The sequence below is a fragment of the Buchnera aphidicola (Cinara piceae) genome, assembly GCF_900699035.1.
Classification (GTDB): Bacteria; Pseudomonadota; Gammaproteobacteria; order Enterobacterales; family Enterobacteriaceae; genus Buchnera_F; species Buchnera_F aphidicola_AV.
In genome coordinates, this window is record NZ_LR217739.1 from 57,672 (window position 1) to 115,342 (window position 57,671).

Annotated in this window: 49 protein-coding genes, 1 tRNA gene and 1 other RNA gene (2 of these 51 cut by a window edge); 33 read left to right on the plus strand and 18 right to left on the minus strand. The window is 22.2% G+C overall.

Annotated elements, in window-relative coordinates; translation table 11 throughout:
- The 3 genes from fliP to BUCIPICE3303_RS00275 form a co-directional block, all read left to right on the plus strand.
- Positions 1 to 338, plus strand: partial view of a flagellar type III secretion system pore protein FliP gene (fliP, locus tag BUCIPICE3303_RS00265; RefSeq protein ID WP_154049128.1) — the 3' portion only. It extends 394 nt beyond the left edge of the window; the window shows 338 of its 732 coding nt (coding positions 395-732); its start codon lies off the left edge, out of view; the stop codon is at positions 336 to 338.
- A 35-nt stretch (positions 339 to 373) separates the two neighbouring features.
- Complete coding sequence (fliQ, locus tag BUCIPICE3303_RS00270; protein WP_154049129.1) at positions 374 to 640, plus strand: flagellar biosynthesis protein FliQ; 267 nt, start codon at positions 374 to 376, stop codon at positions 638 to 640.
- Positions 641 to 705: 65 nt separating this feature from the next.
- On the plus strand, positions 706 to 1,434 hold the full coding sequence (locus BUCIPICE3303_RS00275) for a flagellar biosynthetic protein FliR (RefSeq protein ID WP_172598698.1): 729 nt from the start codon (positions 706 to 708) through the stop codon (positions 1,432 to 1,434).
- A gap of 162 nt (positions 1,435 to 1,596) precedes the next feature.
- On the opposite strand, the gene rpmG is transcribed toward BUCIPICE3303_RS00275, so the two are convergent.
- The 3 genes from rpmG to ppa all read right to left on the minus strand — a co-directional run bounded on the left by rpmG (position 1,597) and on the right by ppa (position 2,638).
- The gene (gene rpmG, locus BUCIPICE3303_RS00280) at positions 1,597 to 1,764 is read right to left on the minus strand and encodes a 50S ribosomal protein L33 (RefSeq protein ID WP_154049131.1); all 168 of its coding nucleotides are present in this window, start codon (positions 1,762 to 1,764) and stop codon (positions 1,597 to 1,599) included.
- Positions 1,765 to 1,776: 12 nt separating this feature from the next.
- Complete coding sequence (rpmB, locus tag BUCIPICE3303_RS00285) at positions 1,777 to 1,998, minus strand: 50S ribosomal protein L28 (protein ID WP_154049132.1); 222 nt, start codon at positions 1,996 to 1,998, stop codon at positions 1,777 to 1,779.
- Between the two features lie 91 nt (positions 1,999 to 2,089).
- The gene (gene ppa, locus BUCIPICE3303_RS00290; protein ID WP_154049133.1) at positions 2,090 to 2,638 is read right to left on the minus strand and encodes an inorganic diphosphatase; all 549 of its coding nucleotides are present in this window, start codon (positions 2,636 to 2,638) and stop codon (positions 2,090 to 2,092) included.
- Between the two features lie 448 nt (positions 2,639 to 3,086).
- On the opposite strand from ppa, the gene BUCIPICE3303_RS00295 reads away from it, so the two are divergent.
- Positions 3,087 to 3,284, plus strand: a complete 198-nt coding sequence (locus BUCIPICE3303_RS00295) for a hypothetical protein (RefSeq protein ID WP_154049134.1) — start codon at positions 3,087 to 3,089, stop codon at positions 3,282 to 3,284.
- A gap of 1,010 nt (positions 3,285 to 4,294) precedes the next feature.
- Here the strand turns inward: BUCIPICE3303_RS00295 and rnpB are convergent.
- Positions 4,295 to 4,666, minus strand: an RNA gene (gene rnpB / locus BUCIPICE3303_RS00300) — RNase P RNA component class A.
- Positions 4,655 to 5,485 (minus strand): 16S rRNA (cytidine(1402)-2'-O)-methyltransferase, encoded by an 831-nt coding sequence (gene rsmI / locus BUCIPICE3303_RS00305; protein WP_154049135.1) that lies wholly within the window; start codon positions 5,483 to 5,485, stop codon positions 4,655 to 4,657. Before rsmI ends, rnpB begins: the two co-directional genes overlap by 12 nt.
- 352 nt (positions 5,486 to 5,837) lie before the next feature.
- Here rsmI and BUCIPICE3303_RS00310 point away from each other — a divergent pair, with 352 nt between their 5' ends.
- From BUCIPICE3303_RS00310 to dapE, 3 genes are all read left to right on the plus strand, one after another.
- Positions 5,838 to 7,049 carry a beta-ketoacyl synthase N-terminal-like domain-containing protein gene (locus tag BUCIPICE3303_RS00310; protein ID WP_154049136.1) on the plus strand — a complete coding sequence of 404 codons (1,212 nt, stop codon included), beginning with the start codon at positions 5,838 to 5,840 and terminating at the stop codon, positions 7,047 to 7,049.
- A gap of 1,233 nt (positions 7,050 to 8,282) precedes the next feature.
- Positions 8,283 to 10,277, plus strand: coding sequence for a transketolase (gene tkt / locus BUCIPICE3303_RS00315; RefSeq protein WP_154049137.1), 1,995 nt, complete (start codon positions 8,283 to 8,285; stop codon positions 10,275 to 10,277).
- A gap of 25 nt (positions 10,278 to 10,302) precedes the next feature.
- Positions 10,303 to 11,433 (plus strand): succinyl-diaminopimelate desuccinylase, encoded by a 1,131-nt coding sequence (dapE, locus tag BUCIPICE3303_RS00320; RefSeq protein WP_154049138.1) that lies wholly within the window; start codon positions 10,303 to 10,305, stop codon positions 11,431 to 11,433.
- A gap of 217 nt (positions 11,434 to 11,650) precedes the next feature.
- Here the strand turns inward: dapE and dapA are convergent, their stop codons facing one another.
- Both dapA and aroC read right to left on the minus strand, forming a co-directional pair.
- Entirely contained in the window at positions 11,651 to 12,535 is an 885-nt protein-coding gene (gene dapA, locus BUCIPICE3303_RS00325) for a 4-hydroxy-tetrahydrodipicolinate synthase (protein ID WP_154049139.1), read from the minus strand.
- Between the two features lie 281 nt (positions 12,536 to 12,816).
- A complete protein-coding gene (gene aroC / locus BUCIPICE3303_RS00330) occupies positions 12,817 to 13,878 on the minus strand; it encodes a chorismate synthase (RefSeq protein ID WP_154049140.1) in 1,062 nt (353 codons plus the stop codon).
- Positions 13,879 to 14,181: 303 nt separating this feature from the next.
- On the opposite strand from aroC, the gene smrB reads away from it, so the two are divergent.
- The 11 genes from smrB to metG all read left to right on the plus strand — a co-directional run bounded on the left by smrB (position 14,182) and on the right by metG (position 25,550).
- A complete protein-coding gene (gene smrB, locus BUCIPICE3303_RS00335) occupies positions 14,182 to 14,721 on the plus strand; it encodes an endonuclease SmrB (RefSeq protein ID WP_154049141.1) in 540 nt (179 codons plus the stop codon).
- Between the two features lie 444 nt (positions 14,722 to 15,165).
- The gene (gene hisG, locus BUCIPICE3303_RS00340; RefSeq protein ID WP_154049142.1) at positions 15,166 to 16,071 is read left to right on the plus strand and encodes an ATP phosphoribosyltransferase; all 906 of its coding nucleotides are present in this window, start codon (positions 15,166 to 15,168) and stop codon (positions 16,069 to 16,071) included.
- 7 nt (positions 16,072 to 16,078) lie between these two features.
- Positions 16,079 to 17,413 (plus strand): histidinol dehydrogenase, encoded by a 1,335-nt coding sequence (gene hisD, locus BUCIPICE3303_RS00345; RefSeq protein ID WP_154049143.1) that lies wholly within the window; start codon positions 16,079 to 16,081, stop codon positions 17,411 to 17,413.
- Entirely contained in the window at positions 17,410 to 18,474 is a 1,065-nt protein-coding gene (gene hisC, locus BUCIPICE3303_RS00350) for a histidinol-phosphate transaminase (RefSeq protein ID WP_154049144.1), read from the plus strand. Before hisD ends, hisC begins: the two co-directional genes overlap by 4 nt.
- Before the next feature lies 1 nt (position 18,475).
- A complete protein-coding gene (gene hisB, locus BUCIPICE3303_RS00355; RefSeq protein ID WP_154049145.1) occupies positions 18,476 to 19,543 on the plus strand; it encodes a bifunctional histidinol-phosphatase/imidazoleglycerol-phosphate dehydratase HisB in 1,068 nt (355 codons plus the stop codon).
- Entirely contained in the window at positions 19,543 to 20,133 is a 591-nt protein-coding gene (gene hisH, locus BUCIPICE3303_RS00360) for an imidazole glycerol phosphate synthase subunit HisH (RefSeq protein ID WP_154049146.1), read from the plus strand. Before hisB ends, hisH begins: the two co-directional genes overlap by 1 nt.
- Positions 20,134 to 20,137: 4 nt before the next feature.
- Complete coding sequence (locus BUCIPICE3303_RS00365; protein ID WP_154049147.1) at positions 20,138 to 20,875, plus strand: 1-(5-phosphoribosyl)-5-[(5-phosphoribosylamino)methylideneamino] imidazole-4-carboxamide isomerase; 738 nt, start codon at positions 20,138 to 20,140, stop codon at positions 20,873 to 20,875.
- Positions 20,857 to 21,633, plus strand: a complete 777-nt coding sequence (gene hisF / locus BUCIPICE3303_RS00370) for an imidazole glycerol phosphate synthase subunit HisF (RefSeq protein WP_154049148.1) — start codon at positions 20,857 to 20,859, stop codon at positions 21,631 to 21,633. Before BUCIPICE3303_RS00365 ends, hisF begins: the two co-directional genes overlap by 19 nt.
- Positions 21,627 to 22,241: a bifunctional phosphoribosyl-AMP cyclohydrolase/phosphoribosyl-ATP diphosphatase HisIE gene (gene hisIE / locus BUCIPICE3303_RS00375; protein ID WP_154049149.1), complete on the plus strand. Its 615-nt coding sequence runs from the start codon at positions 21,627 to 21,629 to the stop codon at positions 22,239 to 22,241. The genes hisF and hisIE overlap by 7 nt, the downstream gene beginning before the upstream one ends.
- A gap of 46 nt (positions 22,242 to 22,287) precedes the next feature.
- Entirely contained in the window at positions 22,288 to 23,697 is a 1,410-nt protein-coding gene (gene gnd, locus BUCIPICE3303_RS00380; RefSeq protein WP_154049150.1) for a decarboxylating NADP(+)-dependent phosphogluconate dehydrogenase, read from the plus strand.
- Between the two features lie 221 nt (positions 23,698 to 23,918).
- Positions 23,919 to 25,550, plus strand: coding sequence for a methionine--tRNA ligase (gene metG, locus BUCIPICE3303_RS00385; RefSeq protein WP_232512952.1), 1,632 nt, complete (start codon positions 23,919 to 23,921; stop codon positions 25,548 to 25,550).
- A 10-nt stretch (positions 25,551 to 25,560) separates the two neighbouring features.
- On the opposite strand, the gene tilS is transcribed toward metG, so the two are convergent.
- Positions 25,561 to 26,895, minus strand: a complete 1,335-nt coding sequence (gene tilS / locus BUCIPICE3303_RS00390; protein ID WP_172598699.1) for a tRNA lysidine(34) synthetase TilS — start codon at positions 26,893 to 26,895, stop codon at positions 25,561 to 25,563.
- A gap of 26 nt (positions 26,896 to 26,921) precedes the next feature.
- A tRNA-Val gene (locus BUCIPICE3303_RS00395) sits at positions 26,922 to 26,994 on the minus strand.
- 459 nt (positions 26,995 to 27,453) lie between these two features.
- Here BUCIPICE3303_RS00395 and tyrS point away from each other — a divergent pair.
- The gene (tyrS, locus tag BUCIPICE3303_RS00400; protein ID WP_154049152.1) at positions 27,454 to 28,743 is read left to right on the plus strand and encodes a tyrosine--tRNA ligase; all 1,290 of its coding nucleotides are present in this window, start codon (positions 27,454 to 27,456) and stop codon (positions 28,741 to 28,743) included.
- A gap of 44 nt (positions 28,744 to 28,787) precedes the next feature.
- On the opposite strand, the gene BUCIPICE3303_RS00405 is transcribed toward tyrS, so the two are convergent.
- Positions 28,788 to 29,129 carry a HesB/IscA family protein gene (locus tag BUCIPICE3303_RS00405; protein WP_154049153.1) on the minus strand — a complete coding sequence of 114 codons (342 nt, stop codon included), beginning with the start codon at positions 29,127 to 29,129 and terminating at the stop codon, positions 28,788 to 28,790.
- A gap of 716 nt (positions 29,130 to 29,845) precedes the next feature.
- On the opposite strand from BUCIPICE3303_RS00405, the gene BUCIPICE3303_RS00410 reads away from it, so the two are divergent.
- The 8 genes from BUCIPICE3303_RS00410 (at position 29,846) to BUCIPICE3303_RS00445 (ending at position 37,975) form a co-directional block, all read left to right on the plus strand.
- On the plus strand, positions 29,846 to 30,895 hold the full coding sequence (locus tag BUCIPICE3303_RS00410; RefSeq protein ID WP_154049154.1) for a 3-deoxy-7-phosphoheptulonate synthase: 1,050 nt from the start codon (positions 29,846 to 29,848) through the stop codon (positions 30,893 to 30,895).
- A gap of 82 nt (positions 30,896 to 30,977) precedes the next feature.
- Positions 30,978 to 32,912 (plus strand): threonine--tRNA ligase, encoded by a 1,935-nt coding sequence (thrS, locus tag BUCIPICE3303_RS00415; protein ID WP_154049155.1) that lies wholly within the window; start codon positions 30,978 to 30,980, stop codon positions 32,910 to 32,912.
- Between the two features lie 3 nt (positions 32,913 to 32,915).
- On the plus strand, positions 32,916 to 33,452 hold the full coding sequence (infC, locus tag BUCIPICE3303_RS00420; protein ID WP_154049156.1) for a translation initiation factor IF-3: 537 nt from the start codon (positions 32,916 to 32,918) through the stop codon (positions 33,450 to 33,452).
- 66 nt (positions 33,453 to 33,518) lie between these two features.
- A complete protein-coding gene (gene rpmI / locus BUCIPICE3303_RS00425) occupies positions 33,519 to 33,716 on the plus strand; it encodes a 50S ribosomal protein L35 (protein WP_154049157.1) in 198 nt (65 codons plus the stop codon).
- Between the two features lie 48 nt (positions 33,717 to 33,764).
- Positions 33,765 to 34,124 (plus strand): 50S ribosomal protein L20, encoded by a 360-nt coding sequence (gene rplT, locus BUCIPICE3303_RS00430; RefSeq protein ID WP_154049158.1) that lies wholly within the window; start codon positions 33,765 to 33,767, stop codon positions 34,122 to 34,124.
- Positions 34,125 to 34,242: 118 nt separating this feature from the next.
- Positions 34,243 to 35,247, plus strand: a complete 1,005-nt coding sequence (gene pheS, locus BUCIPICE3303_RS00435; protein WP_154049159.1) for a phenylalanine--tRNA ligase subunit alpha — start codon at positions 34,243 to 34,245, stop codon at positions 35,245 to 35,247.
- 15 nt (positions 35,248 to 35,262) lie between these two features.
- On the plus strand, positions 35,263 to 37,656 hold the full coding sequence (gene pheT, locus BUCIPICE3303_RS00440; protein ID WP_154049160.1) for a phenylalanine--tRNA ligase subunit beta: 2,394 nt from the start codon (positions 35,263 to 35,265) through the stop codon (positions 37,654 to 37,656).
- 4 nt (positions 37,657 to 37,660) lie between these two features.
- Positions 37,661 to 37,975 carry an integration host factor subunit alpha gene (locus tag BUCIPICE3303_RS00445; protein WP_154049161.1) on the plus strand — a complete coding sequence of 105 codons (315 nt, stop codon included), beginning with the start codon at positions 37,661 to 37,663 and terminating at the stop codon, positions 37,973 to 37,975.
- A 483-nt stretch (positions 37,976 to 38,458) separates the two neighbouring features.
- On the opposite strand, the gene glyS is transcribed toward BUCIPICE3303_RS00445, so the two are convergent.
- Together glyS and BUCIPICE3303_RS00455 are read right to left on the minus strand one after the other, a co-directional pair.
- Entirely contained in the window at positions 38,459 to 40,540 is a 2,082-nt protein-coding gene (gene glyS, locus BUCIPICE3303_RS00450) for a glycine--tRNA ligase subunit beta (protein WP_154049162.1), read from the minus strand.
- A 3-nt stretch (positions 40,541 to 40,543) separates the two neighbouring features.
- Positions 40,544 to 41,425 carry a glycine--tRNA ligase subunit alpha gene (locus BUCIPICE3303_RS00455; RefSeq protein WP_154049163.1) on the minus strand — a complete coding sequence of 294 codons (882 nt, stop codon included), beginning with the start codon at positions 41,423 to 41,425 and terminating at the stop codon, positions 40,544 to 40,546.
- A gap of 298 nt (positions 41,426 to 41,723) precedes the next feature.
- On the opposite strand from BUCIPICE3303_RS00455, the gene nfo reads away from it, so the two are divergent.
- From nfo to rsmA, 3 genes are all read left to right on the plus strand, one after another.
- Positions 41,724 to 42,593, plus strand: coding sequence for a deoxyribonuclease IV (gene nfo, locus BUCIPICE3303_RS00460; protein WP_154049441.1), 870 nt, complete (start codon positions 41,724 to 41,726; stop codon positions 42,591 to 42,593).
- Positions 42,594 to 42,734: 141 nt separating this feature from the next.
- On the plus strand, positions 42,735 to 43,031 hold the full coding sequence (gene rplY, locus BUCIPICE3303_RS00465; RefSeq protein WP_154049164.1) for a 50S ribosomal protein L25: 297 nt from the start codon (positions 42,735 to 42,737) through the stop codon (positions 43,029 to 43,031).
- 272 nt (positions 43,032 to 43,303) lie between these two features.
- Positions 43,304 to 44,119: a 16S rRNA (adenine(1518)-N(6)/adenine(1519)-N(6))-dimethyltransferase RsmA gene (gene rsmA / locus BUCIPICE3303_RS00470; RefSeq protein ID WP_154049165.1), complete on the plus strand. Its 816-nt coding sequence runs from the start codon at positions 43,304 to 43,306 to the stop codon at positions 44,117 to 44,119.
- A 145-nt stretch (positions 44,120 to 44,264) separates the two neighbouring features.
- Here rsmA and carB read toward each other — a convergent pair whose 3' ends face one another.
- From carB to ileS, 4 genes are all read right to left on the minus strand, one after another.
- Positions 44,265 to 47,516, minus strand: coding sequence for a carbamoyl-phosphate synthase large subunit (gene carB / locus BUCIPICE3303_RS00475; RefSeq protein ID WP_154049166.1), 3,252 nt, complete (start codon positions 47,514 to 47,516; stop codon positions 44,265 to 44,267).
- On the minus strand, positions 47,495 to 48,634 hold the full coding sequence (gene carA / locus BUCIPICE3303_RS00480; protein ID WP_154049167.1) for a glutamine-hydrolyzing carbamoyl-phosphate synthase small subunit: 1,140 nt from the start codon (positions 48,632 to 48,634) through the stop codon (positions 47,495 to 47,497). The genes carB and carA overlap by 22 nt, the downstream gene beginning before the upstream one ends.
- Before the next feature lie 74 nt (positions 48,635 to 48,708).
- Complete coding sequence (dapB, locus tag BUCIPICE3303_RS00485) at positions 48,709 to 49,542, minus strand: 4-hydroxy-tetrahydrodipicolinate reductase (protein WP_154049168.1); 834 nt, start codon at positions 49,540 to 49,542, stop codon at positions 48,709 to 48,711.
- Between the two features lie 300 nt (positions 49,543 to 49,842).
- Positions 49,843 to 52,680: an isoleucine--tRNA ligase gene (gene ileS / locus BUCIPICE3303_RS00490; RefSeq protein ID WP_154049169.1), complete on the minus strand. Its 2,838-nt coding sequence runs from the start codon at positions 52,678 to 52,680 to the stop codon at positions 49,843 to 49,845.
- Between the two features lie 397 nt (positions 52,681 to 53,077).
- Here ileS and rpsT point away from each other — a divergent pair, with 397 nt between their 5' ends.
- The gene (gene rpsT / locus BUCIPICE3303_RS00495) at positions 53,078 to 53,338 is read left to right on the plus strand and encodes a 30S ribosomal protein S20 (protein ID WP_154049170.1); all 261 of its coding nucleotides are present in this window, start codon (positions 53,078 to 53,080) and stop codon (positions 53,336 to 53,338) included.
- A 79-nt stretch (positions 53,339 to 53,417) separates the two neighbouring features.
- Here rpsT and dnaJ read toward each other — a convergent pair whose 3' ends face one another.
- Entirely contained in the window at positions 53,418 to 54,557 is a 1,140-nt protein-coding gene (gene dnaJ / locus BUCIPICE3303_RS00500; RefSeq protein WP_154049171.1) for a molecular chaperone DnaJ, read from the minus strand.
- Positions 54,558 to 54,675: 118 nt separating this feature from the next.
- The gene (dnaK, locus tag BUCIPICE3303_RS00505) at positions 54,676 to 56,592 is read right to left on the minus strand and encodes a molecular chaperone DnaK (protein ID WP_154049172.1); all 1,917 of its coding nucleotides are present in this window, start codon (positions 56,590 to 56,592) and stop codon (positions 54,676 to 54,678) included.
- 399 nt (positions 56,593 to 56,991) lie between these two features.
- On the opposite strand from dnaK, the gene ndhC reads away from it, so the two are divergent.
- Positions 56,992 to 57,363 carry an NADH-quinone oxidoreductase subunit A gene (gene ndhC, locus BUCIPICE3303_RS00510; RefSeq protein WP_154049173.1) on the plus strand — a complete coding sequence of 124 codons (372 nt, stop codon included), beginning with the start codon at positions 56,992 to 56,994 and terminating at the stop codon, positions 57,361 to 57,363.
- A 131-nt stretch (positions 57,364 to 57,494) separates the two neighbouring features.
- Positions 57,495 to 57,671, plus strand: the beginning of a protein-coding gene (locus BUCIPICE3303_RS00515) for a NuoB/complex I 20 kDa subunit family protein (protein WP_154049174.1). 501 nt of this gene lie beyond the right edge of the window; 177 of the gene's 678 nt are visible here — the first part of the coding sequence; the start codon lies at positions 57,495 to 57,497; its stop codon lies beyond the right edge, outside the window.

The following is a 57,671-nucleotide window of genomic DNA, read 5'->3' on the forward strand; positions in this document are numbered from 1 at the left end:
TATGTCAATTTATGTTAAAACAAACAAGAAAATCTGATATTTCTGTTTTTTTGAATTTAGCTAAAATATCTTCATCTATTAATAAAGATAATATCCCGATTCAAGTTTTATTGCCTGCATTTATAATAAGTGAATTAAAAACTGCTTTTCAAATTGGTTTTATGATTTTTTTACCATTTTTAATTATTGATCTTGTTGTTGCGAGTGTTTTGATGTCTTTAGGAATGATGATGGTACCGCCTTCTACAATTTCATTACCATTGAAATTAATATTATTTGTTTTATCAGATGGTTGGAAATTATTGATATTATCTCTTTCAAGAAGTTTTTTTATATAAAATTTTTTAAATTATTAATTATAACGGATATTTTTATGAATCAAGAATTTTTAATTACATTATTTCAGGATTCTATTAAATTTACTTTGTTATTATCTGCTCCATGTTTATTATCAGCTTTATTGAGTGGTGTTTTGATGAGTATTTTTCAATCATCAGTACAAATTAATGAACCAACATTTTCTTTTATACCAAAAATTATTTCTGTTTTTTTTTCTTGTATATTTTTTGGACCTTGGATGCTACAATTAACCCTTAATTATATAAAAAATATTTTTCATATAATATCACAAATTAATTAATAATTATGATAAACAATTTATTTTATCACTTTATACCTATAGTTACTAGTAAAATTGTCTTAATAATGACTCGTATTTTTTCAGTATTAAATTATTCTAAAATATTTTATAATATGCATATTAATTTATCTACAAAAATTGTTTTAGTTTATTTGATTAGTAATTTACTAGCCCCGTTTATATCTAACTTTCCTTATAGTATTTATACTATAGATTTTTTTATTGTTTTATTGCATCAAATATTTACTGGAATGATAATTGGTTTATTTATTCAATGTTTATTTTCTTGTATGATTTTTATTGGAGAAATTATTAGCGCTCAAATAGGTTTATCAGCTTCTATTTTTTTTGATTTAGGTCATAGTTTTTATTCAGCTGTTATATCACATTTATTAAATATTTTTTTTTTAGTTTTATTTTTTATATATAATACACATTTAAATTTAGTTGTTTTTTTAGTAAAAAGTTTTTATGTGTTACCGTTAAATAAAACATTGATTCATAAAAATATTTTTTTGTCTTTTATTAGTTTTTTTAGTGATATAATTATTAATTGTGTACGTTTTATTTTACCTATTTTATTTTTTTTTTTAATTTTGTATATAGCCTTTATGATGTTTAATCGTTTATCACCAAATACATCGTTATTTTCTTCTTTTTTAATTATTATTTTTATTTTTGGTTTAATTTTATTAAAATATTTTATATATAGTCTATATTTTTTAGGTAAGTTTCTTATTAAATATCTATTTTATTATTTAAAAAATCATATTATACATTTTCTCTCTAAGTAATTATATTTTTATATATAAGAGTTTTAATAATTTTAATATATATATATCATACTTATTTTATTCTTATACAATAAAATATTTAATAAAATATAATTCTCTGGAGATCTATTATAGATCTCCAGTAATAAAATATAACGTTATATTTTTAATTGTATTTTTTAATTATTTTATTTTTTTTTCTTCATATAAACAATGTTTTTTTAATATGGGATCATATTTTTTTAGTTTTAATTTATTAACCAGGTTTCTTTTATTTTTAGTAGTAGTATAGTAGTGTTTACTTCCACAGGTAGAAATTAATTTTATTTTAATCCTTTTACTTTTTGCCATTTTTTTCTCGTTTTATATGATATATTTTTTATATATTTTTGAAATTCCAAATTTATTTATCATTCTTAATCCTTTTGCTGATACCCGTATTCTTATTGATTTTTTTTCTTCTGGAATCCAGAATTTATGATATTGTATATTTAAAGAAAATTTTTTTTTAGTAGCATTCATAGAATGTGAACGATTTTGCCCTAACATTGATTTTTTTTTTGTAATTTGACAAATTTTTGACATAATTATAATCTCAAATTTTTTAATTATTTATATAAATTAAAAATAAATATTTATTTATTAATACTTTATTATTCAAAATTTTAATAATTTTTTAACATTTATTTTTTTTTGTTTGTTTATATCTATGAATTGAATTTTTTATCTCTATTTTTGCTTCTTTTGCATTTTTCCAACCTTTTATTGTTACTTTTTTTGTTTTTTCTAATTTTTTATAATTTTTAAAGAAATGAATAATTTGTTTTTTTAATAATATAGATAATTGATTAATATCATGAATATTTATATACTCTTGTGTAATTTTTTTATGTGGTACAGCTATTATTTTTTGATCTTCTCCTGATTCATCTTCCATGTTTAATAATCCTATTGGATTGCATCGAATTATTGATTTTGGTTGAAGAGGGTAAGGTGTTGGTATTAATATATCTAATGGATCACCATCTAATGAAAGAGTTTGATTTATAAATCCATAATTACAAGGATAAAACATAGTTGTAGGTATAAATCTATCTACATATAACATATAATAAGATTTATGTAGTTCATATTTTACAGGGCTGGAATATGCAGGAATTTCAATAATGCCATATATATCATCAGGAGCATTTTTACCTGTTGGTATTTGAATAAAATTTTTCATTTTTTTTTAAATATAATATTTTTTGAATGTAAAAAATTTATTTTTAAAAAAATAAATTTTTAATTATAAAAGTTTTTTAGATAAATATTGATCGTTTAATGATATTGATAGAAATGTATTAGAAATAATATATATAAAATATTTGTTGAAATATATAAATGAATTATACATGATTATAAATAATAAAATTTATTTAGAAAAATATATATTGATATTTTTTTTTATTTTTTATTTATATATTTTTAATTAAGGATCTATAATGATATTATTCTATAATATACAATAAGATTTAAATTTTTTAATTAATAATATATAACAAGCATTACTATTTTTAAAGAAAAATATTTCAAGTGAAATAATTATAATAAAGAAAACGTATGGTTTAATTGTGTCGATTTAATTGGGTATTATAGATAATACTGAATCCTTTAATTATGCAAATTTCCTTATGATAACATATAATAAATGTCGTGAATCATTTGTTTTGTCTCGTAAGATCTCTTTATTTGAAATATGTATATCAATTGACAGATCTATTAATATATCTAAATATACAGAAATAGATAAATATTTTAGGTTACCTGATATAAATTTATTATTTGATCATAAAAAAATAAATTTATTTTTTCCTAAATTATTTAGTTGAGAAAAAATAAAGAATTTAGTTGATTTAACTGATTCTTCGGTTCTAAATTTTAATTCTACAATTATTAATACAGTGGGATCTGTTTTTGAATATTTAATTAATATAAATATTTTGAGAAATAGTTTAGGATAGATAGATTCTTATTTATCTATATACAATTATTTATTATGTAGTTTTATTGCTAGTGATAAAAATTTTATGGAAAGAGATGTTTATTATACAGTTTCAAGAGATTTTAATAATTTATATGCTCCTGTAATAATAGGTTAAAGTCGTACTAAGAAAAGTTTTGCTGGATTACATTCAAGAAAGATATCTACACCAATTTCTCCTTTTATATTTATATCTAATACTGTATATGAATTATTTTATTCTTTTGTTAATTCAGTTATTGGATGACTATATATAAAAAAAACATCTTTTTTATTAAATTATTTAAATAAAAAAAATATTTCTTTTTTAGTTAAATATTTTTGAAAATTTATTTATAGATAAAGGTTTATCATCTCGTCTATTTGATCATGATGATACAGTAACAACAAAAAAGAAAGATTATAGGAAATAGTTTTTTTAAAAACATGATTATTAGAGACTTATTAGTCTATCTAATTAGATAGGAAAAATACAGGATATTCTGATGGTATATATAATTTGATACTACTACCAGTATGTAATCAACCCAATATTTAAATAATATTTTATATTGAATTCATGATTATTTGTTAATAACAGATTTGTTTAGTGATGGTATAAATATAGTAACTAGAAATTATTAATTTAGCATTGGTGGTTTTTGGGTACAAAAATGGAAAAATATGATATCCACAATAGTTCATTGGATTATATTATCTGATAATTGAATTGATATCCGCTATAATAGCTGATTAGCTAATTATTTAAATAAAAAAAAATATTCTATATTCTTTAATAATAATTGACAAAAGACAAATTGTAGGATATTAATATTTTAATTGTTTAAATTAATTGATATATCGTATATTTTTGTACAACAATGAAGTTGATCTATAAGCCGGGTTCTGTTAAAAACAGTCATTTATCTAGATTAATAATTACTTATTAATTCATAGCAGTCTACCCGGAGCTTCGTATGCGGGTACATGTCTCCTACTTGACCTTGCTCCTAGTGGAGTTTACCGTGCCAAATTTGTTACCAAATTTTGCGGTGCGCTTTTACCGCACCATTTCACCTTTTCCAAAGGAAAATATTGTTTTGATTCAATATTTTATTTTGGTAGTTTATTTTCTGTTGTACTATTCGTAAGATCTCTCTTCCCAGGTGTTACCTGGCACTATACCCTGTGGAGCCCGGACTTTCCTCTGTTTAATAAATTAAATTATACAGCGACTGTTCAATCAACTTCATTAGATTTTTTATTTATTACATTATTATATAGTATATTTTTATTGAATCCAAATATTTTTGCAGTTATTTTTATAGCTGTACTTTTTTTCGTTTCTTTTTTTAATATATTGAAAGTATTTAATATTTTAGAGGATACAATATTATTTTTGTTTTTTTTTTTTCCACTAATTAGAATTGTTATTTCTCCTTTCGTCCAATTAGTATCATTTTTAATAGTAGAGAGTATTTCTTTTGTTGTTCCTTTTTTTATTTTTTCCCATTTTTTTGTTATTTCTTTCGCAACCGTTATTTTTCTTTTTGAGCCCATTATTTGTTTAATTAATGTAATCGTATTAATTAATCGTTTAGGTGATTCATATAAAATGATTGTACGTAATTCCCGACACAAGGAATATATTTTTTTTTCACATGATTTTTTTTTTTTAGGTAAGAAACCTTCATAACAAAATTGGTTAGTTTTTAAACCTGAAGCGCTTAGCGCAGTGATTGCTGCGCAAGCGCCAGGTAAAGGAACAACTCTAATATTATTAGAATATGCATATTTAACTAGTAAATATCCAGGATCATTAATAACAGGAGTTCCGGCTTTAGAAACAATTGCAATATTTTTACCATTATTTAACATATCAATATATTTATTTTTCTTTTTTTTTTCATTACATATATTTAATGATAATAATTTATTTTTAATAGAAAAATATTTCAATAAAATTAATGTGTGTTTTATATTTTCAGAAACAATATAATCAACATTTTTTAAAATATTAATAGATCGGTATGTTATATCTAATAAATTACCAATGGGGGTAGGGACAATATATAATAAACCAACATCATTTTTTTTTTATACATAATTTTTAATTATGACCTATTGTTTATTGTAGATAATTATATTAAATAAAATGTTTTTAAATTTTCATTGTTAATGAAATATTATTTATTATTAATTTTTATATAAAATTTATTATATTAATAATTTTTTTATTATATCATATATTCAATAAATAAATTTTATTTTTATATAATTAATAATATTTTTATATTTATAAATATACCATTATTTTCATTGAATATAAAAATTTTATTAATAATTTTATTTATATCGATAAAAATTTTATCTAATATTTTTATTTTTAATAAAATATATTATTATTTAAGGATAAAACATATTGAAAAGAACAGTAATTACAGGTTTTGGAATCATGTCTAGTATTGGTTATATAAAAAAAAATATTGTAAATTCATTAAAAAAAGGTATTTCAGGAATAGTATTTTCTAAAATGATGAAAAAATATGGTTTATACAGTAAAGTATGGGGTGGAATATCTACGAAAAGGTTCAATGAAATACCTAAAAGATTTTTGCGTTTCATGAATCTTGCATCTATGTACTCATATCTTTCTATGAAAGATGCTATTCAGGATAGTAATTTATTTTCTGATATATATATGAAAAATCCTAGAGTAGGTATTATAATAGGATCGGGAAGTGGAGCGGCTCAATTTTATAGATCAATTTTTCAAAATAATAATTATCTTAATAAGATTAGTCCATATACTGCTATTAAAAATATGTCTTCTTCAATTTCAGCTTGTTTAGGTTCTTTCTTTAAAATTTATGGTGTTAATTATTCTGTTAGCTCTGCTTGCGCAACTTCTGCTAATTGTATTGGAAATGCTTATGAGTTAATTTCTACTGGAAAACAAGATATTATTTTTGCAGGAGGAGGGGAAGAATTGAGTGTAGAATTAGCTGCTCAATTTGATGCTATGAGAATTTTATCTATAAATTTTAATAATACACCAGAATTTTCTTCTCGAGCATTTGATCAACATCGTGATGGATTTGTTATTTCAGGCGGTAGCGGTATAATTGTTTTAGAAGAATTAGATTATGCTTTATCCAGAAATGCTAATATTTATGCTGAAGTTATTGGTTATGGAACAACTTGTGACGGTAATAATGTTGTATATCCATCTGGAGAAGGTTTTATACGCTGTATGAATGATGCAATGAAATATGTTAATGGTACTGTTGATTATATTAATGCTCATGGTACATCTACTAAAATTGGTGATATTAAAGAATTATATGCTATCAAAAAGGTTTTTAAAAAAAGTATTCCTTATATATCTTCAACAAAATCTATGACTGGTCATTCTTTAGGGGCAGCAGGAGTGCAGGAAATCATTTATACTATGTTAATGTTAAAGTATAATTTTATTGCTCCAAGTATTAATATAAAAAATTTAGATTGTTTTGCACGTCATATGAATATTATTCAAAAGCCTATGAATAAAATAATTAATATTGCTATGTCAAATAGTTTTGGTTTTGGTGGAACAAATGTTAGTTTGGTAATAAAAAAATATTATTCATAATGAAGAATATTTTTGGACATAATATGTAATATTTTTTTTAGATTCTTTATAATTAGTTAATTTCTATATTATTAACAGTATAATTTATTATTATATATGATATTTTTAGTAACATAATAAAAAATTATTTTTTTAAACATGTATTATTATTAGTAATATTTCTATATTAATATTATTTCTTTATTTTTTTAATATTATATGAGTTTATAGATGAATTAATTAGGTTATTTTTAAAAAAAAGCTATATCTATAGTAGATAGTAGTAATATAAATTATATAAAAGAGCTATTATTCTCATGTTATAATTGCTTATTCTATATTAATTTTACAAAGTGCTTTGTCTAAAAATGTGAATATATTATTTTCTATTTTTATAGAAAATATAAAAAATATTAGCTTTCTAATGAAAGATTATTCCATTTACGTAAATGGTATAGTGATAGTAGATTGTAGTATAAAAATTTTTAAAAATATTTTTTAAATATATATCTTTTAATATATATAAGTATTGTTAGGAAAATAATAAAGCATATATTCACAAATATATGAAAATAATATAATTATATAAAAATAATAGTATTGATTGATTTATAATATTAATGAAATTAGATTTTATTTTAAATATATTTAAGAAAAAAGAATTTAAAAAAAAATAGATATTAAATGTAATTTAGTATTATTACGTTTTTATATTAAAATTTATATATTTATAGATTTATATACATGTTTAATTTTTATATTTTTATGTAAATTTATAGCCTGTATTAAAAATATTTTTCTAGTTTTAAATATTTTTTTAATCTAGATATAGGAGTAATAAAATTAAAAAAATTTTTTTATTATAAATAATATCAGTATAAATTTATTTATATATATTATGGTAAATTTTAGTATTATTAAATTTAGATTATATAACTATATTTATAAATAAATTAAAACAATTAGATATTTAAAAAGATAATTTTTTAAAAAAATTTAATTTTAATGAAAAATTTTTACAGTATTTATTAATCTGATTTCATTCTTTTTTTTAAATTTAAATTTATATTTATATAGAATTTATATTCTAATTCTGTTGAAAATTATCTGAATATATCTAACAATATAGTTTTAATTTTATAAAATACAAAAAAATTCTTATTAAATAAATTATAATTTTAAAAAATATTATTAAATTTATAATATAACATATTGTAAATTTTTTAAAAAAGCGATTTTATACGAGGAAAATATATGTTATCTAGAAAATATTTATCAAATGCAATACGCATTTTAAGTATAGATTCTATTCAAAGAGCGCAATCAGGTCACCCGGGAGCACCGATGGGCATGGCAGATATTGCTGAAGTTTTATGGCGTGATTTTTTTAAACATAATCCAAATAATCCTCTATGGTCTGATCGAGATAGATTTATTTTGTCTAATGGTCATGCTTCAATGTTATTATATAGTGTTTTACACCTTTCGGGATATAAAATATCAATAGAAGATTTAAAAAATTTTAGACAATGTTTTTCTAAAACGCCAGGCCATCCTGAAGTTCATTGTACTCCAGGGGTAGAAATTACTACAGGTCCATTAGGACAAGGTTTAGCATCTGGAGTAGGTATGGCAATTGCTGAAAAATTATTATCACAATATTTTAATAAAAAAAATTTTGATATTGTAGATCACTACACATGGGTTTTTTCTGGTGATGGGTGTTTAATGGAAGGAATTTCTCATGAAGTATGTTCTTTAGCTGGAACACTAGAGTTAGGTAAATTAATTGTTTTTTATGATAAGAATGGTATTTCTATTGATGGTGAAGTATCTGATTGGTTCACTGATAATACAAAAAAACGTTTTTTGTCATATAATTGGCATGTTATTGAAATTAATGGTCATGATTCAGAAGAAATTATTTATGCTATTAAAATAGCTAAAGAAAATATTTTAAAACCATCATTGATTATATGTAATACAGTAATTGGATTTGGTTCTCCTAATAAATCAGGTAAATCAATTTCTCACGGAGCGCCTTTAGGTGAACTTGAAGTATCTTTAACTCGTAAACAATTAAATTGGCCTCATCCTTCTTTTCATATTCCTAAAGCTGTTTATTCTGAATGGGATGCTAAAAAAAAGGGAGAAGCAATAGAATTATCTTGGAATAATTTATTTGAAAAATATTCTGTAGAGTATCCTGAATTATCTAAGGAATATATTCGTCGAATAAAAGAAAATTTACCTGATAATTTACAAAAAACATTATATAATTTTTTATCAGAATTAAATACTTCATTTATAAATATTTCAACACGTGAGTCTTCAAAAAATACACTAGAGAAATTTGGACAATGCTTACCCGAATTAATTGGTGGATCAGCTGATTTAGCTCCTAGTAATTTAACTGTTTGGTCTGGATCTAAATCTATTAAAAATTTTATTAAAGGTAATTATATTCATTACGGTGTAAGAGAATTTGGAATGACATCAATTGCTAATGGAATTTATCACCATGGAAGTTTTATTCCTTATACTGCTACTTTTTTAGTATTTTCAGATTATGCTCGTAGTGCTATACGTATGGCTGCATTAATGAAAACGCGACAAATATTTGTTTATACTCATGATTCCATTGGTTTAGGTGAAGATGGACCTACACATCAACCAATTGAGCATATATCTACTTTACGATATATACCAAATTTAAGTTTATGGAGACCATGTGATTCTACTGAAACTGCTATTTCTTGGTTTTATGGTATTAATAGAAAATCAGGACCTACAGCATTAATATTAACACGTCAAAATGTAAAACAATTTTCAAGAACAAAAGATCAAATTAACAATATTTTTAAAGGTGGCTACATTTTAAGAGAATATGGTCATAATATTAATTATATTATTATTGCTACTGGATCAGAAGTATCATTAGCAGTAAATGTTGCTAAAAAATTATATAAAATAGGTTGTCATATTCGAGTTGTATCAATGATATCTACTGATTGTTTTGATCTTCAAGATAAAAATTATCGTAATCTTGTTTTACCTAAAAAAATTGTAAATAGAATATCTATTGAAGCTGGAAGTAGTGAATATTGGTATAAGTATGTTGGTATAAATGGTATTCGAATTGGAATTGATACATTTGGAGAATCAGGTCCTGGAGAAAATTTATTTGAATTTTTTGGTTTTTCAGTAGATAAAATTGTTACACAAGTTAAGAATCGTTTTTTTCTTTAATTTTATTAAAGATATTTTTTTATATATGTATACTAATGTTTTAAATTTAACTCGAGAATTAATTAATATACCATCAATTAGCCCGAAAGATTTAGGTTGTCAAGACATTTTAATTAAAAGACTGCAATTATTAGGTTTTAATATAAAAAGAATCAATTTTAAAGATACAAATAATTTTTGGGCTTGGAGAGGATATGGTAAAACTATTATGTTTTTAGGACACACGGATGTAGTTCCTGAAGGTAATATTTCTGCTTGGAAAACTCCACCATTTACATCTACCATATGTGATGGTTTTTTATATGGTAGAGGTGCTGTTGATATGAAAGGATCCATAGCTGCTATGTTGGTAGCTGTAGAAAATTTTATTAAGAAAAATCCTAATTATATAGGTCGAATATCATTTTTAATTACCTCAGATGAAGAATCTACCGGAAAATATGGAACAAAAAAAGTAGTTTCAATATTAGAAAAAATGGAAGAAAAAATTAATTATTGTCTTGTTGGAGAACCAACTAGTGAAAATATTTTAGGTGATTGTATAAAAAATGGTCGTAGAGGTTCACTTTCTGCTGATTTAACAATATATGGTATTCAAGGTCATGTGGCTTATCCTCATTTTGCTACTAATCCGATTCACGCATCATCTCCATTTTTAGTTGAGTTATCTACTTTATCTTTAGATGAAGGTAACGATTTTTTTGAACCTACATCGATTCAAATATCAAAAATATATTCAGACAATAAGTGTACTATAAATATGATTCCTGGGGAATTAAAAATATTTTTTAATATTCGTTTTAATTCTTTGATAACCGAAAAAATGATTATAAATAGAATTAAACAATTACTTCAAAAATATTTAATAAAATATTCTATTTCTTGGGTTTGTCATGCTAAACCATTTATTTCCCCTCCTAGTACTTTTTGTAATATTCTTTCTGATTGTATATATAATTGTACTAATATTATTCCTAATATTAAAACAAATGGCGGTACGTCAGACGGTAGATTTATTTTTCATTTAGCTAATGAAACAATAGAATTTGGTTTATTAAATTCTACAATTCATCAAGTTAATGAATGTGTAAATATAAATGATTTATTAAAATTACAAAATATTTATTTTGATGTTTTAAATAAATTATTTTTATAAATTTTATATATCATTATAATTATAATATTTTTGTTATAAAAAAATTTTTATATAGTATTTATGCAATGATAATATGAATTTTATCATTGCATAAGATATATATTAATTTAGTGAAATTAATTTAATGAACATAATGGTTATTATAAAATATATACCAATTTTAGATATGTATTTTTTTGCTAAAAAAATAATTTAATTTTTTTTTTAAAGAATACATTTAATTTTTATATAATTTTATTAAATTAATTGCTGTTTTAAGATTTTTTTTGTTTTTATTTAATAGTGGTGTCATAGGTAATCTTAATGTATCAAATTTTATTAAATTAATATATTTAGCTGCCCATTTTATGGGTATAGGATTAGTTTCTTGAAATAAAAGATGATGTAGAATATTTAATTTTTTATTTATTATTCTGGCATTAACAAAATCTCCTGCTAAAGCAAGATTACACATTTTTACCATATGATAAGCAGCAATATTAGCTGTAACAGAAATAACTCCTGCACCTCCTAATTGAATAAAATCTAAAGCTGTTGTATCATCTCCACTCATTAAAATAAAGTCATTTTTTACAATTTGTTTAATTTGATTGATTCTAGACAAATTCCCTGAAGCATCTTTTAATCCAATTATATTTTTAAATTGTGATAGTTTAGCAATTGTTTTAGGTAATAAATCACATCCTGTGCGATTGGGTACGTTATATAGTATTTGCGGTAAATCAGTACTTTCTGCAATAGCTTGAAAATGAAGATATAATCCTTTTTGTGTAGGTCGGTTGTAATAAGGAGTAACATTTAAACACCCGGAAATTCCTGATTTTTCTAGTTTTTTGGTGAGTATAATACTTTCTGAAGTTGCATTTGATCCAGTTCCTGCAATTATAGGTATTTTTTCATCTGCAAATTCTAATGTATTCATAATAACATTTGTATGTTCATTTTGATTTAATGTTGCTGATTCTCCAGTCGTTCCTACTGAAACTATTGCATTAGTTTTATTTTTAATATGATAATAAATTAATTTTTTTAAACTTTTTTTGCAAAGGTTCCCTTTATCATCCATAGGTGTAATTAAAGCAACAATACTTCCTTTAAACATGTTAATAGTTCCTTATGAAAAAAAGAATATATTTATTTTACTGAGATTATGATTTATGAATAATTAAAAATATTATTTTTAGATTAATGGATGTTTTATAAAATATTTTTATTGGATAAATGAATATTTATAATTTTATTTTAATAAAATATTTTTTTCATAAAGATACAATATAATATATCTCATATTTTAAAAAAATATTATATAGAAAGATAAAACAGAATTCTTACGTTTTTTAACTATAAAAATATAAATTTTGTAATGTTTTATAGAAATACATGTTATTTCCCGCATTGAGCACGAAAGCGTAATGTATGATCCATTAATGTTATCGCTAACATCGCTTCAGCAATTGGAACTGCACGTATACCTACACAAGGATCATGTCTGCCTTTTGTAATAATAGAAGATTTTTCCCCGAATTTATTTATTGTTTTTCCAGGTATTTTAATGCTAGAGGTAGGTTTAAATGTTGCTTTTATTACGATTTTATCCCCATTACTAATCCCCCCTAAAATCCCCCCTGAATGATTACTAGAAAATCCATTTGGTAAAATTTCATCTCGATGTATATCACCAGTTTGTTCTACTACATTTACCCCGTCTCCTATTTCAATAGATTTAGCTGCATTAATACTCATAATTGAATGAGCAATTTCCGCATCTAATCGATCAAATACCGGTTCTCCTAAACCAATAGGAACATTTTTTGCAATAATTATAATTTTAGCTCCAATAGAATTTCCAGATTTTTTTAATTTTTTCATAAATTGAGTTATTTGATGAATTTTTTCAGAATTACTACAAAAAAATGGATTATTTTCTACTTCTTTCCAGGATTGAAATGGACAATGAATAGGTCCTATTTGTGACAAATATCCTCTAATAATGATATTATATTTTAATTTTAAATATTTTTTTGCAATTGCCCCAGCTGCTACTCGTATAGCTGTTTCTCTAGCAGAAGATCGACCTCCTCCTCTATAGTCTCTAATACCATATTTTTTATCATATGTAAAATCTGCGTGATTAGGTCTATATAAATTTTTAATGTCTGAATAATCTTGTGATCGGGTATCTTTATTTTTTATTTTTATTCCAATACTGGTTCCCGTAGTTATTCCTTGAAAGATACCTGAAAAGATTTCAACTATATCTTCTTCTCTTCTTTGTGTAGTAAACGGAGAAAACCCTGGTCTTCTTCTATTTAGTTCTTTTTGTATATCACTATTTTTTAGAGAAAATCCAGGAGGTACCCCATCAACAATTCCAGCCAACATAGGCCCGTGTGATTCACCACATGTTGTAACTTTAAATATTTTTCCTATTGTATTTCCAGACATATACACCTCATTATGAAAAATAATTAAGTAGATATTTTAAGATATAATTATTTTTTTATTATAATATTTTATTTATTTAAAATAAATAAATAATTAATTATATTAATATACATAAATGTTGATATTTTTTTTATAAATATAAAATTATTTTTTTATTTTATATAAAATATTACATATTTTTATTATAAATAAATAGATATTTTTTTTAAAAAATTATTTTTTAATAAATATTACTGCTATTTTTATAAATATAATATTTAATTAAATAATATTATGAATTTAAACATTTTGGAAAATTTTAGTATGAAAAAAAATAATATGATTAATTTAAAAGAAAAAGAAACATTTTTATATTATATGAGAGGAGTTAAAAAAATTATACAAGATAAAATTTGTCATATTAATCTTAAAAATCCTAATAAATATAGATTATATGATAAAGATGTTTTCACACAAGAAGCTCATAGTTATTATTTTAGGGATATTGTAAATGAAAATTCATTTTTATTAACAAATAATCCTATTTGTTTTGTTCGAAATATACGTTATAATCTTGATTTAAAAAAATTAAAAAGAGGAGAATATATACCAGAAATTACTTTAGATTTACATGGAATGAATTTATATCAAGTTAAAAAAGAATTAGGAAAATTAATTGCTATTTGTCATAAAGAGAAATTTTTTTGTGCTAATATTCTTCATGGATATGGTAGGAAAATATTAAAAAAACAAATTCCATTTTGGTTATCACAACACCCTGATATAATAGCTTTTCATCAAGCCCCTAAAATATTTGGTCATGATGCAGCTATATTAATTTTTATAAAAAATGATTATATATGATAATATTATATTTTTCTATCTATTAAAAATTAATTATTATAGAATGAATTTATAAAAAATTATTTTTAATATTTTATTGAAATAGATTTTTTTTTTATAGATTAGATTAATATAAAGAGTATATTATTTATTTTATATAATATTTTTATAAATAAGAAATAATTGTAAATTTATTTACGGTAATAGTTAATAATTTATATTTTTAATATTTATATTGAAAATATTTTTTTTTTATTTATATTAAATATATTTGAAATAAATAGATTAAATATAAATTTATTCAGTATTTATTTTATTGAAAAATATATATAAAAAAAAATTAATTAAATTATTAATTATTTAAATATATTTCTAGTTTTAGTAAATTTTTATTATTTTAAATATTTTTTTATATAAAAATATATTTATATTTTTGTTATATTTTATACTGATAAAAATAGGATTATGCAATTGAATAACAATCGTATACGTTTAGCTATACAGAAATCAGGTCGATTGAGTAACGATTCACAAAATTTATTAAAAAATTGTGGTCTTAAAATTAATTTACAAAAATCTAGTCTTATTGCATTTGCTGAAAATATGCCAATTGATATAATTTTTGTTAGAGATGATGATATTCCGGGTTTAATTATGGATGGAGTAGTAGAATTAGGAATTATCGGTTCTAATGTTTTAGAAGAAAAATGTTTAACTAGATTATTAACGAAAGAGCCGGTTTCATATACTATTTTACAAAATCTGGATTTTGGTATTTGCCGTTTATCATTATCAATTCCCTTAGATATGGAATATTCAGATATATCTTGTTTAAAAAATTATCGTATTGCCACTTCGTATCCAAATTTATTAAAACGATATTTTGATAAAAAGAATATTCCTTTTAAACCGTTCGTTTTAAATGGTTCTGTAGAAGTTGCTTATAATTCTGGTTTAGCGGATGTTATATGTGATTTAGTATCTACTGGAGCTACATTAGATGCTAATGGATTAAAAGAAGTAGAAACAATTTATGATTCTCGCGCATGTTTGATTTCTCGAAAAGAAACATATATGATTCCTGAAAAAAGAATATTTATTAAAAAATTATTAAATCGCATTCAGGGTGTTATTAAAGCTAGAGAATCGAAATATATTATGTTACATATTGAAAAAAATAAATTAGGAAAAGTAACTGATTTATTAAAAGGGGTAGAGCAACCAACTATTTTAGAATTATTTGGAAATAAAAAGAAAGTAGCTTTACATATGGTTAGCAGTGAAACTATTTTTTGGGAAACTATGGAACAATTAAAATTATTAGGAGCTAGCTCTATTTTAGTTTTATCGATAGAAAAAATGATGGAATAAAAAGATTATGTTTAATATATATAAAAATATTTTTAATTGGAATACTTTAACTGAAAAAGAAAAAATTTCTTTATTATTAAGGCCGAAGGTTACTATTGATAAAAAAATTAAAGAATCTATTGAAAAAATTATTAGTACTGTTAAAAAAAATGGAGATATTGCTGTACATTCCTATAATTTAACATTTGATAAAATTAAATTAGATTATTTTTATATTCCTCAAGAAAAAATTGATTTATCTGTTAATCTAGTTTCGAACTCTTTTAAAAATGCTATATTAATTGCTAAAAATAATATTAGTATCTTTCATACTAAACAAATTTTATCTAATTCAGATATAGAAACATATCCCGGTATACATTGTCAACATATAATACAACCTATTAATTCAGTAGGATTATATGTCCCTAAAGGGAAATTACCATTGATTTCTACGGCTTTAATGTTATCTATACCGGCGAAATTAGCGAAATGTCCCAATATTGTATTATGTTCCCCGCCTCCTGTGAGTAATGAAATATTATATATCGCTAAAATATGCGGGATTAACAAAGTTCTTCAACTTGGTGGAGCTCATGCTATTGCTGCTCTTGCTTTAGGAACCGAAACTATAGAATCAGTAGATAAAATTTTTGGTCCTGGAAATACTTTTGTTACGGAAGCTAAATTACAAGTTAGTAATTGTATTCCTGGTGTATCAATAGATATGCCTGCCGGCCCTTCAGAAATGTTAATTATAGCGGATAAAGATTCTAATGCAGAATTTGTTGCTTCTGATTTATTAGCGCAATCTGAACATGATATAAATGCGCAGGTAATTTTATTAAGTACGAGTTTAGACTTTGTAAAAAAAGTAATTGTAGAAATTCAAAAACAATTGTTGCATTTATCTAAAAAAAATATTATCTTATGTTCATTAAGAAATAGTAAAATTATTATTTCCACTTCTTTAATTGAATGTTTTGAGATATCTAATTTATATTCCCCTGAACATTTAATCTTACATATAAAAAATTCAAAGAATTTTTTATCATATATTAAAAATGCTGGATCAGTATTTTTAGGAAAATGGACACCTGGAGCTGCAGGTGATTATATTACAGGAGCAAATCATGTTTTACCGACATACGGATACTCTACCACTTTTTCTTCTTTACGTATTTCCGACTTTCAGAAAATAATTACAGTTCAAAAAATGACAAAAAAATCTTTAAAAAATTTATCAAATAGTATTGAAGTGTTATCTTTAACAGAGGGAATGGATGCTCATAATCAATCGGTAACAATTAGAATTAATGCATTGAAAGATGCTAAAGTTATGAATGGGTTTAATATAAAATGAAAAAATTAATCCCACAACATATACATTCCTTGAAGCCATATAAATCAGCACGTAGTATTGGTTTAAATGGTCGTATTTATTTAAATGCAAATGAATCTCCATGGACCAATGCAGTTAAATATATACATAATAATTTAAATCGATATCCAGAATTTCAATCATTTAAATTATTAAAAAAATATTCTCAATATTCAAATATTTCTAGTAATCAAATTTTGATTACTAGAGGAGCTGATGAGGGGATTGAATTATTAGTTCGTACTTTTTGCTTGCCAGGTAATGATTGTATAATGTTTTTTACTCCAACATATGATATGTATTCTGTAGTGTCGGATATTTTTAATATAAAAAAAATCATAGTACCACTTTTACCTAATTTTCAGTTAGATATAAAAAACATTAGAAAAAAAATTGGTAATGTTAAATTAATTTATTTATGTAACCCTAATAATCCTACCGGAAATTTATTTTTACAAACAGATATTATTAAGATTCTTTCTATTATTCCAAGCACGACTTTATTAATTATTGATGAAGCTTATATTGATTATTCTATTCAATATAGTTTTATTTCTGAATTAAATAGATTTAAAAATTTAGTAATTTTACGAACATTATCGAAAGCGTTTGGTTTATCAGGAATTAGATGTGGTTTTATATTATCTACTGTATATATTATTGATATTCTTAAAAAAGTATTAGCTCCATACCCTATTCCTACGCCAGTATCTGATATTGCTATCAAGTCATTACAATTAAAAAATATTAAAATAGTACAGAAAAATATTTCACAGATTTTAAAAAATAAATTTTTTTTAATTGAAAAAATAAAATCTTTTTCATGTATAAAAAATATTTTTTCTAGTCAAACTAATTTTATTCTTATAAAATTTTTTCAATCTAAAAAAGTATTCCAGTATCTGATTTTACATGGAGTGATAGTGCGTGATCAATCGCATAAATTAGGTTTAGAAAATTGTTTAAGAATATCAATAGGTACAATTAATGAATGTAAAGATTTAATTAATATTTTATCTATGTTTGAAGGAAAAAAAATATAAGATGAAAAAAAAAATTTTATTTATTGATCGTGATGGTACTTTAATTAAAGAGCCAAAAAAAACATATCAAATTGATTCTGTTAGTAAATTTTATTTAGAAAAAAATGTAATATCTTCTTTATTAAAAATTATTGATTTAGGTTATGAATTAGTAATGATTACTAATCAGGATGGGTTAGGTAGTATATCTTTTCCTATACTAAAATTTAGTCAAATACATAATTTAATGTTAAATATTTTTTCTTCACAAAACATTTTTTTTAAAAGTATTTTAATTTGTCCTCATTTTATACATGAAAAATGTACTTGCCGTAAACCAAATACTTCATTGGTTTCGTATTGGATGAATAATATTAATATTGATAAAAAAAATAGTTATGTAATTGGAGATCGAGATACAGATATTCAATTAGCTAATAATATGGGAATTAAAAGTTTTTTATATCATTCAAAGTTTTTTTCTTGGAAAAAAATTGTTATACAATTAACATGTCCTAATAGATTATCAGAAATTTCTAGAAATACTTTAGAAACCAAAATATTTATAAAAGTTAGTTTAGATATTCCAATGAAAAATTATATTAATACTGGTATTAGTTTTTTAGATCATATGTTAGACCAAATTAGAATACATAGTGGTATTTGTATATATATTGATGTAATAGGTGATCTATATATCGATGATCATCATACAGTAGAAGATATTGGAATAACTTTAGGATCTGCTTTAAAACGCGCTCTAGGAAATAAAATAGGATTATCAAGATATGGATTTACTTTACCTATGGATGAAAGTATTTGTTCATGTTTACTTGATATATCTGGTCGTTCTTTTTTATCTTTTTATGCTACATTTAAGAATAAATACGTTGGCGATTTAAGTGTATGTATGATAGAACATTTTTTTTATTCTTTAAGTCAGTCAATGAATATTACTCTTCATTTACATGCTTTCGGTAAAAATGATCATCATTGTGCTGAAAGTTTATTTAAAGCATTTGGTCGATGTTTAAAACAAGCTATTTATTTAGATGGTCAGAATTTACCGACATCAAAAGGTTTATTATAATGTCAATTGTAATTATTAACACAGGATGTTCAAATCTTTTCTCTATTCAATGTTCAATACGACGATTAGGATATTCAGTAACTGTGACTGATTCAGTGCATGATATTAAACAAGCTAAAAAAATATTTTTACCTGGAATAGGTACTTCTATTTCTGTAATGAATTTTTTAAGAGAAAAAAATTTATTATCTTTCTTAAAAGATACAAATCAACCGATTTTAGGAATTTGTTTAGGTATGCAATTATTAGGAAAATATAGTTATGAAGGAAAAAAATGTATTTTATTAAACAAAGTATCATGTTTAATAAAAAAATTACCTAATATAAATTGTTCGGTACCACATATTGGCTGGAATACTGTACATTATAATGTAAATAATAATATATTTAAAAATATTGACAATAATACTCAATTTTATTTTTTACATAGTTTTTATATGAAAGTTAATCAATATACTATTGCTTCTTCTATACACGGTGTTCAATTTTGTTCTGCGATGGTAGTAAAAAATTTTTTTGGAGTTCAATTTCATCCAGAAAAATCAGGAAGTCAAGGAGAGCAGTTAATTAAAAATTTTTTAGAGATATAAAAATATGATTATCCCGTCATTGGATTTTATTAGTGGTAAAATTGTACGTTTGTATCAAGGTAATTATAATCATAAAACATATTATGAAATTGATATATTTAAACAAATAGATCATTACATAAAACAGGGCGCAAAACATATACATTTAGTTGATTTAGATAGATGTAAGAATCCAAGTAATAATCAAAAACATATTCTAAAAATTATTTCTCACTATAATGAAATTACCTTTCAGGTAGGTGGTGGAATTCGGTCACAAAAAGATGTTGAAGATTTGTTTAATGTCGGTGTTTCAAAAATTGTTATAGGAACATCTGCTATTTTGTATCCAGATGATTTTAAATTATGGTTAGATAAATATGGTTGCAATAATTTTATATTAGCTCTTGATATAAAGATAAATAGAGATAATGAAAAAAAAATTGCCATTCATGGTTGGAAAAATATTACAAATATTAATTTAGAAAGCGCAATTAATGATTTCCTCCCATATGGTTTAAAAAATATTTTATGTACAGATATTTCAAGAGATGGAACTTTTTTAGGGCCTAATATAAATTTATATAAAAATTTGAAAAAAAAATTTCCTAACATTATATTACAATCTTCAGGTGGAATTAGTTCTCTTGCTGATTTATATCATTTAAAGAAAAATAATATAGAGCATGTTATTATAGGTCGTGCTTTTTTAGAGAAAAAATTTACTTTTTTGGAGGCTCAAAAATGCTGGCAAAAAGAATAATAGCATGTTTAGATGTTAAAAATGGCATGGTTATAAAAGGTATTAAATTTCGTAATCATATCATTATTGGAAAAATAATTGAATTAGTAAAATATTATTCTACACAAGGCATTGATGAATTAGTTTTTTATGATATTTCAGCTTCTCCTAAAAAAAAATTATTAGATATAAAATGGATTGCTAAGATTGCGGAGCTAATTAACATACCATTTTCAGTAGCCGGTGGTATTTCTTCGATAGAAGATGCTAAACAGATTTTAGCATTAGGTGCGGATAAAATATCTATTAATTCTCCAGCTTTAGCTAATCCTTTGTTAATTAGTAAATTAGCAGATCGTTTTGGAGTTCAATGTATTGTAGTAGGAATAGATTCATGGTACGATCAAATAAATAAAAAATATCAAGTTTTTCAATATACTGGAAATGAAAAAAAATCTCATCTTACGTATTGGAGTACTTTTGATTGGGTTAAAAAAGTACAAAAATTAGGTGCAGGCGAGATTGTTTTAAATACTATGAATACTGATGGAACTAAATCTGGTTATGATATTAAACAACTAAAAAAAATTCGTGATATTTGTTCTATCCCTTTAATTGCTTCAGGTGGGGCAGGTAGTATGAATGATTTTTTAAATGTTTTTGAAATTGCTAAAGTAGATGGTGCTTTAGCGGCTTCTATATTTCATAATAAATTAATTTCAGTTATAGATTTAAAAAGATTTTTATTTACAAAAGGAGTAATAATTAGACAATGTTAACCTGTAAAAATATAAAATTTTTAAACTGGAAACAATATATGAATATGATTCCAGCTATTGCTCAACATTATATTTCAGGTGAAATATTAATGTTTGGATATATGAGCCCTGAAGCATTGAATAATACCATTGAAAGAAAATTATTTACTTTGTTTTCTCGTAAAAAAAATAGATTATGGGTAAAAGGGGAAAATTCTAAAAATTTTTTACATGTTAAAAAAATTATAACTGATTGTGATTATGATGTTATTTTAGTTAAAGTAAAACCATCTGGTAATACATGTCATTTAAATAGATTCAGTTGTTTTAAATCTGCAGAACCGATTTATTCTTTTATATTAAAATTACAAAGTATCATTAAATTAAGAAAAAAAGAAAATTCTAAAAAATCTTATATTAGTAATTTATTTTCTTTAGGTAATCATAGAATTGCACAGAAAGTAGGAGAAGAATCCATAGAAATTATTATAGCTTTTTTAGAGAAAAATTCTGTTAATATTATTAATGAATCATCTGATCTATTATTTCATTTATTAATTTTATTACAATCTGTTAATATAGATTTTGAATCAATTATTTTAAATTTAAAAAACCGTTCTCATAAATAAGATTTTTTTTAAATGTTAATTAATATTTTTTTTAGTAAGGATATTTATGTTAAATAATAATATTGGTGTTATTGGTATGGGCGTGATGGGAAAAAATTTAGCATTTAATATTGCTAGAAATGGATATTCTGTATCAGTTTTTAATAGATCTTATAATAAAACCATGAAATTTTTATTGAAAAATCCTCTTGATAGGATATTTCCTTTTCTTTCTATAGAAAAATTCATTAATTCTTTAAATAAACCACGTTGTATTTTATTAATGATTCAATCAGGTTCACCTATTGATGAAATGATAAATATTCTTTTACCTTATTTAAATTCTGGTGATTTAATCATTGATGGGGGAAATTCTTTTTATAAAGATACTATGAAGCGCTTTGATTTTTTACAAAAAAAATCTATTCAATTTCTTGGTGTAGGAATTTCTGGAGGAGAAGATGGAGCTTTATATGGACCTTCCATTATGCCTGGCGGTAATATTGAATCTTATAAATTAATTTCTCCTATTTTTAAAAAAATTTCAGCTAAATATAATCAAGAACCTTGTGTAAAATATATTGGTCCAAATGGATCAGGACATTATGTAAAAATGGTTCACAATGGTATTGAGTATAGTGATATGCAATTAATTGCAGAAACATATTCTTTATTAAAATATTTGGTAGGAATGAATAATATTGATGTATCAAATATTTTTAAGAAATGGAATAAAGGAGAATTATGTAGTTATTTAATAGAAATTACTGGTAATATTTTATGTAAAAAAGATATAAATGGTAATTTTATAATTGATTCTATTTTAGATGTTGCTTCAGGAAAGGGTACTGGTACTTGGACAGCAAATAGCGCATTAAAATTTCATATGCCTTGCTCTGTTGTTACAGAATCTGTTTTTTCACGATACTTATCTGCCTTTAAAGCTAATAGAATGATTGCATCTACAATATTATCTGGTCCAGATTTATCTTTGAGTAGTGATTTTGATAAAGAAAAATTTATTGAAGATATTCGAAAGGCTTTATATTTAGGTAAAATTATTTCATACGCACAAGGTTTTTCTTTAATGAAAAAGGCTTCTGAACATTATTTATGGAATTTAAAATTTTCTAATATTGCTAAAATCTTTCGTTCTGGATGTATTATTCGGGCAAATTTTTTAAATGATATTGTTACCGCGTATTCAGAAAATAATAATTTAATTGATTTATTATTTACTCCAATTTTTCAAGATATTATTAATTTATATCATTTTTCTTTACGTCATATTGTGATTACTGCTATAAATCATGGAATTTCTGTTCCTGTGTTTTCTAGTATTTTATCATATTACGATGCATATCGTACTGTAAATTCAACAGCTAATTTAATACAAGCGCAAAGAGATTATTTTGGATCTCATACTTATCAAAGAATTGATCAATCAGGTTCTTTTCATACTAATTGGTTAGAATAATAAATCTGTATTTTTAATACAAAATATATAATTTTTAAAATAATTGTATTATTATAGAATATTTTAATAATTTAATATTAAAATTTTCTATTTTTATAAAATATATTTCAAATAAATATTTGTATTTATAGTAGAGAAATATATTTTTTTTATCAAAATGATAATTAATTAGATTATATTTTTAGTTTTTTTATTTATTTTATTATTTTATGGTTCATTTTATGAAAAAATTTAACACTATGTTAGTAACATGTGCTTTCCCGTATTCCAATGGTGAGATACATTTAGGGCATTTGTTAGAACAGATTCAAGCAGATATTTGGGTTCGATATTACCGTATGCGAGGTCGTTCAGTTATTTTTATTTGTTCAGATGATACGCATGGTACAGCTATTATGTTAAAAGCTAAAAAGATGAAAATTAGTCCTAAACAATTAATTCACTGCATGCAAAAAAAACATAAAAATAGTTTTTTACAATTTTCTGTTGTTCATGATCACTATTCATCAACAAATAGTCAAACCAATAAAGATATATGTGAACATGTATATCATATAATAAAAAAGAAAAAATTAATTAAAGAAAAAACAATAGATCAGTTGTATGATACAAAAATGCATATGTTTTTATCAGATAGATTTATAAAAGGTACATGTCCAAGATGTAAATCTATTAATCAATATGGTGATAATTGTGATTTTTGTGGAGCAACTTATAATGCAATAGAATTATTAAATCCTATTTCTGTATTATCACATTCATCCCCTGATATTAAAAATTCTAAACATTTATTTTTTAAGTTATCAAAATTTTCAGAATTTTTAAAAAAATGGATTAATTCTGGCGTTATTCAAACATCTGTATTAAATAAAATAAATGAATGGTTATCTATTGGTTTACATTCTTGGAATATCTCAAGAGATAAACCATATTTTGGGTTTCAAATTCCAGGTTATTCCGATAAATTTTTTTATGTTTGGATGGATGCTCCTATTGGTTATATCAGTTGTTTTAAAGAATTATGTGATATTAAAAAAACTATAAATTTTAATGAGTTTTGGTCTATACAATCAAAACATGAATTATTTCATTTTATTGGAAAAGATATTATTTATTTTCATAGTTTGTTTTGGCCTGCGATATTAGAAGCATATAATTATAGAAAACCTACTAAAATATTTACTCATGGTTATGTTACTTTTAAAGGATTAAAATTATCTAAATCTCAAGGATCTATAATATCAGCTAGTAAATGGTTATCTTATTTTGATTCTGATTCTTTAAGATATTATTTTGCTTCCAGATTATCAAATACGATTGAAGATATAGATATAAATTTATATGACTATGCATATAAAATAAATGCAGATATTGTTAATAACATAATTAATTTAGCTTCAAGAAATAGTTCTTTTTTAAAAAAATATTTTTTTAATATATTATCAAATAATATAAAAAAAGTAGATTTATATCAAAAATTTATTGATGAAACTATACATATTCAAGATTTATTTGAAGAAAGAAAGTTTTCATTAGTCATACAGAAAATCAGATATTTATCTGATATTGCAAATAAATATATTAGTAAACAAAAACCTTGGTTATTAATAAAAAATATAGATAATTATGATAAAGTTCATGATCTTTGTTCTTTAGGAATAAATTTATTTAGAATATTAATGATTTTTTTAAAACCTATTATGCCAAAATTAGTCTATAAATCTGAGTTATTTTTAAATACATCATTATTATGGAATGAAATTAATCAACCATTATTGAATCATAAGATTAATGATTTTTCATGTTTATACACACGAATTAAAATTTGCTGTCTTGATAGTTTTTTGATATAAACGCAATATTTTAATTGATTTTATTCATCCATGAAATTGTTATATATTTTTTATTTATTTTTTTTATGTAATTTTTAGTGCTGAATATACCAATACCAGCTATTAATTCTTCATTATAAAATAACAATGGTATTATATTTCTTAACCATGGTGGTATATTATTTTTTTGACATATTTTTTTTATATTAATTGTTTGGTTTATGTTTTTATTTATATATTTTTTTTTGATATAAAAGCGAATATTAATTAATGTATTTTTTAAAGGGCATGGAATTTTGAAAATATTTTTATTTTTTTTTTGAAAAAATTTTTTTTTAGATATTAAATATCCTAAATTTTCTGGTAGTTTTAGAGGTTTAAAAATATTATTCCAAGATATAATTGTATTTTTAATATTAGAATTTGGGATAATATAGTATATTTGTTTTTTAAATCTTCTAATTTCTCCATTGTGAAAAATTATTTTTTTATTATAATAATTATTATTTAAAATAATTTCTTGATATATTCTTTTTAAAACATTATACGTCGGAGTGTATTTACATTTTTTTTTTAACCATTGTTTTAAAATAGAATATTTTGCTTCTAATTTTAAATTACAGAAATTTATTAATGATAATGATCCATCTAAAAATGTATTTTTTTTTAAAAACATTGAAATTAAACAATTTAATGTTTTTTGATCATTTGCAAGTATTTTCATACTCATTGTACAATTTTGTAAAAATTTTGGCCACCTGGTATATATTTGTAACAAAATTGTTTTTCTTATAAAGTTTCTATCATATTTAGTTAATTGATTTGATTTGTCTTCCACCCATTTTATTTTTTTTTTTTTTGCCCATGATATAATTTTTTCTTTTTGTATGGATATAAATGGACGCACTATCTTTATATCATTTAATGTAGAACTGAATTTTATTCCCGATAATCCATTAATTCCACTTTTTCTTTTTAACATTAGAAAGAAATTTTCGCATTGATCATTAAGATTATGTGCTTGTAATAATATTTCATTTGGTAGTAAATATTTTTTAAAAATTTTCAGTCTTTGAATTCTAGCAAAACCTTCTATTCCGTATTTATTTTTTTTGGGGATATTTATATTTTCAGTGATAATGCTTATATTATAGCTCTTGCAAAGATCTTGACAATGTTTTTGTGCAATTACAGAATGTGAATATAAATTATGATTTATATGTATTGCTCGAATTCGAAGATTATTTATTTTTTTTTTATATATAAGTAGTTGATGTAATAATACAGTTGAATCAACTCCACCGCTTAAAGCTAATAAAAATTTTTTTTGTTTTGGATATTTTAAAAATAATTTTTTTATAAACATAATTAATAAATTATATATTATTGTTTTACGTTCGGGTGGATTTGAACCACCAGCTTCTACCATGTCATAGTAGCACTCTAACCGTTGAGTTACGAACGTTTATATTATATATAATATGATATAATGAATAATTTATCAATTAAAATTATATTTTATAAGTTCTATAATATTTAAAACAATATTTTTTATTATAAAAATTTATTTTAATAAAAAAATATATTTTTAATATTTTTCGAATATATATAATATAATTTTTTTTATTTAATATTTAGAATATAATAATATTTTTTAATTATTTTTTAAAAATATAAAAACAAAAATTATATATTTTAATATTAAATATGTTTTAAAAACATTTTTTAATTTGAAATGTAATTCAATATGTTTTATTTTTTATTAATAATAAAAATATATTATATAAATATATTTTAAATTTTTTTAATTTTTTATTAATATAAATTGTCATTTATTTTTAAAGTAATTTTTTAAAAATATAGATTATGTTTAGTTATTATAATAGTTATTTTTATTAATTTTAAAATTTAATGGGTTATTAGAATGGTTGATAAAATCAGCATTATGGATTTTTTAGAAAAAAAAAGTTTTTTTTCTCAGGTTTTTAATAAATTAAATTTATATAAATATTTACAAAATAATAATATTTCTTTATATTGTGGTTTTGATCCTACGGATAGTAGTTTACATATTGGTCATTTATTACCAATTTTTTGTTTAAAATATTTTCAAGATTTTGGTCATACTCCTATTATTTTGGTAGGTGGAGCAACAAGTATTGTTGGTGATCCTAGTTTTAGGATGTATGAAAGGAGTAAGAATTCATTAGATTTTTTAAGATTTAATCAAACCTGCTTAGAAAAACAATTATTATTTTTTTTTAATGATAGTCATCATATTAAAAATAAAGCAATCATACTAAATAATTATTCTTGGTTTCAAGATATTTCAATTTTATCTTTTTTAAGAAAAATTGGAATATATTTTTCTGTTAATCATATGATTCATAAAAAATCAGTTAAAAAAAGATTAATAAAAGAAAAAACAGGTATGTCTTTTACTGAATTTTCATATAGCTTGTTACAAGCATATGATTTTTCAATTTTATATAAGAAATATGGAGTTAAATTACAGATCGGTGGTTCTGATCAATGGGGTAATATTTTATCTGGTATACATTTAATTAAAAAATTATATCATGATGAAGTATTTGGTGCTACTAATTCGTTATTAATAAATTCAAATGGAAAGAAATTCGGTAAAACTGAAAAAGATATTACTATATGGTTAAATCCTAAACGTACTAGTCCTTATAAATTTTATCAATTTTGGATTAATATATTAGATCAAGATGTTGATAATTTTATTAGATTATTTACTCCTATTAATATAGATATGATAGATATTAAATTTTGTGACTCTGATCATAAAAAAAATATTATAAATAAAAAAATTTTTTTAGCAGATTTTTTAACTAAATTTGTACACGGTAAAAATTCTTTAATTTCTGTAAAACGTATTATAAATGTTTTATTTAAAGGTGGATCTATAAAAAACGTTAAAGAAGAAGATTTTATTCAATTACTTCAAGATGGAATTCCATCTATTATTTGTAATAATTTTATAGATTTAGCAAATTTATTAGTTAAATCATCATTATCTGTTTCTTTAAATCAAGCTAGAAATATGATAATTTCTGGAGCAATCTTTATAAATGGTAGACCGCAAACTCAAAAAAATTATTTTTTTACTTCATCAGATTTATTACATGATAAATATACGTTATTATGTCGAGGGAAAAAAAATCATGTACTGGTTTCCTGGAAAATTTAATTATATATTTTAATTTTTTTAAAGTATAATAAGTTTCAATATTTTCATATATTGAAACTTTCCCCGCAACCACAAATAGAAGTATGATTTTGATTTTTAAATGTAAAGGAATAGTTTAATCCTTTTTTAGAAAAATCTATAATTGTTTTGTCTAATTTAGATATTATTTTTTTTGAAATAATAAATGTAATATTTTTAATTATAAAAATATCATCAGAATCATGAATATTATATGCTAATTTTAATATATATTTAAATCCAGCGCATCCAGATTTTTTAATTGTTATTTTGATTCCTTTGCTTTTTTTTTCTTGATTTAACAAAAATAATATTTGTTTTATTGCTTCTTTAGTTATTTTTATTGGTATTTTTTTTTTTATTTTCATGATTTTTTTTATATTGTTATAAAGATATTGAAAGATTATTAATTATATTTTTTTGATTTAGTTTTTAATTTTATTAAGTCTATGGATTATTAAAATTATTGGAATTATATTATTTAATATTGTTAAATAAATTTTTAATAATATAAATTTAAAAATAAAAATAAATTAATTTTTATTTCTTTAAGTATATCTTCTTTATATAAAAAAATCATTAAATTCTTTATTTTAATAGTGAAATGATATTAATTAATTCATTTATTAGATTTATATATAAAAAAATTTTAATTATATTTTATAAATAAAAATTTAATATTTTTATTTTTAAAAATAATTGTGTATTAAAGTAATGATTTTTATGTTATTTTAAATATTTTAATGAATAAATATTTTTATATTTTTAATACAATTTTAAAAAAATATTTTTGTATATAAGATATTTAAAAAAAATCTTTTTTTGTTCTATATATAATTAATTTTTTAAAAATAATAATATATAATATTCTTTTATTTTATTAAATTTTAATTACAGTATTTGAATATGTTATTATATTTTATGCAAAATAAAAAGATTAAATTGAAATATAAACGATATAAATAAAGTTTATTGTTTAAATATATATCTAATATAATTTTTTTATATTTATATATATTTAATTTTTATAATTTGTTGTGATACATTTACATTTAAATTTTTATAAAATTATATAGAGAATACAATGAAAAAAATTGATGAATCAATTAATTTAAAAACTAATAATTTATTAGTAACTCCAAGAATTTTATCTGAGCGTTATAAAATAACCCCTGAGGTATATAATTTAATTGAATTGACACGGAATAATATTCAGAGAATTTTATTAGGTCAAGATAAAAGACTGTTAGTAATCATTGGCCCGTGTTCTATACACGATCCTATAGCAGCTATTGAATATGCAAAGCAAATAAAGATGTTACGTAATAAATATTCTTCTTATTTAGAGATTGTTATGAGGACATACTTTGAAAAACCACGTACGGTATTAGGTTGGACTGGTTTAATATCTGACCCTTATTTGGATGGCAGTTTTAATGTAAATGATGGTTTAGCAGTAGCAAGAAAATTATTATTAAAAATTAATAAATTAGGTGTTCCGACTGCAACAGAATTTTTAGATTCCATAGTAAGTCAATTTATTTTTGATTTAATTAGTTGGGGAGCAATTGGTGCTCGTACTACTGAAAGTCAGGTGCATAGAGAATTAGCTTCTTATCTTCCGTGTCCAGTGGGTTTTAAAAATGGAACTGATGGAAACATTTCAATTGCAATTGATGCGATTCGTTCTGCCAAAGAAAGTCATTTATTTTTATCTCCAAATAAATGTGGAAAAATTGTAATTCATCGTACACAAGGAAATTGCTGTTCTCATATTATTATGCGTGGTGGAAAATTACCTAATTATCATAAAGCAGATATTGATTTTGCAGTTCAACAATTAAAAATATTTCATTTATCAGATCATTTAATAGTTGATTTTAGTCATGCCAATTCATTAAAAGATCATAAACGACAATTAAATGTTGCTAAGTCAGTTTCACATCAAATTTATAATAAATCTACTGCTATATCAGGAGTAATGATTGAAAGTTTTTTAAAAGAAGGCGCACAAAAAATATGTAGTACTAAAGAATTAGTATACGGACAATCTGTTACTGACCCTTGTTTAGGATTAGAAGATAGTATTTCTATACTAGAACAATTATCAGAAGCTATCAAAATTCGTTTTTAATTTTTTTATGAATATTAATAATGTTTATTATTATAAATAGAACATAAATTTTATTTTATATAATTTTTTTTAAGGATTAGATATGCAGGTTATTACATCATGCGATGGAATTAAAAAGATATATAAAAGTCCTGTTACTTTAAAAAAAATTTTTAAAGATGTATATCCAAAACATTTATCGCGTTTTATTGCTGGATTTATAGATAATAAATTAGTTGATTTAAATACATTAGTATATCATGATTCATCAATTATTATGATTGATGAAAATAATAAAAATTTTTTACAAATGATCAGACGTTCTTGCATGCAATTATTAAATCGTGTATTGAAAGATATATGGCCTCATGTAAAAATAGCAAGTGGGTGTATAACTGAGTCTGGTTTTTATTGTGATATTGATATGCCATATATTTTAACGAAAAAGGATTTAAATAGTATTTCTAAACAAATGTTAAAAAATATTTCTAATTCATATGAAATATATACTAAAACTATTTTGAAAAAAGATTTTTTAGAATTATTAAAAAAAAAAAATGAGATTTATCAAATTAGTATTGTGAATAAACAATCAGTTAATGAAAATAATATTAATATTTGTTATCATGAAGATTATTATGAATTTTGTATACAACCTCAAGTATCTAATATTAAGTTTTGTAAATATTTTTTATTAAAAGACATTTCAGGTGCATACTGGAAGAATAATAAAGAAAATAAAATGTTACAAAGAATTCATGTTATTGTTCAAATTTCAAAAAAACGATTAACAGATTTTATTTTAAAAATAAAAGAATTAGAAAAGCGTGATCATCGTAAAATTTCCAATTTACTAAATTTATATCATATTCAAAAAGAATCCCCAGGTATGATATTTTGGCATGAAAATGGATATATTATTTTTAAGACATTAGAAGATTTTATTCGTAAGAAATTAATTAAAAATAATTATATTGAAGTTAAGAGTCCAATTATTTTAGATAAATCTTTATGGAAAAAAAGTGGTCATTGGACATATTATAATTCATCTATTTTTGTTACTGAATCCGAAAATAGAAAATATTGTATAAAACCCATGAATTGCCCGGCTCATGTCCAAATTTTTAAACATGGTTTAAAATCTTATAAAGATTTACCTATACGCATGGCTGAATTCGGAAGTTGTCATAGACAAGAATCTTCAGGTTCTTTACATGGTTTAATGCGTGTACGTGGTTTTACTCAAGATGATGCTCATATTTTTTGTACTAAAAAACAAATTAAATTAGAATTAAATAATTGTATTAATTTGTTGTTTGATTTATATAGTACATTCGGTTTTAAAAAAATTACTATAAAATTTTCAACACGACCAGAAAAAAGAATTGGAGATGATAAAATCTGGGATCAAGCAGAACGAGATTTAGAATCTGTTTTAAAAGAACATAGATTAATTTTTGAATATAAAGTTGGTGAAGGGGCATTTTATGGTCCTAAAATTGAAATTGCTTTAGAAGATAGTCTACAAAGAATATGGCAATGTGGAACTATACAATTGGATTTTTATTTGTCTAAAAAATTAAATGCATATTATATTAATAAAGATAATATAAAAAAATATCCTATTATTATTCATCGCGCTTTTTTAGGTTCTATAGAAAGATTTATAGGTATTTTAATTGAAGAATATAATGGAAATTTACCAATCTGGTTATGTCCTATTCAAGTTGTCATCATAAGTATTTCTAAATCACATGTTTATTATGTAGAGAAAATAGTAAAATTATTTTTATCTTATAATATTCGAGTTATTTCAGATATTACTGAAAATAGTATTAGTTTTAAAATTCGTAATTATATTAATAAAAAAATACCATATATTTTAATATGTGGGGATAAAGAAATAAAAAATAATAATATAACTGTAAGAAATCGATTTTCTAATAAACCTTATCAACAGAATATTGATAGTTTTATTAAAAATATTATTAATAATATTACAAATTATAGTATAAAAGATTTTAATATGGAGGATTAGAATATAAAAGCCGGAAAAAAAAACCAATTATCTCGCCCTCATCGTATTAATGAAGAAATTACTTCTAATGAAGTACGATTAATGAATTTAGAAGGTGAACAACTCGGGATTATGAGTCTTTATAAAGCATTAGAACAAGCAAGAATATATGGATTTGATTTAGTTGAAATTAGCCCAAATTCTGTACCCCCGGTATGTCGTATTATGAATTATGGTAAATTTTTATATGAAAAGAGTAAAGCTCTTAAAAAACAGAAAAAGAAACAAAAAATAGTTCAAATGAAAGAAATAAAATTTAGACCTAATACAGATAAAGGAGATTATGAAGTTAAATTAAGAAGTTTAATGCGATTTTTAAAAGATAGTCATAAAGTTAAAATTACACTTAGATTTAGAGGCCGAGAAATGGCTCATCAAAGTATTGGTGTAAATATGTTAAATCGATTAAAAAATGATTTATCTATTTTAGCGAATGTTGAATCATTTCCAAACAGAATTGAAGGTCGACAAATGGTAATGATTTTATCTCCAAAGAAATAAATTTATTTATATAATTTATTTATTTGATTTTTTAATATAATATATTTTTTTTATTTTGGAATATTTATGCCTAAAATTAAAACATTACGCAGTGCTGCCAAAAGATTTAAAAAAACCGCTTCAGGGAAATTTAAACGAAAAAAAGCAAATTTACGTCATATTTTGACAAAAAAAAATACTAGTTATAAACGTCATCTTCGTAGAAAAATTATTCTTTCATCAGCAGATCATATTAGAGTATCTTCTTTTCTTCCTTATGTTTAATTTTTTAATAAGATTTTACATATAAAATATATTTACAGGAGATTTTTAATGGCACGTGTAAAAAGAGGTGTTACAGCACACGCTCGTCATAAAAAAACAATTAAATTAGCAAAAGGTTATTATGGAGCACGTTCTAGAATATATCGCGTTGCAAATCAAGCCGTTATTAAAGCCGGACAGTATGCTTATAGGGATAGACGTAATAAAAAAAGAAACTTTAGAAAATTATGGATTGTTAGAATTAACGCAGCTGCTCAAAATTATAATCTGTCGTACAGTCAATTTATACATGGTTTAAAAATATCATCAATTAATATTAATCGAAAAATATTAGCAGAAACAGCGGTTTTTGATAAAGAGGCGTTTAGTTTATTAATAGATTATTCGAAAACTGCTTTATGTAATTAATAAATTAACAAAAATTTTTATAAACTTTATCAAAGGGAGTAACCAATCTCCCTGTCTATATTAAAAAATATTTACTAAAAATATATTTACTTTATAATATTGGTATATTGGTATAAACGTGAAAATAAAAAAAGAAATTTATTTATCCTTAAAAAAAATTTTTACATCAGCAGAACGAGAAATACAAGAAGTAAATAATATTACTGAATTAAATAATTTTCAATCTAAATATTTAGGAAAAAATAGTATTATATCTTTTTATTTTAATAAATTAATTCAGTTAAATATTTCAGAGCGTAAAGAATGTAGTATTATTTTAAATGATTTTAAAAAAAATATTAAAAATAAAATTAATAATAAAAAAATAAAATTACAGAAGAGTATATGGAAGAATAAAAAAAATAAATCTTTTTTTGATGTCTCTTTACCTGGTAGAAAATTTGAACGCGGTAGTTTACATCCTATTACAATGATTATTAATAAAATTAAAAATATTTTCAATCATTTAGGTTTTTTAACATATTATGGTCCAGAATTAGAAAATATATATTATAATTTTGATTCTTTAAATATCCCTAAGCATCATCCATCTAGAAGTATAAATGATACCTTTTGGTTTAATTCTAATCATATTTTACGTACTCAAACATCTAGTATGCAAGTTAGAATTTTAGAAAAATATTCATATCCAATACGAGCTATTTTCCCTGGAAAAGTATATCGTCGTGATTATGATCATACACATACTCCTATGTTTCATCAAATTGAAGGTTTAATTGTTGATAAAGCTATTTCTTTTGCAAACTTAAAATGGATTTTAGAGAATTTTATTTTCCAAATTTTAAAAAAAAATGTTAAAGTACGTTTTCGTAGTTCTTATTTTCCCTTTACTTGCCCTTCAGCAGAAATGGATATTCAAGATAAAAATGGAAATTGGTTAGAAATTTTAGGTTGCGGGATGGTTCATCCTAATGTTTTAAAAAATTGTAATATTAATCATAATATTTATTCAGCTTGTGCATTCGGAATCGGAATAGAAAGAATTGCTATGTTAAAATACTCAGTATCTGATATTCGTTGTTTTTTTGAAAACGATATAAGGTTTTTAAAACAATTTGTTTAAAAGAGAAAAATAGAAATGAAGTTTGGTGAAGAGTGGTTACGAAAATGGATTAATCCGTCTATTTCAGGTAAAAATATATGTAAACAATTAACAAAATTTGGTTGTGAAGCGGAATATATTAAAGAAAAAAATATTCTTTATTTAAACACGGTTATAGGTCAGATTATTGCGAAAAAAGTATATAATATTGATAAAAAATTGATTATATATACAATATGTATATGTCAGAATCAAAATATTCTTATACTACATAAAGAAACCAAGTATTTATTAATTGGGACTAAAGTACCAGTTATTTTATCTAAATCTTTTTTAAAAAAAACTATTAATACATCATCATTAAATTTAAATTTAAATATTTCACATTGTATGTTAGGTTCTTATAATAGATTATATATAGAAAAAGATAATCATGATATTATTGTTCTTGAAGATGATTCTAAAATAGGATTAAATTTTAATGACTATTATCATAAAAATAATTATATAATGAGGTTATTTACCCCCTTTAATCGTATAGATTTACGTTCTATTTGGGGTTTATCTAGAGAGATTGCAATATTAAATAATTTACCTTTACCCCATTTAAAATATAAATCTTTTTTAAATCAGAAAAAACTTTCTTCATTCAATTGTAATATTGATATTCAAACTAATAATATACAATATATTTTTTGTGAATTATATTCAATAAAATTTAAATCCATATTACCTTTTTGGATACAAGATCGATTAAGAAGATCTGATATATTAACTAATAATATTATTACTAATATTCTTAATTATATATTTATGGAAACAGGACATTTTTTGCATGTATTTGATTTAGATAAATTAAATAAAAATTTATTTATTAAAAGTATAGAAAAAAAGAAAATAATTAAAACTATATATAATAAGAATTTTTCTTTACCGAAAAATACTATTGTTTTATCAGATAATAAAAATATTTTATCTTTTGAAGATATGCAATATTCTAATTTTGCAGAAATTAATCACTCTACTAAAAATTTATTTTTAGGATCTATTTGTTTCGATAATCAATTTTTACAGGAAAGAAATATATTTATTCCTATAATACATAAAAAAACAGAATGTTTAAAATATAATATATATCCTAATATACAAAAAAATATTTTTCAATATACACAAAAATTAATAATTGATATATGTGGAGGAGTATCTTCAAAATTTAAACAATATAATACGAATAATGGTGTTTTTTTTTCTAATTTATTATTATTAGAAATTAGAAAATTAAATAAAATTTCTGGAAGTATTTTTACTAAAAAAGATGTAATATCTATTTTAGATCATGGTTATTTTTCTTATTATGAAAATAATAATATTTTTTTTGTTACTCCTCCATATTGGCGTTCTGATATTATTATTGTTGAAGATTTAATTAGTGAAATTATTCGTATTTATGATTATGAAAATATTAAATCAATGCCACCAAGAGAATATATAAATAATTTTTTAAATAAACAAGAAAAAATATCATTATCAAGAATTAAATTATTTCTTTCAGATCGCGGATACTGTGAAATTATTTCTTATAGTTTTATAAATCCTATGATACAAAAATATTTTGTGTCACAATCTAATATACTTAAAATTCAAAATCCTATTTCTAATGATATGTCTGATATGAGATTATCTTTATGGATTGGTTTAATAAACTGCATTTCTTATAATCAAAAACGTCAACAAGAATCTATTCGTATTTTTGAAACTGGACTATGTTTCTTTTTAAAAAAAGAAGATAAGAATAAAATTATTCAAAATGAATATTTATCTATAGCAATGAGCGGGTTTATTAGTCGCCGTGAGTGGTATTTAAAAAATAGAAAATTTGATTTTTATGATTTAAAAGGTGATGTTGAATCTATTTTAAATATTTGTGGAAAATTAGAATGTATAGAATTTATTTCAGAAAATTTTATTGGTTTATGTTCTGATAAAAGTGCTGGTATTTATTTATCCGGTCAATTAATTGGTCGAATTGGAGTATTAGACATTACTTTTCATCATCTTTTTGATTTAAAGGATCCAGTTATATTATTTGAAATTATGTGGAAAAAAATTTGTAGTCGAAATTCTATTCATGTAAAATATATATCTATTTTACCAAGCAGTAAAAGAGATATTTCTATAATCGTTTCACAAAATATTTTAACTAAAGATATTCTTAAGATATGTTATAGTAATATTAGTATAAAAAATACTAATATAAATATATGTGATGTATATATGGGATCAAATATACCTCCTAAAAAAAAGAGTGTATCTATTTGTTTTATTTTTAATAGTACGAAAAATACACTAAAAGAATTTGATATTAATTTAAATATTCTTCAATGTATTACCGCTTTAAAAAATAAATTAGGAGCAACTTTAAGAGAATAAATTTATGGTATTAACTAAAGCAGAAATTTCAGATTATTTATTTGATAAATTAGAATTAAGCAAACAAGATATAAAAAATTTAGTAGAAATTTTTTTTGAAGAAGTACGTAAATCATTAGAAATTGGAGAAGAAGTAAAATTATCTGGTTTTGGTAATTTTTATTTAAGAGATAAAAAACAAAGACCCGGAAGAAACCCTAAAACAGGTGAAAATGTTTCTATCTCAGCTCGAAGGGTGGTCGTTTTTAAGCCTGGTCAGAAATTACGTAATCGAGTAGAATCATTGAAATATGTAAATATGAAAAATAATATTACGTAAATATCTTTTTAAAAAAGATATATTTTTTTTAAAATTTATTAAATTTTTATTTGATATTAATTTTACTGTTATAATTATATAGATTTTTAATATATAATTATCTATCTACTAAATTGTTAATATTGATTTTAAAAATATATAAAATATTTTATAAAATAAAAAATAATAATTATACTGTATTTATTGAATAATTTTTTATAAATTAATAAAAATTATTCAGTTTGATTTTTTTTAAAATTATTTATTAAAAAAAATTATATAATTATAAAATAAATAAATTAATATATTTATTATAATTAATATAATAAAAATTATTAATACAGTATAATATTTAATTATAGAAATTATAAAAATATCTAGGATAAAATTTTTAAATATATATTTAGTTTTATTTATAAATTTTTTAGTATATAAAATTTTATATTTTTATATTTATTAAAATTTTTTTTTATATATTACTAAATATATTAATAGATTATTAATTTATAAATAAGAAAAATTAGTTATATATAAAAATATTTTTTTTATTTTTTTTAATATAAATATACGATATGATCGTATTTTAATGTTTTTATCATATATAAGAGAATTCTTAAAAAAATCTTCTATAAGTGGACATAGTTTTTGAATATTTTGTAATAAAAATAAATAATTTATTTTATTTTTTTGATCAATTTTTTTTTGAATAAATTGAACAGATTGAATTAGTTTCTTTTCATACTGTGTAAATTTTTCTGTACATTTTAAAGAAAATGGATTAACTTTAATTATTTTTAATTTATCTTGTTTTTTAGAAAGAATATTATTAATTCTTTTATATATGTTTAAAATATTTTCTATATCATTATTTTTTTTGAATTGTATTAATATATTGATGCGTTGATCTATATCTAAAAGATTTACTAATTTAAGAGATAAAACAGAAAGAATGATATTTTTATCATATTTTTTTGCGTATAATGATATATATTTTGAAAATATAAATTGTAAAATTAATTTTTGTATTGTTTTTTTTTTTTTTATATGATTATATAAATTAATTGATTTTTTAATTATTTTTTTTAAATTAATATTTATTTTTTTTTCAATGATGATTCTTATTATTCCTATAGCTGCTCTACGTAATGCAAATGGATCTTTATTATTTGTTGGTATTTTCCCAATACTAAAAATTCCAGTTATAGTATCTATTTTATCTGCAATACTTATAACGCATGATATTTTTTTTGTAGGTAAATTTGATTGAGAAAATTTTGGTAGATAATGCTCTTTAATTGATAATGCTACTTCTTCTTTTTCTTTATTTTGTAATGCATAATACATTCCGATAATACCTTGAAGAGCGGTACATTCTGTTATTATATTGGTTGTAAGATCACATTTAGATAAAATAGCGGATTTTTTTATTAAAACTAAATTAGAATTGATAATTTTTGAAATATATTTACTAATTTCTTTTATTCTTAATGTTTTATCGTACATTGATCCAATTTTTTTTTGAAAAGAAATATTTTTTAATAAAACTAATCTGTTAGAAAAGTTTATTTTTTGGTCTTGTTTGATAAAAAAATCAATGTTATTTAGTTTTGAGTATAAAACTTGTTCATTTTCTTTAATTATTTGTTTTGAATTGATTGTCTCAATATTACTTATTAAAATAAAGTAATTAGTTATATTATTTGTTTTTATATCATATAATGGAAAATATTTTTGACTATCTTCTATAGTATAGACAAGTATTTCTACCGGAATTTTTAAATATTTTTTTTTAAATTTTCCTAAATAAGCTGTTGGCCATTCTGTAGATATTGCTATTTCTTTTAATAATTTATTATTAATAGAAATTGATTTATTAATTTTTTTTGTTAAATTTATTATTTGATTGTATATACTTTTTTTTCTTTCTTCATAACTAATAAGTATATATTTTTTTTTAAATAATTCAATAGTATATTGATTTGCATGATTTATCACTATTTCTTTTGGAGACATTAAGAAATGTCCATAAGAAATATTTTTAGAATTAATCCCTGGTATATTTAAATTAATAATTCTATCATCTAATAAAACTATTATATTATGTATTGGTCTAGAAAATTTAATAGAATTTTTTTTCCATAACATAGATTTTTTTAATGGTATTTTTTTTATTGTATTAGGTATTATTTTTTTTAATATATCCTGTAAAGATAAAGATTTATTTTTACTAATATAAGTAAGATATTGTTTTTTATTAATCTGAATTTCTTCTGTTTGTTTAATAGTAATTTTATTTGATTTTAACCATGATTTTAATATTCTTGTTTTTTTATTATATTTATCAAATGCAATATCTATTAACGGTCCTATTTTTTTAATATGTTTTGATTTTTTAATATAAGATAAAGAAAAAATTTTTAAAGCTATTTTTTTAGAAGTATAAAACAAAGTAATTGATTTATATTTTATTTGATTTTTATTTAATTCTTTTTTAAAAGAATAATAGAAATATTTTGCTATATTTTTAAGTTCTTTACTTGGTAAATCTTCTGTTTGTATTTCTATTAATAATATTTTTTGATTCATTATTTACTCTTTTTTATAGTTTAAGGTATATTGTATAGCAATTTTTTTGATTTTTTTTCGTATATTTAAGATATAGTCTGTTCGATCAGTACTAGATAATATTTTTTTACAATCTAATAAATTAAAATAATGAATTGCATATAACATTTGTTCATATGCTGGAATAGGTAATGGATTTGGTAATTTAATTAATCTATTTGCTTCTTGAATATGTAATTTAAATAATTTTAATAAATGATGAATATTAGAAAATTCAAAATTGTAAGATGAATTTTCTTTTTCATTATATAAAAATATATCAGAGTATTTTACGTTGTTTATAGTATTACTATCCCATAGTATGTCATATATATTATTTATATTTTGTATATGCATAGCAATTCTTTCTAGTCCATATGTTATTTCAATTGTAGGTTGATTGCAATTTATCCCTCCCATTTGTTGAAAATATGTGATTTGTGTAATTTCCATTCCATTTAACCATATTTCCCATCCTAAACCAGATGCTCCTATTGTAGGATTTTCCCAATTATCTTCTATAAATCTAATATCATTATTATGGATATCAATCCCGATATTTTTTAAAGAAGATAAGTATAATTTTTGTATAGAATCAGGGGATGGTTTAATAATAACTTGAAATTGATAATAATGTTGTAGTCTGTTAGGACTGGCTGTATACCTCCCGTCAGAAGGTCTTCTAGAAGGTTGTATATAGGCTATGGATACAGGTTCTTTTTTTAGAACATTAAAAAATGTATGATGATGAAATGTTCCTGCGCCAATAGAAATATCTAATGGTTGTAAAATAGTACATTTTTTTTGATGCCAAAAATTATTTAGTGCTTGGATTATTTCATAAAATGTGTATTTTTTTTTTAACATGTTTTTTCTTTTTTAGTAATACTTTTAAAATTTTTTTTCAATATTTTTATATTGTGAAAATTTAGTAAAGTATTTATATTGATAAATAATAAAATTATTTATTTTTAAATAATTTCATTTTTTTTAAATTTTATAATATTTATTTGAAAAAATTATATTATATAAATAATAGTAAATTTATATTAAAATTATAATTATTTTTTAATTTCTTCCAATTATAATCAAAGTAGTATATGTATACTATATTTATTTTTATTTATTATAATAAATGTATTTTTAAAAGGATTAATTGATTTTGATAAAATATATAGGAGCGCATGTTAGTATATCCGGGGGATTAGAAAAATCTGTATTCAGAGCTTATCAATTAGAAGCAACAGCTTTCTCATTGTTTATTAATAATCCTTTAAGATGGAAAAACAAACCTTTAGAAAAAAATGTAGTATATAATTTTCGTAAAGCCTGTAAAATACATTATTATTCTGCTTTACAAATTTTACCGCATAGTAGTTATTTAATTAATTTAGGTCACCCTAATAAAGAAATGAGAAAAAAATCATGTCATGCTTTTATTCAAGAGATAAACTCTTGTTATGAATTAGGTTTATCAATGATTAATATACACCCGGGTAGTTATTTATATAGAATTAAGGAAATGAAATGTTTAGAAAATATTTCTAATTCTATAAATTTTGTTTTAAGTAAAACTAAGAAAATAATTGTTGTTTTAGAGAATACTGCTGGTCAAGGTAGTAATGTTGGATATTGCTTCGAGCATTTAGCATTTATTATTGATAAAATTGAAGATAAATCTAGAATTGGCATATGTTTAGATACTTGTCATTTGTTTGTTTCCGGATATCAATTAAATGATATTAATTGTTTTTTATATACATTTAATAAATTTAATAATGTAATAGGATTTAAATATTTATTAGGTATTCATATCAATGATTCTAGAGGAAAATTTAATAGTCGAGTAGATCGTCATCATAACTTAGGTTTTGGTGAGATAGAAAAAAACGTTTTTTCTCGTATTGTTCAAACTATAGAGTTTCAAAATATTCCTATTATTTTAGAAACAAAAGATAGTAATATAAGAAAAGATGAAATTTTATGGTTAAAAAAAAAATCATTATTACATAATAAAAGTATTTTAAGTATTTAAAATATTTTTTATATCTATAAAAGATAATTTAATTAATGAAATTAATTGCATATATTTTAATTTTTATAAAATTATATATATTTAATGATTTTCTGTGTTTAAGAATGAATTTTTTTATTATTTTTATAAGGCTATATAGATATGATAAAATTTAATGCAATTTATCGTTATAAATGCGGTACAAATAATAGTCGTTATGTACGAAGAATAAATCATCAAATTCCCAGTATCATATATGGTAAACAATTCTTGAAAAAAGAATTGCTAATTTTATTAGAACATGATGTAATTTTTAATTTACAAAAAAACAATATTTTTTATTCTAATGAATTATTAATTATTTTAGAAAATAAAAATTTTTTTGTTGTTGTTAAAGATGTTCAACGTCATGCATACAAACCAATATTATTACATATAGATTTTTTATGTATTAAGTAGTTATATATTAAATATTTTTATCGGCACATATTTTGTATAAATTTAATTTTAATTATTATTTTTATAAAAATTTTTTGTGCCGGTCACTTAAAAATAAATATAATTATATTATAACAGAAAATTGTTATTTTTACATTTTTGTATTATTTGAGTTATTAATATATAATTTATGAATTGTTTAATAAATATTAGAAAAAAAATATTTTATTATTTCTTATATGTTGATTTTAATTATTAGATAAATTTTTTTTAAAAAATTATTTGGGAAAAAAATGAATAATCGTATATATAAAGAACATGTTTCTATTAAAAAATTTGGACAAAATTTTTTAATCAATGAAATAATAATTACAAGAATTATACAAAACATGAATTTGATTACCAGTAACAATATTATTGAAATTGGACCGGGGTTTGGCGCGTTAACATTTCCTATTTGTAATTTTATAAATAAAATGACAGTTTTAGAAATAGATGAAAATATTGTGGTATTCTTAATGCAAAGTATATATAGTAAAAAAATAAAAGTTCTTTTAACTGATGTTATGAAATTTAATTTCATATATTTTTTTTCTAATAAAAAAAATATTTTATATCGTTTTATAGGTAATTTACCATATAATATTTCTTCTTGTTTTTTTTTGAGTACAATAAAATATATTCAAAATATTCATGATATGTATTTTATGTTTCAGAAAGAAGTAGCTAATAGATTGTTAGCGTCTCCCGGGACAAAAGAATATGGTAGATTAAGTGTAATAGCTCAATATTTTTATCATATTAAATTTATTATGTATGTTGATAAAGTTAATTTTTTTCCTATACCAAAAGTAGATTCTATTTTTTTGCAATTTATTCCATATAAATTATGTTCTCAAAATGAAAGAGAGAAATATTTTTTTGCTTTAGAATTTATTACTCGCCTTGCTTTTAAGCATAGACGTAAATTTTTAAATAATAATTTATCAAATTTATTTTCTAAAAATGAGTTATTATCTCTTGGTATTGATCCTTATTCTCGTGCCGAGAATATTAGTGTATCTCAATATTTTTTATTAGCTAAAAAATTTTTAAAAATAAAAATTTAATATATAGTTAATGATTTTATTTTTTTATACAGTAAAAATATTTTTACTATTCAAATTATATTTTATAATATTTAGTAATTTATATATGTGTTGTATTAACGATATTGTTTATAACATCCATGTTAGAATAAGATAAATTGACTATTTATATAATTTTATTTTTATACAAATTTTTTTTGTGTATTTTTTGTAAACATAATATTGGATATTTTCCAATATGTTGAAATGTAGAAATAGTAGCAAAAGCTCCATTTAAAGTAGAATCATAATGTATTTTATATTTTAATGCATTTTTTCGAATTTCACGAGTTTCTATGTTTTTATTATCATCTTTTGATGTATTTATTATATAAATATATTTTTTATTTTTAATACAATCTTGTACATTTGGTCTACCTTCATGTATCTTATTAACTAATTTAGCATAAATTCCTATAGATTTTAATTTTAAATATGTTCCTATTGTTGCTTCAATATTAAAGTTTAACTTTTTGAGTTGTATGGCAATATTACTAATTGAATTTTTGTCTGAATCTTTTACTGATAATAATATTGTTCCTTTTTTTTTGATTTTAATAGATATTCCTAACATAGCTTTATAAAAAGCTAATGAAAAGTTTTTACCTATTCCCATGACTTCTCCTGTTGATTTCATTTCGGGGCCTAAAAAAGGATTAGTTTCTGGAAATTTATTAAAAGGTAATACAGCTTCTTTAATAGAATAATATTTTGGTTTAATTATTTTTGTATATTTTTGCTGTAATAAGTTTTTTTTACAAATTACACGCATAGCTATTTTCGCTAATGGAATTCCAATAGCTTTAGAAATAAAAGGAATAGTTCTAGATGCCCTTGGATTTACTTCTAATATAAATATATCATTATTTTTAATAGCAAATTGAATATTAATTAATCCCAGTACATGCAAATTAATAGCTAAAATTTTTGTTTGATTTTTAATTTCTTTTTCTATATTAGGATTTATGGTATAAACTGGTAATGCACAAGCAGAATCTCCTGAATGTATTCCTGCTTGTTCAATATGCTCCATGATTCCACCAATAAAAACTCTTTTTTTATCACATATAGCGTCTACATCTACTTCAATAGCATTGTCTAAATATTGATCCAATAAAACTGTTTGATTTATTGATTTTTTTTCACGATTTTGGAAATATTTTATTAAATTTTTATCATCATAAATTATTTCCATTTCTCTTCCACCTAAAACATATGAAGGCCGTACAATAATCGGATATCCAATTAAATTAGATTTTTCTAATGCTTCTGTTATATTTTTTGCGGTATCATTTTTAGGTTGTTTTAATTGTAGTTTATGAATTATTTTTTGAAATTTTTTTCTATTTTCAGCTATATCAATATATTTAGGTTGAGTTCCTAATATATGAATCCCTTCTTTTTGAAAATATTTAGCTAATTTTAATGGCGTTTGCCCCCCATACTGAATAACAATACCCATTGGTTTTTCTATTCGAACTATTTCTAATATTTCTTCTAATGCAATAGGTTCAAAATATAATCTATGAGAAATATCATAATCTGTAGATACAGTTTCAGGATTACAGTTAATCATAATTGTTTCATATTTGTCTCTATTCAATATTTGAGATGCATGCACACAACAATAATCAAATTCTATCCCTTGCCCTATTCTATTAGGCCCACTACCAAGTATTATAATTTTCTTTTTGTTTTTAGTAGGTAATGATTCGCATTCGTCTTCCCATGTAGAATACATATAAGCTGTTTCTGTAGAAAATTCAGCTGAACATGTATCTATACGTTTATATACTGGATGTAATTTTAAGACATATCTTTTTTTACGTATATCATTTTCTTTAACGTTAATTAATTGAGAAATTCTTAAATCTGAAAATCCTTTTGATTTTAAAAATTTTAATTCATTATAATTTAAATGAGATATTTTTTTTAATTTAGTCTTTTCTTCAATAATAATTAAATTTTGTATTTGTTTTAAAAACCATTTATCTATATGAGTTAATTCATGAACTGTTTTTATAGTCCACTGTAATCGGAATGCTTCACCAATGTACCATAATCTTTCTGAACCAGCTTCTTTTAGTTCATATTTTATTTTTTTTTTCTGTAATATATTGTTATTTATATTATTTGGATTCACGTTAATATCAAAACCAGTCGATCCAATTTCTAAACTTCTCATTGCTTTTTGTAATGATTCTTGAAAAGTTCGACCTATTGCCATAACTTCTCCAATTGATTTCATTTGTGTAGTCAATCGATCATTACATCCATAAAATTTTTTGAAATCAAATCTTGGTATTTTAGTGACAACATAATCGATTGAAGGTTCAAACGCTGCTGGTGTATTTTTTCCAGTAATATTATTTTTTAGTTCATCTAATGTGTAACCTATTGATAATTTTGTAGAAATTCGTGCAATTGGAAACCCCGTAGCTTTAGAAGCTAATGCGGATGATCGAGAAACTCTTGGATTCATTTCAATGACTACCATTTTGCCATTTTTTGGATTTATCGCAAACTGTACATTTGCTCCACCATTATTTACTCCGATTTCTTTGAGAATAATAATCGCGGCATTACGCATAATTTGATATTCTTTATCACTTAAGGTTTGAGCTGGAGCAACAGTAATAGAATCTCCTGTGTGTATACCCATCGGGTCTATATTTTCAATAGTACATATTACTATAAAGTTTTTAGCTTTATCTTGTATTACTTCTAATTCATATTCTTTCCATCCTATTAATGATTCATCAATTAACAATTCAGATATTGGTGATAATTCTAAACCATGTATACAAATATTTTGAAATTCTTCATAGTTATATGCAATACCCCCCCCGCTTCCACCCATAGTAAAAGAAGGGCGTACAATGCATGGAAAACCAATAGACTTAATAATTAAATTTGCTTCTTTTATATTATGGGCGATACCACATTTTGCTGTTTTTAATTTTATTTTTTTCATAGATTTTTCAAATAAAAATCTATTTTCTGCTTTTTGAATGGATTTAATCGTAACTCCTATTAACTCTATTTGATATTTTTTTAAAATACCTTTTTGATGTAATTTTAGAGCACAATTTAAAGCAGTCTGTCCACCCATTGTGGGTAATATAGCATTAGGTTTTTCTTTTTTTATAATTTTTTTTATAATATCTATATTAATAGGTTCAATATATGTTACGTCAGCTATTTTTGGATCTGTCATAATTGTAGCGGGATTAGAATTGATTAAAATTACTTTATATCCTTCTTCTTTTAATGCGGTACAAGCTTGAACACCTGAATAATCAAATTCACATGCCTGTCCAATTATAATAGGACCGGATCCTATAATTAGGATAGAGCTTATATCGTTTCTTTTGGGCATATAAATTTTTCCTTATTTTTCATATTATTGATAAAAATATCAAATAGTTTTTGAATATCATGAGTACCCGGATTAGATTCAGGATGCCCTTGAAAACTAAAAGATGGATGATTTTTTAATGTAATTCCTTGAATAGTTTTATCAAATAAAGATATATGTGTAATTAACATATTTTTTTGTATAGTTTTTGGATCAATAACAAAATTATGATTTTGGGTTGTAATAAATACACGTTTTGTTTGTATGTTTTGTACGGGATGATTAGATCCATGATGTCCAAATTTCATTTTGATAATTTTTGATCCTAATGATAACGCTAAAATTTGATGACCGAGACAAATTCCAAAAATAGGGATTGAAAAATTTAATAATTTTTTTATATTTTTTATAGCTGTATAATATGATCGTGGATCACCAGGACCATTTGATAATAAAATTCCAGAGGGTTTAAGTGATAGTATAATATTTATTGGGGTATCGAAAGGTATTAATGTAATTTTACATCCTTTTGCTTCTAAAATATTAAGTATACTTGTTTTAATACCAAAATCGAATACAATAACATGAAATATTTTTTTTGTATATTTATATTGTGAATTTTCAATATTCCATTTTTTTATATTTTTTGTTCCTATTGAAATAATTGGATTATTTTTTTTTATATTTTTATTTATTTCAATTTTTTTAAAAGCATTTTGTATATTCATATATTTTGCAGATTGAATACATCCATATTGTGATCCATATTTTCGTAAAATATGTGTTATTTTTCTTGTATCTACATCTGTTATTGCAATGATATTCTTTTTTTTTATATATTGTGATAAATTTTCTGTACTGCGAAAATTGCTATCTTGGTATGAAATAGAGCGAACAATGATTCCATTGGCATAAATTTTATCAGATTCTTCATCTATTTTATTTGTTCCAACATTACCAATATGTGGGCACGTAAATGAAATAATTTGCCCAGAATAAGAAGGATCAGTTAAAATTTCTTGGTATCCAGTCATTGCTGTATTAAATACTATTTCTCCAACTGTTTCACCTTCTACACCCGCTGTAATACCCTGAAAAATTGTTCCATCTTCTAATACTAAATGTGCTAATTGTTTCAAAATATTTTCCTTATATTAGTTTTTTATTAGAGATAATATTTTGTTTATTTAGATTAAATTTAATTATATTTTTTTTATAAAATTGATTTTTGTTTTAATAAATTAGACATTTTATATAAACCTTTTTTTTTATCATGTATCCATATTGCTGCTTGAATAGCTCCTTTTGCAAATATAGAGCGATGTGTAGCTTTATGGGTAATGGAAATTTTTTCATATTTATTAGAAAATAAAACTCTATGTGTACCAATAGTGTTTCCTTCTCTTATTACTGAGAAACCAATTTCATTTTTTTTTCTTATTCCTATATTTCCATATCGTGAAAATATAGCTGATTTATCAAAGTTCCAATTCATTGATTTAGATATTATTTTACCTAATTGCAACGCAGTTCCTGAGGGAGCGTCTATTTTATTTCTATGATGAGATTCGATAATTTCAATATCAGAATTATCACCTAATATTAATGAAATATATTTTATTACTTTATGTATTATATTAACCCCTATACTAAAATTAGGTGAATATAATATTGGAATCTTTTTAGAAGCTTTTTTTATTATATTCATTTGAATTGTATTAAACCCAGTTGTTCCTATAATTATTTTTTTTTGATTTTTGACACAATATTCTATCATTTTTAATGTTGCTATTGGTGTACTGAAATCAATTAATATATCAAATTCTAATTTTTGTTTTTCTTTTTTTAGATCTTTTAATGTAGTAAAGATTTTTTTTTCATACAATTTATTATTTTTATCTTGGTTTTGAATAGAATTTTTTTCATTATTTTGAATTAATAAATGTGTTAATTTAATAAATTTCTTTTTTTTAATTTCTTTTATTAAGATTTTCCCCATTCTACCTAACGCTCCGGATATTGCTATATTAATGATTTTTTTTCTCATTTCTTTGATCCTTTTATAGAAATTATTTTATAGGATTTATAGTATAAAAAATTATATATAAATAAATATTTAATTTAAAAATATTATTTTTTACATATGTAGCTTTTATTTTTATATATTTATTACATAAATAATTGTTTTAATTTATATTTTTAAACTCATAGTAATAAATATTACTATCTACTATTATTAGCAAGATTCTGTTAATTATTAATAGATATTTTAATTTATTTTAAAATATATTTTTCTATACAAATTATATATGATATTAAAAATATTAATAAAATATATATTGATTTTTTACAAAAAAATATGTTTTTTTTCAGTGTTATTTATATTTGCAATACATCTATAACAAATTTGTATATTATTATTGATTAATGTATTTTTTTTGGAATAATTCCAACATCTCGGACATTTTGTTTTATTACTTTTTTTGATAATAATTTTTAAATGTTTAATATAACAACTATTATAAGCTGATTTAGGGGCGGTAGAATATCTATGTAATTGGATTTCAGAGACTAAAAAAATGAATTTTAATTCATTATTTAATGATAAAAGTAATTTGAATAATTCTTTATCTATATATAATATCAATAATATTTCTAGTGAATTATGTATATATTTATTTTCTTTTTCTTTCTCAATACACTTATTGACTTCATTTCTGATAGAAAATATTTTTTTCCAAAAGATTAAATTATAAGGAATGTTTTCTGGAAGAGGTTTGATTTTTTTAAACCATTTTTTCATAAAAATAGATGCTTCATTTTTTTCTTTTAATTGATTCCAGGCTTCTTCTGCGGTAAAGGATAGTATAGGAGAAATCCATCGTATAAGAGATTGTAATATATAGAATATTGCTGTTTGACTACTACGTCTGTCAATACTCTTTTTATGCATGGTATATTGTCTATCTTTAATAAGTTCCAGATAACAGGATCCTAATTCTATAGAACAAAAATTAATGATCTTTTGTATAACTTTATGAAAATTATAATTAGAATAGTTTTTAATTATTTTTTTTTGATATTTATATGTTACTCCTACTATCCATCGATCTAATAGTAACATTTTTTTATTTTTTATAATATGTATTTTATTTTTAAAATCAAAAATATTAGAAAATAAAAATCGTATTGTATTTCTAATTCTTCGATAATTATCTGATATTTGTTGTAACATATCATTTGATATAGATATATCATTTGTATAATTTGTATATGCTACCCATAATCTTAATATATCTGCCCCCCATTTTTGAATGATATCTTGTGGTTTTATATTATTTTCTAAAGATTTTGACATTTTTTGTCCGTTTTTATTTATAACAAACCCGTGTGTTATAACTGATAAATAAGGAGCTTGTTTTTTTGTAATTGCTGATATAATCAATGATGACATAAACCAACCTCGATGTTGATCTGATCCCTCTAAATATAAATCAGCTACATAATTAAATTTATTAATTAAATTATATTTATATATTTTTAGTTGATGATTAGATCCAGATTCAAACCATACATCAAGTACATCATTAATTTTATCGTACATATCTGCATTTTTTTTTAACCACTTATGCTTATTTGATTCCCACCATATCTGAGATCCGTGTATTTGAATTTTTTTTGCTATTTTGTTCATTATTAAAACAGTATCGGGATGTAATTTTCCTGTTTTTTTATGTATAAAAAATGGAATTGGAATTCCCCAAGTTCTTTGTCTTGAAATACACCAATCGGGCCTATTTTTTAACATTGTTTTCATTTTATTTTCACCCCAATTTGGTATCCATAAAACTTTCTTGATTTCTTTTAATATATTATTTTTTAATAATTTATCGGATGTTTTAATAAACCATTGTGGTGTAGCTCTAAAAATAACTGGCTTATTATGACGCCAACAGTGAGGATAACTATGATTAATAGTTTCAGAAAAAAATATTTTTTTATTATCACGTAATAATTGAAAGATGATATTTTCTTTGTTAAAGATATGGATTTTATTTAATTTTTTAAAAACTGGAATATTATAAAAACCATATGAATTTACTATTTGCATAGGTTTAATTTTATATTTTTGACAAGCTATAAAATCTTCATAACCATGATCTGGTGACATATGTACAGCTCCAGTACCTAACGTATCAGATACATGTTTAGATAATATAATTGGAATATAAATATTAAAAAATGGATGTAAACACTCTAAATTTTCTAATTTTTTTCCTTTTACAGATCCAATTATTTTCCATTTTTGTATATTAGTTTTATTTATTATATTTTTTGTTAATTTTTTCTCGCAAATGTAATATTTTTTTTTTATTTGTATGATTTGATAATATAAATTTGGATTTATAGCAATTGCTTGGCAGGTTGGTAACGTCCAAGGAGTAGTAGTAAAAATAATAATTGAAATACTATAAAGAGTTTTTTTTCCTTTTTGTATTTTTTTTTTAAATAATTTTTCAAATAAATTATAATTTTTTATTTTAAATAAAATATAGACAGAAATTGAATTTTTTATTTTATGTTCTATTTCTGCTTCAGCTAAAGATGATTGGCACTGAAAACACCAGTGAATAGGTCTTAGATCTCTATATATATATCCTTTTTTTACAATTTTAGCTAAAATATTGATTGTATTAGCTTGATTTTTATATTCTATAGTAAGATTTGCATTCTCCCAGTCAGCAAGTATTCCTAATCTAATAAAATCTTTTTTTTGTTGTTGAACTTGTTTTAATACATATTTATGACATAGTTCTCTAAATTGGGTTGCATTGTTTATTGTGATTTTTTGAGCAAATATTTTTTCTACTTTTTGTTCAATAGGTAACCCATGACAGTCCCAACAAGGTACATACGGAGCATAAAAACCAGACATACGTTTAAACTTTAAAATTATATCTTTTAAAATTTTATTAACGGCATGGCCAATATGAATATCACCATTAGCATATGGCGGTCCATCATGTAAAAAAAAATATTTATTTTTTTTGTTTTTTAAATGTATATTATAATATAATTTATTTTGCTCCCAGTTTTGTAATATTTTAATTTCTTTAGTAGATAAATTGGCTTTCATGGGAAATGTTGTTTTTGGTAAGTTTAAAGATTTTTTAATATTTTTCATATACCGCTCTTAATAAAGGAAAATATGTATTTTATAAAAAATATAGAAAGATATATATATTATGATCAATTAATATATTCTTTATTTCAGACAATATTTTTATAAAAATTTGTATATATTGGAATTTTAATTTATGATATTTATCAGATTATGTAATAATTTTAAATTTATATAATGTATTGAATAAATAAATTATTTTTTATTTTTTTACTATAAAAATATAATATATAGTATATTTTATTTATAATTATTGATATTATTCTTTATAATATATATTTTGTAATATTAACATGAATAATCTATTTTTTTATAAAAAAAGTATATTTTATAAGATATTTTAAATAAATTAAGAAAAATAATTTTTATTTTTATTTTTTATCTGGAGGTTATAATTATTTTGGCAAATATAAAAGCATCTAAAAAAAATTCAATCATGTCTGAAAAACGTAGAAAATTAAATAATAGTAAACGTTCTACTATTAAAACATTTATTAAAAAAGTATATTTTTTTATTAAAGAAAAAGATAAAGATAAAGCTTATAAAGCATTTTATATACTTCAATCTTTTATTGATAGATATGCATTAAAAAGGATTGTACATTCCAATAAAGCTGCTAGATATAAATCAATACTAATTAAGAATATTAAACGTATGTAATACTTTGTATGTAATTTTGATGTTTATCATGTATTGCTTCTATTCTTACCTATAGATAGCAATACCCTCTTTTTTATTTCTATTGGGTAAGATTATCAAAAAATCTTTTAACACTATCAAAAAATCTTTTGGATTTAGGGCTATGATTTTTTCCTTTAAAATCACCAAAACTTTTTCCTAGTTGTATTAATAAATTTTTTTGAAATGTATTTAAATTTACAGGCGTTTCTACTATTATTTTACAAAATAAATCGCCTGGATATCCTTTTCTAACTGATTTAACTCCTTTTCCTCGTATTCTAAATAATTTACCCGATTGTGTTTCAGGAGGTATTTTTAGATTAACTCTTCCTTTTAAAGTTGGTACTTCTATTTCCCCCCCTAAAGCGGCTATAACAAAATTTATAGGTACTTCACAATGTAAGTTATTTTCTTCTCTTTTAAAAATAGGATGTTTTTTTACTGTAATTTGTATATATAAATCTCCAGATTTTGCGCCATTTCTCCCTGCTTCGCCTTCATTATTTAAACGAATACGGTCATTAGTATCTACCCCGGATGGAATTTTAATAGATAAATTTTTAGATTTTTTTATTCTGCCTTGTCCGTAACATATTTTACATGGGTTATTTATAATAGTTCCTTCTCCATGACAATTAGAACATGTTTGCTGCACGCTAAAAAATCCTTTTCGCATTTGTATTTGCCCATGTCCATTACAATGAGTACAAATATTTGGTTTAGATCCATATGCAGATCCTTTTCCATAACATGATTTACATTGTTCTAGTGTTGGAATTCTTATTTTTTTTACTGTTCCTTGTACTGCTTCTTCTAAAGTAAGATTAATATTATATTGTAAATCTGATCCTTGTTCCTGTGTACTTTTGTTTTGATTTCCAAAAATATCACCAAAAACATCACCAAATATATCATTTAAATCAGATGTTGAGCTTGTGAAGCTACTATGAAAATTATCTGAACCATTATTTTGTTCGAATGCTGCATGACCATATTGGTCGTATGCAGTTCTTTTTTTTGCGTCACTTAGAACTTCATAAGCTTTTTTAATTTCTTTAAATTTTTCTTCTGCAAGTTTATTCCCGGGGTTACGGTCTGGATGATACTTCATTGCAAGTTTTTTATACGCTCTTTTTATTTCTCTTTCATTTGCTGTATTAGTGATATTTAAAGTTGTATAGTAATCTTGTTGCGTCATAATATTTTTTATTCCTTATAAATACATCAAATGGGTGTAGATATAATGTTCTACACCCTTTATTTAAAATTAGATATAGTGATTAAAATTATTATTTTATTTAATAAATTTTTTTATTTTATTTTTTATTTTTTTCTTTAATTTCTTCAAATTCCGCATCTACTACATTTTCATTATTTTTTTCTGTATTTTCTTTTTTTTGTGAATTTTTTTCTTCATTATTTTTTTTTAAAAATTCTGTTAATTTTAAATTCAATTGTAGAACTTTTTGTATATTTTTATCTATTTCTTCTTTATTTTCTCCTTTTAAAGATAAATCTAATTCTTGTAGAGATTTTTCAATTTCTATTTTAGTGTTATTATCAATTTTTTCTTTACATTCATTTATTTGTTTTTTTGTATTATGAGAAATTTGATCCCCTTGATTTCGAACTTTTACTAATTCTTCAAATTGTAAATCTTTTTCAGAGTTTTCTTCAGCTTCAGAAATCATTTTTTTAATTTCATCATCATTTAATCCTGATGAAGATTGTATAGTAATTTTTTGTTCTTTCCCTGTTGTTTTATCTTTTGCTGAAACATGTAAAATACCATCTGCATCAATATCAAAAGTAACTTCTATTTGTGGAATTCCTCTAGGGGCAGGTTGAATTCCATCTAAGTTAAATTGTCCAAGTGATTTATTATCAAACGCTCTTTTTCTTTCTCCTTGAAGAACATGTATAGTAACTGCAGATTGATTATCTTCTGCTGTAGAAAAAGTTTGGCTATGTTTTGTTGGTATTGTTGTATTTTTATTGATTAATGGTGTCATAACCCCGCCCATTGTTTCAATTCCTAATGATAAGGGTGTTACGTCTAATAGTAAGACATCTTTAACTGTACCAGATAAAACACCGCCTTGAACTGCAGCTCCGATAGCAACAGCTTCATCAGGATTTACATCTTTCCTTGGTTTTTTTCCAAAAAAATCTGCTACTTTTTTTTGTACCAATGGCATACGTGTTTGACCACCTACTAAAATAATATCATTAATATCTGATTTCTTTAATTTAGCATCTTTCAATGCAATTTCTAACGGTTGTATAGATCTAATAATCAAATCTTCTACTAATGATTCTAATTTTGCTCGTGTTACTTTAATATTTAAATGTTTAGGTCCTGTAGAATTTGCTGTAATATAAGGTAAATTTACATCTGTTTGTTGTGCTGACGATAGCTCTATTTTTGCTTTTTCAGCTGCTTCTTTTAATCTTTGCATTGCTAAAGGATCTTTTTTTAAATCAATACCTTGTTCTTTTTGAAATTCTGATACTAAAAAATGTATTAATCGATTATCAAAATCTTCTCCACCTAAATGTGTATCCCCATTTGTTGATAATACTTCAAATGTTTTTTCTTTATCTACATCATCTATTTCAATAATAGAAATATCAAATGTTCCCCCTCCTAAATCATATACGGCTATTGTTCTATTTCCTCGACCTTTATCTAAACCATAAGCCAAAGCAGCCGCAGTTGGTTCGTTAATAATTCTTTTAACTTGTAACCCTGCTATTTTTCCTGCATCCTTGGTTGCTTGTCTTTGAGAATCATTAAAATATGCTGGTACAGTAATAACAGCTTCAGTGACTTTTTCACCTAAATAATCTTCAGCTGTTTTTTTCATTTTTTTAAGAATTTCTGCAGAAATTTGAGGTGGCGCTATGTTTTCTTGTTTTATTTTTAACCAAGCATCTCCATTTTTTGATGGAATAATATCATATGGCATGATTTTTATATCACGTTGAACTTCTTCGTCTTGAAATTTTCTCCCCATAAGTCTTTTGATGGCAAATAGTGTATTTTTAGGATTAGTTATAGATTGTCTTTTTGCGGGCTGACCAACTAAAATTTCATTTTCTTTAGTATAGGCAATAACAGAAGGTGTAGTACGTTCTCCTTCTGTATTTTCTAATACTTTAGCTTTATTATTGTCCATAATAGCTACACAGGAATTAGTAGTTCCTAAATCTATTCCGATTATTCTTCCCATTATAATAGTCCTTAAATATATATTGTTAATTAATTTTATTTATATGGTTAAATATTTTTTTAAAATATATTAATAATATTTTAAAAATTATTAAAAATTTTATAAAATAGATAATACTAATTAAATGGGGTCAGTTTATTCAGCATCAAGGGTAAAAAAAAAATATAATTGTTTTTATTTTAAAAAATTGATTATTTATATTGAAAATATAATAGATTTTTCAATTACTATATGAATTGAAGTAAAATTATAACTTTTTTATTTATAAAATGTTATAATTAATTATATTTATCTATATAAAATCTTTATATATGATATTCAATATTATTGATCTAAGTTGTTTTAAATTAATTACAAATTAATTCGATTACATTAACTTCTTATGAGTTTTAAATTTTTATGAATATAGATTATCAAGCTTTATCTTTTTTATTTTTTATATTTTTTAGTTTTTTTGTGTGTTTTTTTATGTTGATATCTGGTTATATTTTTGGAAGTAAATCATATTTTCAAAATATACCACATCCATTTGAATCTGGTATTGTTTCTTTAGGTAGCGCTAGATTACAAATACCTATTAAATTTTCATTAATTGCTATTTTGTTTGTTATTTTTGATGTAGAAGCATTATATTTATATATTTGGTCTGTTTGTGTTAGGGAATCTGGTTGGATAGGTTTTTTTGGAATTTGTTTTTTTATCTTTTCTTTATTTATTACATTATATTTTCTATTTAAAAATAATGTATTAGAATGGATTATATCAAAATAATTAAATTTATATATTCTTATTAATATATTTTATATATAAAAATTTTAAAATATTTTTTTTAAAGTTTATTTTTAAAAAAAATTGTTAAATAAAATTTAATAATATTTTTAATCATTTAGGGGTTTTCAGAAATGCAATACACTTTAACACGTGTAAATACAAATAATGATATTTTTGATAAATATCCATTAAGTACTACTAAATCAGTTTCTGATCCAATTGAAAAACAAGTAGAAAATAATGTTTTTTTTGGGACTATTTCTAAATTTATTCATAATATCGTAAATTGGGGTCGAAAAAATTCTTTA

Excerpts from the sequence above, each read along its gene's own strand:
- fliQ (WP_154049129.1), top strand. The coding sequence starts at position 374 with ATGAATCAAGAATTTTTAATTACATTATTTCAGGATTCTATTAAATTT.
- BUCIPICE3303_RS00275 (WP_172598698.1), top strand. The coding sequence starts at position 706 with ATGACTCGTATTTTTTCAGTATTAAATTATTCTAAAATATTTTATAAT.
- rpmG (WP_154049131.1), bottom strand. The coding sequence starts at position 1,764 with ATGGCAAAAAGTAAAAGGATTAAAATAAAATTAATTTCTACCTGTGGA.
- rpmB (WP_154049132.1), bottom strand. The coding sequence starts at position 1,998 with ATGTCAAAAATTTGTCAAATTACAAAAAAAAAATCAATGTTAGGGCAA.
- ppa (WP_154049133.1), bottom strand. The coding sequence starts at position 2,638 with ATGAAAAATTTTATTCAAATACCAACAGGTAAAAATGCTCCTGATGAT.
- BUCIPICE3303_RS00295 (WP_154049134.1), top strand. The coding sequence starts at position 3,087 with ATGATAACATATAATAAATGTCGTGAATCATTTGTTTTGTCTCGTAAG.
- tkt (WP_154049137.1), top strand. The coding sequence starts at position 8,283 with ATGTTATCTAGAAAATATTTATCAAATGCAATACGCATTTTAAGTATA.
- dapE (WP_154049138.1), top strand. The coding sequence starts at position 10,303 with ATGTATACTAATGTTTTAAATTTAACTCGAGAATTAATTAATATACCA.
- dapA (WP_154049139.1), bottom strand. The coding sequence starts at position 12,535 with ATGTTTAAAGGAAGTATTGTTGCTTTAATTACACCTATGGATGATAAA.
- aroC (WP_154049140.1), bottom strand. The coding sequence starts at position 13,878 with ATGTCTGGAAATACAATAGGAAAAATATTTAAAGTTACAACATGTGGT.
- smrB (WP_154049141.1), top strand. The coding sequence starts at position 14,182 with ATGAAAAAAAATAATATGATTAATTTAAAAGAAAAAGAAACATTTTTA.
- hisG (WP_154049142.1), top strand. The coding sequence starts at position 15,166 with ATGCAATTGAATAACAATCGTATACGTTTAGCTATACAGAAATCAGGT.
- hisD (WP_154049143.1), top strand. The coding sequence starts at position 16,079 with ATGTTTAATATATATAAAAATATTTTTAATTGGAATACTTTAACTGAA.
- hisC (WP_154049144.1), top strand. The coding sequence starts at position 17,410 with ATGAAAAAATTAATCCCACAACATATACATTCCTTGAAGCCATATAAA.
- hisB (WP_154049145.1), top strand. The coding sequence starts at position 18,476 with ATGAAAAAAAAAATTTTATTTATTGATCGTGATGGTACTTTAATTAAA.
- hisH (WP_154049146.1), top strand. The coding sequence starts at position 19,543 with ATGTCAATTGTAATTATTAACACAGGATGTTCAAATCTTTTCTCTATT.
- BUCIPICE3303_RS00365 (WP_154049147.1), top strand. The coding sequence starts at position 20,138 with ATGATTATCCCGTCATTGGATTTTATTAGTGGTAAAATTGTACGTTTG.
- hisF (WP_154049148.1), top strand. The coding sequence starts at position 20,857 with ATGCTGGCAAAAAGAATAATAGCATGTTTAGATGTTAAAAATGGCATG.
- hisIE (WP_154049149.1), top strand. The coding sequence starts at position 21,627 with ATGTTAACCTGTAAAAATATAAAATTTTTAAACTGGAAACAATATATG.
- gnd (WP_154049150.1), top strand. The coding sequence starts at position 22,288 with ATGTTAAATAATAATATTGGTGTTATTGGTATGGGCGTGATGGGAAAA.
- metG (WP_232512952.1), top strand. The coding sequence starts at position 23,919 with ATGAAAAAATTTAACACTATGTTAGTAACATGTGCTTTCCCGTATTCC.
- tilS (WP_172598699.1), bottom strand. The coding sequence starts at position 26,895 with ATGTTTATAAAAAAATTATTTTTAAAATATCCAAAACAAAAAAAATTT.
- tyrS (WP_154049152.1), top strand. The coding sequence starts at position 27,454 with ATGGTTGATAAAATCAGCATTATGGATTTTTTAGAAAAAAAAAGTTTT.
- BUCIPICE3303_RS00405 (WP_154049153.1), bottom strand. The coding sequence starts at position 29,129 with ATGAAAATAAAAAAAAAAATACCAATAAAAATAACTAAAGAAGCAATA.
- BUCIPICE3303_RS00410 (WP_154049154.1), top strand. The coding sequence starts at position 29,846 with ATGAAAAAAATTGATGAATCAATTAATTTAAAAACTAATAATTTATTA.
- thrS (WP_154049155.1), top strand. The coding sequence starts at position 30,978 with ATGCAGGTTATTACATCATGCGATGGAATTAAAAAGATATATAAAAGT.
- rpmI (WP_154049157.1), top strand. The coding sequence starts at position 33,519 with ATGCCTAAAATTAAAACATTACGCAGTGCTGCCAAAAGATTTAAAAAA.
- rplT (WP_154049158.1), top strand. The coding sequence starts at position 33,765 with ATGGCACGTGTAAAAAGAGGTGTTACAGCACACGCTCGTCATAAAAAA.
- pheT (WP_154049160.1), top strand. The coding sequence starts at position 35,263 with ATGAAGTTTGGTGAAGAGTGGTTACGAAAATGGATTAATCCGTCTATT.
- BUCIPICE3303_RS00445 (WP_154049161.1), top strand. The coding sequence starts at position 37,661 with ATGGTATTAACTAAAGCAGAAATTTCAGATTATTTATTTGATAAATTA.
- glyS (WP_154049162.1), bottom strand. The coding sequence starts at position 40,540 with ATGAATCAAAAAATATTATTAATAGAAATACAAACAGAAGATTTACCA.
- BUCIPICE3303_RS00455 (WP_154049163.1), bottom strand. The coding sequence starts at position 41,425 with ATGTTAAAAAAAAAATACACATTTTATGAAATAATCCAAGCACTAAAT.
- rplY (WP_154049164.1), top strand. The coding sequence starts at position 42,735 with ATGATAAAATTTAATGCAATTTATCGTTATAAATGCGGTACAAATAAT.
- rsmA (WP_154049165.1), top strand. The coding sequence starts at position 43,304 with ATGAATAATCGTATATATAAAGAACATGTTTCTATTAAAAAATTTGGA.
- carB (WP_154049166.1), bottom strand. The coding sequence starts at position 47,516 with ATGCCCAAAAGAAACGATATAAGCTCTATCCTAATTATAGGATCCGGT.
- dapB (WP_154049168.1), bottom strand. The coding sequence starts at position 49,542 with ATGAGAAAAAAAATCATTAATATAGCAATATCCGGAGCGTTAGGTAGA.
- ileS (WP_154049169.1), bottom strand. The coding sequence starts at position 52,680 with ATGAAAAATATTAAAAAATCTTTAAACTTACCAAAAACAACATTTCCC.
- dnaJ (WP_154049171.1), bottom strand. The coding sequence starts at position 54,557 with ATGACGCAACAAGATTACTATACAACTTTAAATATCACTAATACAGCA.
- dnaK (WP_154049172.1), bottom strand. The coding sequence starts at position 56,592 with ATGGGAAGAATAATCGGAATAGATTTAGGAACTACTAATTCCTGTGTA.
- ndhC (WP_154049173.1), top strand. The coding sequence starts at position 56,992 with ATGAATATAGATTATCAAGCTTTATCTTTTTTATTTTTTATATTTTTT.